This is a genomic window from Gilvibacter sp. (assembly GCF_013214815.1).
GTDB lineage: Bacteria > Bacteroidota > Bacteroidia > Flavobacteriales > Flavobacteriaceae > Gilvibacter.
Genome location: NZ_JABSPU010000015.1, coordinates 1 through 54251 on the forward strand (window position 1 = coordinate 1; position 54251 = coordinate 54251).

Consider the following 54251-nt stretch of genomic DNA (forward strand, 5'->3'; position numbering starts at 1 on the left):
TGAATGTTCTCAATACGGTTGTGGACAAAGAATGCCTGACCTCCTCTGGAGATCTCGTATTGCATAGCGTCGCGGATCGCCTCTTCAGAAAAGCGAATCACCCGAGTTTCAATAGGGTAGCGGTTGGCAGGTGGTGTATTGATCACCGAGAGGTCTCTGGCGGCCATCAAACTGAATTGCAGCGTTCGCGGAATAGGTGTTGCTGTTAGAGTGAGCGTATCCACATTTTCCTTGATGGTCTTGAGCTTGTCTTTTACGGCTACGCCAAACTTCTGCTCTTCATCAATAATCAGCAGTCCCAGGTCTTTGAATTTGATCCCCTTATTGACCAGCTGGTGCGTCCCGATCACAATATCGAGTTTTCCACTTTCCAAATCCTCCAAAACTTGATTGCGCTCTTTGGTGGTTCTAAAGCGATTCAGATAGTCAATATTGACTGGCAAACGCTTCATGCGTTTGGAGAAACTCTTATGGTGTTGAAAGGCCAAAATGGTTGTTGGAACCAGAACCGCTACTTGTTTGCCATTATCCACCGCTTTAAATGCAGCACGAATGGCTACTTCAGTCTTTCCAAAACCAACGTCTCCACAGACCAAACGATCCATCGGGCGCTCGCTCTCCATGTCGCGCTTTATATCCTCCGTGGCTTTGGATTGATCCGGAGTGTCCTCATAAATGAACGACGATTCCAGCTCGTGCTGTAGGTAAGAATCCGGAGCGTACTGAAAGCCTTTTTGCAAACGACGCTTGGCGTAAAGTTCAATAAGGTTAAAAGCAATTTCTTTGACCTTCTTCTTGGTCTTTTGCTTGAGTTTTTTCCAGGCGTTGGAGCCCAATTTGTAGATCTTCGGAGCGGTGCCGTCTTTGCCGTTGTATTTAGCAATCTTGTGCAAAGAGTGGATACTCAGATACAAGATGTCTCGTTCACCATAAATAAGCTTAATGGCTTCTTGGAATTTGCCTTCCACCTCTATTTTTTGTAAACCGCCGAACTTCCCGATCCCGTGATCTATGTGGGTCACATAATCGCCTACTTCCAGGTTAGTCAATTCCTTTAAGGTGATGGCCTGTTTTTTGGCGTAACCGTTTTTAAGATGGAAACGGTGATAGCGTTCAAAAATCTGGTGATCCGTATAACAAGCCGTTTTGGACTCAGCATCTACAAAGCCGGAGTAGAGTGAGAATACGGCAGTTTGGTATTGGACATCATCCGCGGCGTCTTCTAAAATATCTTCAAAGCGTTTGGCCTGTTGTACGGTGTCGCAAAAGATGTAATTGGTATATCCTTTCGCGTGTTTTTGCTGGAGGTCTTTGATCAGAACCGGGAACTGCTTTTTAAAGGGCGGTTGCGGTTGTGTTTTAAATTCGATGGTACCATCGGCAGGAACTTCTGCCACATGGGTAAACGATTCCAGCAATTCAGAAAATGTGGTACCGTTGATAAATAGCTCTGCCGGTTTGAGTTGTTTTATCGTCTGATCGAGTTCGGTAAAGGCCGTCTCCGCTTTCTCAAAGAAATCATCCAGTTTTTCTTCTATCAAGCGTTGGTTGGCGGTGAATACCACGGTCTTTCTGGCAATGTATTCCAAAAAGGAAGCGCGTTTTTCTTCCAACATTTTGTTGGCCACATTAGGGATGATTCCGATGCGTTTTATTTGTTCGGTGGAGAGCTGGGTTTCTACATCAAAGCAACGAATACTGTCCACTTCATTGCCAAAGAACTCCAAGCGATATGGCTCGTCATGAGAAAAGGAGAATACATCTAAGATCCCTCCGCGTACAGAAAACTCTCCGGGTTCAGTGACAAAATCAACGCGTTTAAACTGATAGGAGAATAGCACTTCGTTCACAAAGTCCAGTGAAAGTTCATCTCCCACTTTAACGCTCAAAGTGTTGCGCTCCAGTTCTTTTCTGGTCACTACCTTCTCAAAAAGTGCTTCAGGATAGGTGACTATCAGGGCTGGTTTTTTGCGGGAGTTGATCCGATTCAATACTTCGGATCTAAGCAGTACGTTTGCGTTATTGGTTTCCTCAATTTGATACGGACGGCGGTAGCTCCCAGGGAAGAACAGCACTTCCTGATCGCCTACTAATTGCTCCAAGTCGTTGAGGTGATAAGCAGCTTCTTCCTTATCATTAAAGACGCAAAGGAAAGGTCTTTCGGATTCTTTAAAAAGCTGAGCAACTACAATAGAAAAGGCAGAACCGTGTAGGCCCGAAAGTGTTGTTCTCGCTTGATTTTTGGATATAACTTCCCCTAGTTTTCTTAGTGAAGAAGACTCTTTGAACACCGATTGTACCAGCGTTTTGCTCATGGGATGGCAAAGATACTGCCTTCCTTTGGGAATTTAAAACAACTTTTAAAGCAAAAAGTGAATTTTAACGCTTGCCGTAGTATTCCAGCAGTTTGAACAGCGGATTGGTCTTCCAGTTCTTAAGGGCGTGTAAAGTGCTGCTTCCGATTAAAACACCCATAACTAGCATGGCTGTATTGGCAATAAGTTCCTGGGTATGCCAATTGGCCACAGCAATGGCGCCCAAAGCCCAAGCGCCAACTAAGGCAAATTCTCGCATATTGCGCTTCCAGGTAACGGCCAAGTTGACCGCTCCCGCAACAAGTATCACAACAATGGTCCAAGTGACTTCAGATACGCCCAAACCATCCCAATTGGTTTTGTGTAAATAAGCAGAGATATTGGCAATACTCGCCACGGTGATCCATCCGCTGTAGATCACAAAAGGCCACCATACAAAGGCAATGGTCGGGATAGCAGCGTCATAAAGTTCCATCCCATTTTTAACCACAATGACCAGTAAGGCAATCAATATCACAAACATGCAAATCACTGACCATCCAGTCCATTCGTAGAGCCAACAAAAGATCCACGCCATATTGGCTCCACAGGAGAGTAAAAACCAACCGGCCGTCTTTTCCAGAAAAGAATCGTCACGCACTTTGCCAAAGGCAGCAACCAATCCGTAGATCGCAAAGCCAATGAGCAGCAAATAGATCAGTCCCCAAATAGCAAAAGCATAACCTGAAGGGGTGAAAAGGGTGTTCAAATCGTCAGAAACACCACCAATGGTTTTCCCAGCTATAGCTCCAGTATTGGACAGGTAATTGACATAAATAGTTGCAACTAAAGCAACCGCATTGAGGAGTGCGTAAATTTTTTTCATCTGTTTAAAGATACGCAAATTAGGGCGTCTCGTGAAGGGCCAGAAGTTCGCCTTCGGCAATGGCGTAAATGCGGTCATCGCTGCCCGGACGCAATACATGTTTGCCCGTAAAACTGCCAAAAGCGGGCAAGATCATTTGTTTGCCGCTGATAAAAAAGCAAGGTAAGCTTATGGATTGTCTTCCTACACCACGCAAGCGAACGCCAGGATGAATATGTCCGCTTATAGTGAACTGTTCTGGCTTATCTTCCGGTATGTGGGTGAGTTGAAGATCACCAAGTGCACCAACCTCACATGTAGTTATTCCCAAGGCATCATAACGGCTCAAAGGAATGATATCATGATTCCCTAAGACCAAGGTGGTTTCCGGCTTTCGCTCTTGGGTCCATCGGGCAAAATAATCCCACTCTTTGTTGGTGTGGCTGTGGAATAGATCGCCTAAAAAATAGATGCGATCGGTTTTAAAATCTTCCATAGCGATGTCCAACTTATCAAAGTTGGATTGAATAGCTGCCGTTGGAACTGCAGCCCCGTGTTTTCTAAAATGACTCACCTTACCCAGATGCACATCGGCGATAAGCAGGCAATCGTATGCCGGGACATACAAAGCACCACTGGGGTGTCCCACACATTCCAATCCGCCGAAATTGAACGCTAAAGTCTTCATGGAATTAGTCTTCATATTGCACGCGCATGCGTTTGATTCTATCACTGAGTTTTTCCGAGCTCATTTTTTCGCGCAACCTATCGGTAATGATCGGGAAGCTGAATGGCGTTGGCTTTTCACAAGGGCGCCATTCCATATCCTGATTGCAAATACGCTCTAAAGCAATACGCAAACGGCCTTCTTCTAACTCGTGCTCAAAGGTCTCTCGGTAGGCTTGCTGCAAAAGTAAATTATCGGGCTCAAAATCCTTAAAGACCTTAAACAGCAAACGCGAATTGCTTTGCAAGTGTTTGGTCTTGACCGTCTTGTTGGGATAGCCTTGAAACACCAAGCCACTGATCACAGCGATGTCTCTAAACTTTCGGCTTGCCATCTCTGTGGCGTTGATACTTTTTTCCAAGTCTTGCAGTAAATACTCCGGAGTGAATAAGTCGTTGTCAAAGATGAGTTGTACATCCCAGAATTGATCTGAGAGCAATTCAAAACCGTAGTCGTTATAAGCCAAAGAGAAACTGATAGGGATCAGCAAACTGATCCTGTAGGCCAAAATATGACTTAAGGCTTCGTGCACAAATCGACCTTCAAAAGGGTAGAAGACCACGTGGAAACCTTCTCGGGTTTCAAAGGATTCTATCAAGAATTCATAAGAAGCCGGCACTATAGATTCCTGCAATTGCCGTTCAAAAATATGACTCAGGGCGCGCAATTCTCGTGTGTGTGATTTATAAGCGCTACTACTTTGTAGTTCTTCTCTGAGCAGCTGACTCATTTGGGAGGAAAGCGGCAAACGTCCGCCCATAAAACTCACTACATTGCTGCTGCGTTTTTTAGATTTTCTAACCTGAGCGGTCATGTTTCTCAGGCGGACCAATTCCAGCGTTCGCCCAGCAAAGACAAAGGTGTCTCCAGGTTTCATCTTGCCCAAGAACCATTCTTCTACTGTCCCGATAAAACCACCGCTCACGTATTTGACCAACAGCATGGCATCACTTACAATGGTGCCAATTGACAAACGATGCATCATGGCGATCCTACGATCAGTAACCTTGAAAAGTCCGTCTTCTTGAATCAGAACTTTTCGGTATTCGTTATAAGCTTCTAAACTTTGACTGCCTTTAGTGATAAAATTCAAACACCATTGCCATTGCTCTTCGGTCAGACCTTGAAAACAAAAGGTGCGTTGTACTTCTGGGAATATCTCCTCAGGTTTAAAACCGTCACTTACAGCCAAAGTGACCAAGTATTGGATCAGCACATCAAAGCAGAGTAAAAAGGGCGTGCGATCTTCCATTACGGATTCTGTCACGGCGCGTTTTAAGGCCGAGGCTTCAACCAATTCCAAAGCGTGGGTGGGTAAAAAGTAGATCAAACTCGGTTCGCCAGGGCGGTGGTTGGAGCGCCCGGCGCGTTGTAAAAATTTAGCAACGCCTTTTGGACCGCCAATTTGAATGATCGTCTCCACGGGAGCAAAATCCACGCCCAGGTCTAAACTTGAAGTAGCCACCACAGCTTTGAGCGATTCATTGCGAATAGCTTGTTCTACCCAAAGCCGTGTTTCTTTATTGATACTCCCGTGATGCATGGCGAGGGCACCTGCCAGTTCCGGGTGCTTTTCTAATATTTTCTGAAACCAGATCTCGCATTGTCCGCGGGTGTTGGTAAAGATGATGGTAGTCTTGCTGGCTTCAATGATGGGAATGATCTCTTCTAATAAATGTAAACCCAAATGACCACGCCAAGGGAAGGTTTCCATCTTCTTTGGGATGATGGATTTGACTTTGACTTTGGGTTTGCGTTTCGCCCTGATCAGGACTCTGGGTTTTTCCTGCTCGGTAGAATCGCCCATCAAAACATCCATGGCTTGATCTAAATTACCAATTGTGGCAGAGATCCCCCAAATACGCAGTTTTGGGCAAATGGTCTTTAAGCGAGATAAGGCGAGTTCCATTTGTACCCCGCGCTTAGAGCCAAGGAGTTCGTGCCATTCGTCAACCACAACGGCTTCTAAGGTTTTAAAGAGTTTGGGATAGTCCTTGCTGGCCAAAAGCAGCATGAGACTCTCGGGAGTAGTGATAAGCAGATCCGGCATAGAACGCTTTTGTTTGGCACGTTCTGCTTGGGTGGTGTCTCCCGTTCTTATTCCTACGGTTAAGCCGGTTTCCAATTCATCGGCCATACGTTGGGCCGCTTGTTGATTCTCAACGGATAGGGCTCGCAGCGGCGTGATCCAAAGGGCTTTGATCCCTTTTTTGTGTTTGGTTTTATACTCCGGATTGGATTTGATATAAGACAAGACGATTGGAGTCCAGAGCGCATAGGTCTTCCCACTGCCCGTAGGCGCGTTGAGCAGGCCGTGCTTGCCCTGCAGGTAGGCGTTCCAAGTTTGCTTTTGAAACGGGAACGGATTCCATCCGCGGCCTTCAAACCAGCCCTGGGCGATATTTAAAAGTTCTTCGCGCTTCATTAAGGGATGAGGGCTTTGAGATCTTCTAAACTGTTTGCCTGATCAGGCTTTTTGTCTTTGCGCCAACGGTGTATTCGCGGGAAGCGTGTGGCAACGCCACTTTTATGGCGTTTGCTGGCGGCGATGCCTTCAAAAGCGATTTCAAAAACATGCTGAGGAACCACGGAACGCACGGGTCCAAAGCGTTCCAAAGTATTCTTTTTGATCCAGCTGTCAACCTCTTTGAGTTCGGCATCAGTAAGGCCGCTATAGGCCTTGGCAAAAGTGACCAGAGCCCCTTCATGCCAAAGTGCAAAGGTGTAATCTGTAAAGAGGTTGGCCCTACGTCCGTGTCCGCGCATAGCATAGGTAAGTACCGCATCTATGGTAAACGGATCCACTTTCCATTTGTACCATTCACCGCGTTTTCTGCCCACACCATAATGCGAATCCTTGCGTTTAATCATGAGGCCTTCACTGCGTTTTTCTCTAGAGCGCTCTCGCTCTGCAGTGGCCTCTTTCCAATTTTTGAAATGCATGGTACTGCTGAGGTAAAGTGGTGTTCCCCTTCCAATCTTTTTAACCAGTTTATCCAAAAGTTCCCGGCGCTGTATAAAAGGAGTACTTCTTAAGTCTTGCCCCTGCCATTCCAGTAAGTCATAGGCAATCAGAATCACTGGGTGGGTCTCCAAGAGTTTTTTGCTGATGTTTTTGCGCCCGATGCGCGTTTGCAACAAGTTAAAATCGCCAATTTGTCCGTCGGGAAAACAGACAATCTCGCCATCCAAAACGGTCCCTTCTGGAATGAGATCAAGGAGTTTGTCAAATTCTGGATACTTGTCGGTAACTAATTCTTCGCCTCGACTCCAAACAAAATGAGTGCCTGCTCTAAAGATCAGTTGGGCACGAATCCCATCCCATTTATGTTCAAAACTGTATTGGGAAATGTCTCCCAGCTGCTCAACTTCACCTTCTACAGCATGAGCCAAAAAGAAGGGATAAGGCCTGGAAACCGCAGCAGCTTCGGATGGAGCTATGATCAGTTCTTCAAAACTGATCGTCTTTGGGTCCCAATTTCCCATGAGTTTAAAGGCGAGCTCATCCGTATCAATACCTGTAGCCTGTCCAAGGGCCCGCGTCATCAGTTTTTGACTTACACCGATTCTAAATCCTCCAGTAATGATTTTGTTGTAGACAAAACGCTCATAATAGTTGAATTGATCCCAGCGCTCCAAAATTGTGGACTTTCTTACATCTTCGGTTTGAGAACCTAGAGCAGCAATTTCATTGACCACTTCAGTTAGTGACATTTCGGTACTGCCTTTAGGGTGTGGTAAAACCAAAGCGATGGTCTCTGCCAGATCACCCACAATGTGATAGCTTTCCTCAAAAATCCAAGCGGGAATGTTGGCCAGTTCGGTAGCCCAAAGTCTAAGCAGCGTAGTGTTAACAGGGCGCTTGGGTCGGCGGTGAGAGAGTAGGGCTATGGTCCAAACTTTATCGCTGTCCGCAGCTGTTTTAAAATAATTGGCGAGTGCCTCAACTTTTTGGTTGGTCTTGTTGGTGCTGTCTAAGGCTTTTATGAGTTGAGCAAAGGCTTTCATAGACTTAGGCAGTTTCTTGAGTTTGGTCTATGGTTTCTGCTTCATAAGCCGTAGCCTCTGTTTTAGCGTCTAAGCCTAATTCTTCACGGAGGTAGCGGGAGAAGATCTCTGTATAGCCGTGTGTTGCTATAACTTGCTCGCAGCCCGTTGCTTTTACTGCGGTGAGCAGATCCTGCCAATCTGCGTGATCACTCAATACGAATCCCTTGTCTAAGGCGCGTCTTCTTCGGGCGCCTCTAAAGGTCATCCATCCACTGGCGGCAGCGGTAGTTTGTGCTCCGATCTTCCTGATCCAAGCGGCATTTTGCACTCCTGGAGGTGCTACTATCAGGGATCCTTTCAGCTCTGATTTGTCCATACTAGTGTCAAGCAAGGTAAATTCTGGCAGATCAAAATCTTCGGACATGGCTTTGTTGAGATCGTAAATGGTTTTGTGCACGTAGATAGGACCGATGTCCGCATTGACATTTTTTAAAATACGTTGGGCCTTTCCTAAACTGTATCCGAAGAGCAAAGAAGTAACATCGTCGGATCTATTGGTAGCCCACCACGAATCGATCTCATTAAATACCTCTTCTTGTGGCTCCCAAGAAAAGGCGGGTAAACCGAAAGTACATTCGGTAATGAAGGTGTTGCATTTGATAGGCTCAAAAGGAATGCATAGACCGTCGTCTTGTAATTTATAATCTCCAGTGAACACCCAAACCTCGCCTTTGTACTCCACCCGCACTTGTGCAGAGCCCGGAATATGTCCCGCAGGATGCAAACTGAATTTCACTCCATTGACCAAAAGTGTCTCGTTCCAATCCAAACCTTGAACTTGAAGTTTGCCCAAACGGTGTTTGATAATGGGAATATTGGTCTTGTGGGTGATATACTGCCCGTGGCCGTAACGCGCATGGTCTGAATGCCCATGAGTTACAATGCATTTAGGGACCTTCCGCCAGGCGTCCAGATATACGTCTGCCTGCGGACAGTAAATGCCGTTTTTATTAAAAACCAATAGGGGCATGGGAGTAATTTTTGCTCCCTATAAAAATACGACAATTCCTGCGGTAGCCTTGCTTGCATTTTTAGCAAAATTGGAGGCCGATTGCCTGTTAGAAATGAGAAGATACTGCTATATTTGCAGCAATTAAGTAAAACTATGTCGTTTAAGAATCTTTTTCAGAGTTACGAACACTCAAGAAACCTGAGCCACTTTGCCGCTTTGGTGAGAATTGCCGCAGTAGATAACGAGCTCAACGAGCAAGAAATGGCCCGTTTGGATCGCTTTGCTAATAAATTGGGAATCCACGAATCTGAGCAAAAAGCAGTCCTTAAAGATCCAACTTTGTATCCGATCAACCCGCCAAATTCTCATGAGGTGCGTTTACAGCTGCTACACGACATGTTCTCCATCATCTTTGCAGACAACCAGATCGACGAAGACGAACATCATCTATTGGTGCGTTATGCGGCTGGTCTTGGATTCAATAATGAGCAAGCGGAGAAATACATCAAACGCTCCATTCAGATTTATACTGGAGGTTTAGACTTCGAAGACTACCAATATTTGGTGGAAAAGTAAGCCGAGCGGCCTACTTCTCCTTTTCTTTAAACGCGGCCTTGATTGCTTTAACGAGCTCTTTAGGCTGATACGGTTTTGTCAAATAGGCTGAGATACCAAGTGCTTCAGCTTCTTTTTGATATTCTGCTCCCGCCATGGCTGTAAGTACAACTACTGGAATTTTCTTGGTTTTGCGTTCTGCACGCAGTCGCTTCAAGAATTCAATTCCATTGAGGATCGGCAGGTCCAGATCTAGTAAGATTACGTCGTAGGACTTAAGGTCAATAAGTTGCAGTGCCATTTCCCCGTGCAAGGCCAGGTCCATTGAAATAAAACCTTCATTGATCAGGATCTTCATGATCAGCATTTGATCCAATTCTGCGTCGTCAACGCAAAGTACGCGAATGCGCTCATCCACGTCGATAGCCTTTTTACGAGGCGGTTTTTTCTCCGCTCGAAGCGGAACTTCAAAAGGTAGCGATACCTCGAACTGTGTTCCCTCTCCCACCTTGCTTTTAACCTTGGTTTTTCCTTTTTGAAGTTTGACCAGATCATCCACTATTTTAAGTCCGAGTCCTTGTCCTTCTGTTGGTGAGAGCAGTTGGTCAATCTGATAATAAGAATCAAAGATCTTAGGTAGTTCAGCGTCCTTGATACCATATCCGGTATCTGAAACACTAAAGCGTAATGAGACCTTTTTGGCACGAGAATAGTCCACGCTGATATCCAGCAACACCTTCCCTTTGGGGGTGTTCTTAAAGGCGTTGTCTACCAAATTGATCAAAATCTGCTTAACCCGTATAGGATCTCCAATCAGCACTGCAGGGACATTGTCATGCATATTGACCTCAAATTCAATCCTCTTAGTTTTGGCCTTGAGGCTGAACATATCTTTCAAATGCTTGGTCACATCCTTCATTTTAAAGGACACGCTTTTCAAATTCAGTGTTCCCTGACTGATCTTGGAAATATCCAACAGATCATTGAGCAATTCCTCAATATGCAATCCGGTTTGACGTACAATCTTGAGCATCTCTGCTTGATCGTAATTCAGGTTGCTGTCTTTTAGTAAATTGACAAAGCCCATCATATTGCCCAAGGGTTTGCGCAATTCATGACTGAGCTTGGAAATAAAGCTGTTCTTAAGAGCCTCTTTTTCATTGGCTATGGTTTGTTCAACCAACAATTGGTTCGCCAGAATAGTGTTTTCATTTTTTTCTTGTACCACCGGATGCGATCTGCGATAGTGCTCCGAAAAGTCATAAAGGATAGCGATCAATTCTCCATCTCCGTAGCGCAGTTCAATGTCCAATACAAACTCGTTTTCGTCTGTTTTCAGGTTGACACAAGGGAACTCTAAAAGTTCGGCCTCTGCACTGACTAAGGGTACAATAGCTTCGAAAAAAGGATCTATATCCTGCAGGCTACTGCCTTTTTTGAGTGGGATCAAGGCATCATCACTGGCCGTGACCTTCCCAGACATATCGGTGGTAATGATCTGAACTCGCTTTTCAAGCAAGTCAGATTTAAAACTCTTTAAACTCATAGATTACAGCAGTTCTCTGGCCAATTCTTCAAAGACCGTAGCGACATTGGTTCCTTCCTTTGCGCTGGTTGTGATGACTTGTTCCAGTTTGTTTTTAGTGAGAAATTCATCCAGATCGTTTCCATCAAAAAGGTCGGCCTTGTTCCCAACAATCTTAACGGGGGCTTTTGGATATTGCTTTTTGATAAACTCTAGATTTTCGTTGAGGTTGTTAAACGTGATCGGACGGGTCAGATCAAAGACGTACAGGAATCCGTCGGTTCCTAACATATAGCTAGAACGCATGTTTTCTACTTTAGCGTTTCCTTCTAGATCCCAGATGATCAAATTCACCTGATTGTCGTCCAATTCGATCTGCTTTTTCTTTACCTGAACCCCAAGGGTTACCAGATAATCCTCGCTAAAGGCGCTATCAACATAACGTCTCACTAAGCTGGTCTTTCCAACTCCAAAATGCCCTATCAGCACAATTTTTTTAGATACTTCCATCTAATACGTGGTAATTTTAGTTGTCAATTATTTGCTTTGCAATTTGTGTTCCAAACTTAAAATTAGGTGTTGTCTAAATAGTCTTCAAACATAGAAGCTAAGAAGATGTCTACGTTTTCACGTTGCGCGTTAGTTAACAACTCACTTAAGGTGTCGCTGTTTTCAAGGATTAGGTCTTCAATTTCGTTTTCGAACTGCGGCGTTAGGTTACCGGAAACCACAACAGCCATATAGTACGAATGGAAATTCTGAATTTGGATTTTGTAGAGTTCGTAGTCAATCCCTTCCAGATTTTGGCTTTCGCCCTGAAAAGCATCTTCTACAAAACTCTTAATGGCAGTCAACATGCCAGAGATCAAGTCTTTGTCCAGAGTCTGTTGGTTGGAATAATTGCCCAAGAGCATTCCAGACCCCTTCTTAATCACAAACACTTCCATCAGTTCTGGAGCATCCAGTTCACTCAAAATAATGTCGCTTTCCTTCACTCCGGTAAACAGGGCTTTGAGTTTGCGTTGTATGCCCTTAAGCGTAAAGGTATTGTTGACCTTATTATTGATGTTCTCTGATAGCAGCGCGAGTTCATTTTGTATGTAACGCTTCACCATTTTTCCCATTATGGGATAAAGCGCTTCCACCACTTGATCTTTACTATTTGCGATCTGTTCTTTGAGGGTTTTGGTGATTACAGGACCCAATCGCGTAGGGATTTCCTCCACAAATTGTTCCATGTGTTCCTCTAATATGGGATCGACTTTTTTTGCTAGTTTTTCTTTGGACTCGAGGGTCTTTGTAATGGTATCGAGGCGTTGGGAAATGGCATCGGCAACCTCCCTGTCATCAATTAACAGGATATCCCGAAGCAGGTTGAGTTTATCCTTTTGCTCGACCATAAATGGTATTTCTTAGGAGCGTAGCTTTTCTCCCAATTTGATCAACAGATCTCCGAGTTCGTCTTTATTAACCTTAGCCTTGTCAACGTTTTCCGTTTTGTCGTTGAGTGCATCTTCCAGGTCAGTGATACGAATATTGATGTCAGTGGTCATGGAGTCTATAGACTGCATGAGTTCGTTGCGAACTTGATCGATATAGTCCTCGAGTTCTTTTTTGCGGTCCTGAATTTCTTGTTTTAGGGTATCGAACTCACTGTCGTATTGTTCGATATTTTCTCCAAAGATCAGCTGCTTAATCGCTTCGATCTTGGAACCAGAATCCATGGCTTCACCTTGGGGGGTTTTTGTTTTTTCCTTCGCCATAATCTTACGTTGAAAAGTAAATGTACTAAAATTCGTGTTCTTTAGGCCTTTGCAGCCTTTTTCATACAAGATTCTGCTTTTTCGACCATAGTTGTCGATCCGCAGAAAAAGGGGACACGTTGATGCAATTCTGTAGGTTCAATGTCTAGAATTCGCTGGAAACCATTGCTGGCTTTTCCTCCGGCTTGTTCCGCCAAAAAGGCCATCGGATTGCATTCGTAAAGCAAGCGCAGCTTGCCGTCTGGATTCTTAGAAGTGCTGGGATACATATAGATCCCTCCTTTGATCATATTTCTATGAAAGTCAGATACTAAAGAGCCGATATAACGAGAAGTATACGGTCTATCGCCTTCTTCCATCTGACAGTATTTGATGTAATCTTTCACCCCTTGAGGGAACTGGGAATAATTCCCTTCATTGACCGAGTAGATCTTTCCATCATCCGGAAATTTCATATTCGGGTGGGATAAATAATAGGTTCCAATCGCTGGGTTGAGCGTAAAACCGTTAACCCCATGGCCTGTCGAATAAACGATCATGGTTGAGGTACCGTAAATGATGTATCCGGCGGCAACTTGCTTGTTACCTGCTTGGAGAAAATCAGCGGCGGTCACAGGCGTCCCAACAGGCGTTACGCGTCGGTAGATAGAGAAAATAGTACCCACAGAGACATTCACATCTATGTTAGAGGAACCGTCTAAAGGGTCAATCAAGACTACATACTTGTGTTGGTTGTTTGGGTTTCCATCTTTAATGGCGATGAAATCATCCTCTTCTTCACTGGCAATCCCGCAAACAATCTCTCGGTTGGTCAAGGTTTTAATAAAGGCCTCATTGGCAAAGACATCCAATTTTTGCTGATCCTCGCCTTGAATGTTCATGTCACCTGCAGCGCCTAATATGTCAACCAAACCGGCTTTATTTACCTCGTGATTGACCACTTTTGCAGCGAGTCTTATAGAGTTGATGAGTCTTGATAATTCACCGGAAGAGTATTTGAATTCATTTTGATTTTCGATGATGAATTCGCCCAGCGTTTGGTTTCTGATAGCCATGGAAGTAGTTGATGAGAATTTAGAGCAAATATCGTTAAAATTCACAAATAGCCCCGATATTTGTGGTATTACAAAATCATTAAAATGATTCGAGAAGCCCGAAAAGAGGACGCCCCAGCAATGCTAGCCTTGATCAAAGAACTGGCGGTATTTGAAAAAGAACCCGATGCTGTTTTGATCGATACCCAAACCTTAGTAAGGGAAGGATTTGGGGAGCGACCACTTTTTAAGTGTTTTGTGGCCGAGATAGATGGAGCAGTGGTCGGTATGGCCTTGGTCTACTTCCGATTCTCTACCTGGAATGGCCGCGGACTCTACTTGGAAGATCTTATAGTCACGCAAGCCATGCGCGGTAAAGGTCTTGGAAAGGCACTCTTGGATCGTGTGATCCAGTACGGCAAGCAAGAAGATGTTGGCCGTATTGATTGGGTGGTTTTGGATTGGAATGAATCAGCCATACAGCTTTATGAGTCCATTGGCGCCAATCTTTTAAAGGATTGGTATATCGCTCAAATGGATTGCAAGGCTATTGCTAATTATATGGAGAAACATGCGAATATTTAAATTCGGAGGAGCCTCTGTCAAAGATGCCACAGGGGTTAGAAACTTAAAAAGAGTGTTGGAGAATACTGGCAGCAGTGAGCTGGTAGTCGTTGTGTCGGCAATGGGTAAAACCACCAATGCCTTAGAGGCAGTGGTAAGCGCCTATTTTAAAAAGGACGATTCTGTAAAAGCCGCGATAGAATTTTCCAAACAGTACCATCTGGAGATCTTAAAAGAGTTGTTTCCCAATAAAAGCCACGGCATTCATCAAACCATTAAAGACTTTTTTGGAGCTCTGGAGGATTTTCTGACCCATAACCGCTCCGAGACGCATGCTTTTGTTTACGATCAAGTGGTGAGTTTTGGAGAGTTGATCTCTACCACGATTGTATCTACTTTTCTCAACGAAAATGGCCATAAGAATACGTGGCTGGATGTACGCAGTTGTATCAAAACAGACAGCAATTATCGCGATCCCCGTGTGGATTGGCAGTTGACCCAAGAGCTTATCAAAAAATCGGTGGATCGCAAAGGTCTTACTATAACCCAAGGATTCTTGGGCTCGGAGGTGAACAACAACTTTACCACGACCTTAGGGCGAGAAGGTTCGGATTATACCGCGGCGATCTTTGGCTATTGTCTGGATGCAGAAAGCGTGACCATTTGGAAGGACGTTCCTGGTGTTCTGAATGCGGATCCACGACATTTCTCTAAAACGCAATTGCTGAATCATATTTCGTATCGAGAGGCGATAGAATTGGCCTTTTACGGAGCCTCGGTAATTCACCCAAAGACGCTACAACCTTTGCAGCGCAAGGAAATTCCGCTTATTGTGCGATCTTTCATTAAGCCAGAAGACCCAGGAACCTGCGTGACCAAAGGCAAGGCGCTAGACCCTATGGTCTCTTGTTTTATCCTTAAGAAGGATCAAGTACTTATTTCCCTTTCTTCTTTGGATTTCTCCTTTATGATGGAGGATCACATTGGTGAAGTCTTCAAGCTTTTGCATCAGTATAAAATGAAGGTGGAACTCATCCAGAATTCGGCCATTAGTTTTTCTGTGGTGGTGGATAACAAATTCAAACGCCTGCCTGAACTTTTAACCCAGTTAAAACAACAGTTCAGTGTAACACATTATGAAGGGGTGACTCTTTATACTGTCCGCCATGCCAAACCAGAGGAAATCAAGGCTTTAGTAAAGGGGCAACAGGTCCTTCTCAAGCAGGAAGCACAGGAAACCGTTCAGGTGGTTATCGGGCAAAGTTAGATTCCCTATATTTGGGGGCAATACTGCCATGGGATTAGTTAACGCAAAAGAGGTAGCCACGGCCGTTGGGCTCAAAAAATTCGGTATTCTTGGGACTTTTATGGGGTGGACCCTCATGAAGATCCTAAAGATCGATACGCTCAATAAAATCTACGATAAACACAAGCACCTCAATGATCTGGAATTTGTCACTTCGCTACTGGATGAGTTTGAGATCAAATTTGAGATTCCAGAAGAAGATTTAAAACGTATCCCAAAGAACGGGCCTTTTATAACTATTTCTAATCACCCGTTAGGAGGAATTGACGGCATTCTATTGCTCAAACTGCTCTTGCAAGATCGTCCCGATTTTAAGATCATTGCGAATTTCCTTTTACACAGAATTGAGCCTTTGAAACCTTATGTGATGCCGGTGAATCCTTTTGAGGACAGAAAAGACATCAAATCCAGCGTTACCGGTTTTAAAAACGCCATTGGTCATCTGCGCGACGGTCATCCATTAGGTATTTTCCCCGCAGGAGAAGTCTCTACCTACAAGGATGATAAGCTTATGGTTGACAAGCCTTGGGAAGTCGCTGCGATGAAGCTCATCAAAAAGGCCGAGGTGCCTGTGGTGCCGATCTACTTCCACGCTAAAAACAGTAAACTCTTCTACCGTTTGGCCAAGATGAGTGATACTTTGCGCACGGCTAAGCTTCCTTCAGAATTATTGACTCAAAAAGAGCGGCTGATCAAAGTGCGAATCGGAAATCCGATCTCAGTTAAAGATCAGCAAGAACACGAGACCTTGGAGAATTTCACGGAATTCCTCCGTAGAAAAACATACGTGCTGGCCAATCCTTTTGAAAAGAAAACCCTCATTGAGAGTATTCCAAAGACCTTAAAGATCCCTAAGGCTCCCAAGAAGATTGCCGGGCCGGCTTCTACAGAAGCCATGCTCAAGGAAGTGGAAGTGCTAACAGCAGATGATAAACGCCTGCTGCAAAGTAAAAATTACGAGGTTTTCTTAGCACCTGCCGCACGGATTCCGAACATTTTGCAGGAGATCGGGCGATTGCGTGAGATCACTTTTAGAGAGATCGGGGAGGGGACCAACAACTCTACAGACCTGGATAAATTTGACAGCTATTACCACCATATGTTCCTTTGGGATAGCGATAAAAACAAGTTGGTTGGTGCTTACCGCATGGGACTAGGTTCTAAGATCTTTGCGGAGTATGGAATTGACGGATTCTACTTGCAGGATCTCTTCAGATTTGAACCGGAACTTTACCCCATGATGAGCAAATCCATAGAAATGGGCCGCGCCTTCATCATTAAGGAATACCAACAAAAACCGATGCCGCTCTTTTTGCTGTGGAAGGGAATTGTGCACACTACGCTGCGCTTCCCAGAGCATCGCTACTTGATCGGTGGGGTGAGTATCAGTAATAAGTTCTCAGACTTCTCTAAGTCTTTGATGATCGAGTTTATGAAGTCAAACTATTACGATCCTTACGTAGCCCAGTATATCAATCCAAAAAAGGAGTACAAGGTAAAACTTAAGGATGCCGATAAGGACTTTATTTTTGATGAGACCGAGGCTGATCTGAACAAGTTTGACAAGCTCATTGACGAGGTGGAGCCGGGAAGTCTGCGTTTGCCGGTGCTTATTAAAAAGTACATCAAGCAAAACGCCAAGGTGGTTGCCTTTAATGTGGATCCTTTGTTTAATAACGCGGTTGACGGTTTGATGTATATCAGAATTGCAGACTTGCCTGAGAGTACCGTAAAACCAGTTATGGAAGAGTTTCAAGCAGAACTGGAGAAGAAGTACAGCCTCCGATATGAGGAGGAATAGATCGCCTAGAGCGCAAAAACCTCCAAAGGTTGCGCAATATGATATCCCTTATTAAGTATTGTTTTTGTTGCTTCGGATGAAGGGTCGAGCGCTGGATTGGTGTGGTTAAAGTGAATAAAATACACGCGTGATTTCAGCTCATATGTCAAAGAATCAAAAAGCGCCATGCTCTCCTCAATGGACGGATGCGGAATCTGTGACATATCGCGTCCACCGAGTTCATCTCCACTATAAAAGGTAGCGTCCAAAAAGGCATAATCGACTTTTCCAATCCAATCGATTATTGATTCTTTCCAAATCGCCCATTTGTCAATGTCTGGTATGAAAAGCGCAGATTTATTGGGTCCAACGATATGATAGCCCACCGTTTCTGAATATTCATCGCGGTGTGGAACCAAAATAGGGGTCACTCGCAGTTCGCCCGATAGATTCACCTCAGTAGAATCCATCTGTTGCAAGCTTATATTGTTATTTTCACTCAACGCACTCCAAGGAGCATTAGCTCTGAGGAATTCATCCATTCGAGGCATGGCGTAAACAGGAACTGATTTTGTCGAAGCAGCTTCCTTGCCCAAATGCATTAAACCCGAATAATGGCCAATATGCGCATGAGTCAAAAAGATCCCTGCTGGAATAGGGTCGCTACCGGGATTGGCTTTTTGCAACCAAGCCAATTGTTTGCTAATGTCTGGAGTGGCTTCAAAGAGGTAGTTTTTCTGTGTGTTTGAATCTACCAAGCCTAAGGAAACCACAGCGTCTAAGGGGTTGGGATTGCCTATTTTATGGGCGCAGCAGGATTTTTGACATCCTAGTTGAGGAGCACCGGCATCTTGCAAATTTCCCAGTACAATTAGGGAAGTCCGATTTACGGTAGGTACGGATACGGTAGGAGCAGATTGTTTTTTAGGCTGTTCACTGCATCCTATCAGCAATACACTGATCCATAAAATAAAAACACGCTTCACCCTATGAAGATAAGGCTAAGTTTTAAAAGTGTGTTGAGGCGAAGTCTGTTACGTAAGCTTTAATCTCATCACGAGCTTTGTCAAAAGCAGCCCGAGTATCCTTCTCAGAGCCTTCAAACTTAGATGGATCGTAAAAGTTGTGATGCAAACGCTGAGCATTTGGAGCAGGGATAAAGGGGCAATTCTCATAGGCGTGATCACACACCGTAATGATGAAATCCCAGTCAATTCCTGCATACTCATCTACGTGATTTGAGGTGTGGCTTGTAATATCTAAACCAGCGCGTTGCATAGTTGCAACCGCTCCTGGATTGAGGCCATGAGTTTCAATTCCAGCGCTATATATGGCTGCTTGGTCACCGAGTTGTTGGTTTAAAAATCCGTGGGCCATTTGTGATCTGCAACTGTTACCGGTGCATAAAACCAAGATATTTTTCATTTGGGCTATGTTATGTTGTTTCTGTGTTCCATTAATACGTTGTCGTACCATTTACCGTCTCGCTTGGCAATGCGCTTGCGGACTCCAACGATGCGAAATCCGCATTGTTCGTGCAAATAAATACTGTGTTTGTTCTCTGCAAAGATTCCTGCTTGGAGCGTCCAGAACCCAGCAGCCTTGCTTGCTATAATGAGGTGTTTGAGTAGTTTGCGTCCAATGCCTTGTCCGCGGAATTCAGAGGCAATGTAAACAGTGCTTTCTGCAACGCCTTTGTAAACCTCGCGTTTAGAGGCTGGACTCAGGGCGCACCACCCAACAACTCGGTCATCCTTTAAAGCTACAAAGCGACAGGGCTTCATAAACTTCTTCTTCCAAGTTTTCCAATCTGGGACCTCAGTCTCAAAAGTGGCAATACCCGTGTCTAAGCCGTCACTGTATATCTGTGCGACTTCTTTAAAATGCTTCTTCTTGAGTTGTTTAATTTCCATTATTTAGCAACATCCGCTCCCAGGACTGCAGCTGTTAGTGGCTTCTGCCATGGCTGGCTCAGGCACACCGCAAATATCTTTGGCCTTACAGTCTGTAGGAGCTACCGCTAACTTAAGCAAGATCTGATTGCCTCTTATTTCGTAATCGTTAACAAAAAGTTGTGCCGTGTGAAATACCGAGTTTCCATATTCAAAGCGAACCACGGAGTTCCTATCATAGGCGCGCATTTGCCCAACCTTTTTTAGGATCCCTAATGCTTTGAAGGCGGTCATATATTCGGTTTTACCCAGTTCTTCAGGACTCTCCCAAAGTTGGATCACCGTTTCGTTCCAGCCATCGGCACGGGCTCCACAGTCTACGGAGTCAATGACAACATGCTTTACTTCTGTAATATGATAGTTCGCTCCAACGAGCTGCCCTGGGCTGTATTCAAAGAGTAGAGCTGCGTTTTTTTGTTGGTCGAGCAGGTTGAATAATTCTTGTGTGTTCATGAGTTGTGGTTTTAACAACATTTAGCTTCTGTAGACTCAAAGAAATCCTGGAAGAGTTCTTTAAGCAATGTAAGTCTGGATTTGTTGATGGTGTAATATTGGCTCTTCCCCTCAAAGCGACTTTTGAGTAAGCCAGATTTTTTAATTACCTGTAAATGCTGAGAAGTGGTAGGCTGAGAAAGCCTGATCTTTTCTGCAATGTCTTTGCAAAGGCAGCCTTCACAATCTCCGATATAATTGAGGATCGAAATCCGAGCAGGATGCGAGATCACTTTTGCGAGGTCTGCGAGTTGATTGGCCTTTACTGAATGTATATGTCTTTTAGATACTCCCATAATGTTATATTGCAATATTACGATAATATAATATAAAAACAAAGCCTTTCGTTAAAAAGGCTTTTAATGTTTTTAGAACCAAGGTCGCTTATTCTCTTGATACGTATGGTAAAACTCTGCGTCTGATTTAGTGAGGTAAATAATCCCTTCTACTAAGGTCACTACCCAAATGGCCCAGGCAAACAAACCAAAGGTAATTACACCCAGAATCAGGGTGCCTACTAATAGCATGATTCCCTCTTTGTTGTATCCCAAAACAAATTTGTGCAGTCCAAATCCACCAATGACGATGGCTAATACACCAGCTAAAACCCGCTTGTTGTCCTTTGATTCGCGCAGTTCGTTCCAACTTTCTTTGATATTTCTGGCTGCTTCTTCTGCAGCATCACCTGCCTTAGAGGCTGCTTCGCGCGCCTTTTCTGTCGCGTTCTCAAAGCCGTCAAAGATATCGTCTGTTTTGTTTTTACCTGATTCGCTCATGGCTGCTTGAAGTTTTACCTAAAAGTAGCAATTTTATAAAAAGGCACTGTCAATAGGTTCCCACAATTCAATCTTGTTGCCTTCATTGTCAAGGATCCACCCAAACTTGCCGTAATCATAGGTTTCCATCTCACCAACTACAGTGACGCCTTCTTCTTTTAAGGTCTTAAGCAAACCTTCCAAATCGGCTACTCGAAAATTCATCATGAATTGTTTTTCGCTGGGCTTGAAGTATTCAGTGTCTTCTTTGAAAGGACTCCATTGCGTGCTACAATCGTTTCCCTCGGCGTCCTTCCACCAAAAAGTGCATCCGCAGTCATCGGTGTTTAAACCTAAATGCTGCTTGTACCAATCTTTAACTGCTTTTGGATCTCTGGTCTTAAAGAAGAATCCGCCCAATCCGGTTACTCGTTTTTCCATCTTATGCTTTGCGTTTAAGGATTAGGGCAGAGATCAAAGTAATGATCATACCTACAAACATGGCTATAAAGAACATCAGTAGGCCTAACATCGGTGTGCTGTATACTTCTGCTTCCACGCCTTGGGCTTTCATTTCTTCGGCGTAATTTACCGCCCAATCTGGATCAATGATCCCGGTTTAGATCATATCAGCAATAGCGATTCCCAAAGACCCCATGGCGCTTATTCCCAATCCGACTAAAAGGGCATTTCCAAAACTTACTGCACCGCCATTCACACGATCCCTATAGGCTTTGATTCCAAAATAGATCATAGAAAGTGCAATGATGATTCCGGCATAACCCAAAATTTCACTGTTGCCGATTTCCCACTGCAAGGACAGTAAAAGGGTAATTCCAAAGAGAACCAGGCCTGCAATTAAAGATCTGATTCCGTACTTGATGATAGTTGATTTCATGTTAGTTGATTTTAAACTTGAACTTGAACTTCTCTACTTAGAAGCACAGTTCAAAAGTATGTTGCCGCAGTTGCAGACGGCTCATACTAAAGTACCAAATTCAATTTTTATGGAATTTTCGGACTCCTACTTTGGTACGATTTGTAGTTCCTGAGCCCGCTTGAGCGCTTCAGTTCGGCGTTTTGCGTCTAGCTTTACTAAAAGATTTGAGACGTGGGTTTTTACGGTGCTTTCTGAAACAAACAACTGCTCTCCGATCTCTTTATTGGAAAGACCATCCGCTAGCGCTTCCAAGACTTCTAACTCTCTTTTGGAGATTCCGAGCGTATCAATCATGACCAAATCTTGGGTCCAAGTTTGAGCTTCTTTGGGTTTTGCTTTAGAATATCGGTAAACCCAAATCCCTATTCCAAAAAACACCAAGGCGAGAACTGCTAAGATCCATTCGGCCTGAAAATCACTGCTCAGCCAAATGCGTTTGCTGGTTTCAAAAAGCAGCATGAGCAAAATCACAATCGCGCCAAAGACCAGAATGATTCGCTTCATAATTCTTAGTTATCAAAGGCGTTGGTAATCTTGTCTACTATGGTTTGGGCCAGCTTTTCCAAACTCTCTACTGTCCAGCCGGCAATATGAGGGCTCAAGATCACCTGATCCATGTCCAGAAGTTCTGCCAGTGCTTTAGGCATCTTGTCGGCTTCAAATAAAGACTCAAAAGAGCTCTTTTCATATTCAAGCACGTCCAATCCTGCTCCGAGTACTTTACCTCTATTTAAGGCACTCACTAAATCCGCAGTGACTACAGATTTGCCTCGGGCGGTATTGATTAGGAAAAAGGGTTTGCTAAAACCATCGATAAAATCTGCATTCACCATTTTATCCGTAAGGGGCGTCCAAGGCGTGTGCAGGCTGATCACATCAGCTTCCTTTTGCAAGGTTTGAAAATCTACTTGTTGGGCATTTTCATCGCCTACATCAGCTAGAATATCATAACAGAGCACACGGCATTCAAAGCCACGAAGTTTACGCGCAAAGGCTTTTCCCATATTGCCGTAACCAATGATGCCAACGGTGCGATAATCCAGCTCCAAGCCGCGATTGGCCTCTCGGTTCCACTGTCCTTTTTTGATCTGCTGATGCGCAGGGATCAATTTGTTCAGCAGCCCAAGCAGCATACCCAAGGCATGTTCACCCACCGCATTGCGATTGCCTTCTGGAGCTGAGAAAAGCTGAATTCCCTTTTCATGGGCAACTGCAGCATCAATGCTTTCCATTCCTGCGCCAACCCGTGCGATGAATTTCAATCGTTCACCTGCTTCCAAGAATTCCTGATCAACCGTGATACGACTTCTTAAAACGACCCCGTCAAAATCAGGAAGTATATCTAAGGCTTCTGATCGAGTTAGGGTATAGCCTTCTGTATTCTGATGGCCCGCAGCCTCGAGCTGCTGGGTAAGCAAAGGATGATTCTTATCTAGATGGAGGATTTTCAAAGCTTAGATCTTTGGGTAGGAGCTACGTGTTTTTTCATGCTGCACGGCTCCAGTGTGTTTGGTGCTGAGTTTTTCGAATAGCAACAGCTGTACTTCCTGACCGTCCTGGGTTTTTGGGCAATGTTCAACCCCTTTCGGAACTACGATGATCTCGCCTTCATTGACGGTTTCTACCCGATCTCTAAAATGCATTAAAAGCGTTCCCTTCTGCACATAGAAAAGTTCGTCTTCTTCCTCGTGGGCGTGCCAAACGAATTCTCCGGTGATCTTAGCCAAAAGCACTTGCATATTGTCTACAGTTGCAATTTGATGCGGATGCCAATGATCGCTGAATCGGCTAAATTTTTCCTGAATATTTATCGGTTTACTCATCGATAAACAAATTACAAATTTCCTCTGGAATTAAAGTGGGTTTCTTGCTGTCAGCTTTTAAAAGACACCAAAGGGTTTTAGCGCTTACCAGTAGTTTGTCTGTTTGCTGATTGTAAATTTCATAGCGCCTTTCAGAGCGAACTCCAGCATTGCTAGCAACCCATGTTTTGATCAATAATTGTTCTCCCAGTAAGGCTTCCATCTTGTATTCGATCTCCTGCTTTAAGACGAACCAAACATAATCTTCAAGCTGTTTAGGCGTCGCGTTTTGTGTCCAGTGCTTTTCCGCAGCATCCAAACACCATTGCAGGTAAACCAGATTATTCACGTGGTTGCGAACATCAATATGCTCCTCGCGAACAGTTATGGTTTGCGTAAAGACTTGTGGGGTCAAAACTGAAGTATAAGCTTAGAGAGGTAGAAGAATAAAAAGATCCCAAAGATATCGTTGCTGGTGGTGATAAAGGGTCCTGTTGCAATAGCCGGATCAATGCCGCGCTTGTCCAAAATAATGGGAACAAAGGTCCCGATAAGTGCAGCAATGATAATTACGGAAAGCATAGAAACAGCAATAGTCAAACTAAAGGCGACCGTGTATCCCATTATAGCGCCGAAAAGCATGACCAATCCGCCCAAGGCAATTCCGTTGATCAGACTCAATCCAACCTCTTTTAGCAATCGCTGCCACAAGCTTCCTTTAACCACATCGTTGGCCAAACCTTGTACGATGATCGCACTAGATTGTACGCCTACATTACCAGCCATAGCCGCGATCAATGGGGTAAAGAAAAACAAGGCCTTGACTTGAGGATCCGCCATCAGGTCTTCAAAATCTTCTAAAATGAAAACAGATGCTAAACCACCAAAAAGGCCTAATACCAGCCAGGGCAATCGGGCTTTGGTGAGTTCAAAAATAGAGTCATCGGCTTCCACCTCCTGCGTAATACCTGCTGCTAATTGGTAATCTTTCTCCGCTTCCAGTTTGATAAAATCTATAATATCATCAATGGTAATTCTGCCGAGGAGTTTGTGATGCTCATCCACCACAGGAATGGCTTCCAAGTCATATTTATTCATGATTCGGGCCACTTCTTCTCCGGTGCGATCGACAAAAACAAAGTCCACACGAGGAATATAAATGTCGCTGAGCTTAGCCTTTTCAGGAGCAGTGAGCAGATCTTTTAGGGACAGGCGGCCAATGAGTTTTTCGTCTTTGTCCACCACATAAATGGAATGCACACGTGTCACGTTTTTGGCTTGTCTGCGCATTTCTCGCACGCAGCCAGCAATCGTCCAAGTATCTTTAACGCGTACGAGCTCTTTCGCCATGAGTCCACCGGCACTGTTCTCATCATAGGTGAGTAGCTCGCGAATTTCTTGAGCGTGTTTCTCATCCTTGATCTTGTCGATTACCTCTTCAACAATGGCGTCATCCAATTCCGCGACCACATCGGCCGCATCATCGGTGTCCATCTCTTCCAACTCGCCTGCAATTTCCTTCGGAGATAGATTGTCCAAAAGATCCTCACGCAGGTCTTCATCCAACTCCATTAAGGCGTCAGAAGTAGTTTCAGAATCTAAGAGGCGAAGCAGGTAAGTAGCGTCTTCCAGATTGAGCTCATCCAAGATCTCAGCAATGTCCGCATAGTGGTAGTCACCCATTAAAGCTTTGAGCTGGGTGTCCTCGGTTGACGCGATGTGCTGTTGAACCTGGCCGATTAACTCACCTGTGATCTGCAAGGCCATCTTGCGCTATTTTTTGAGTGAGTTCGACAAACCCGGAAACCGAAAGGCGTTCCGGACGAAGCTCAAAGATAGCATCTTCTTTCAACTTATCAGACAAATCAAAGGATTTTAAGCTGTTGCGTAAGGTATTACGCCTTTGATTAAAGGCGGTTTTGACCACTTTAAAGAATAGGCTCTCATCACAGGGTAGTTGGTAATTTTCCTTGCGACGCATGCGCATCACACCACTGTCCACTTTGGGAGGTGGATTAAATACCCCGGGAGCCACGGTAAAGAGATATTCCGTTTCAAAAAACGCTTGTGTAAGTACCGAAAGGATGCCGTAAGTCTTATTGCCCGGACCTTGACAAATGCGTTGGGCAACCTCCTTTTGAAACATGCCTGCAAATTCCAATACTTGTTCTCTAGCTTCAATGGCTTTAAAAACGATCTGAGAGGAGATGTTGTAGGGGAAATTCCCTATGATTCCCAACTGGACATCGCCAAAACGCTCTTGCAGATCGGCCTTTAAAAAATCGGCCTCTACAACAGTGAGATTGGATTGTAGATAAGTAGCATTGAGGTATTCAATGGATTCGGTGTCGACATCCATGGCGGTAATGGGTTTACCTGTTTCTATGAGAAACTCCGTGAGTACGCCCGTACCAGGGCCAATTTCAAGCACTTGCTCATAACCTTCAAAAGACAGGGTCTCACGGATCTTTCTGGCAATATTCTTGTCGACCAAAAAATGTTGGCCCAAATGCTTTTTGGCGCGTACCGGGGAAGCCATTACTGTTCGCTTACAATTTCTAATTCTGTTCTAAAGGCCACAAATTTGCCTTCAAAGCGCTTGCTTTCTCCTCTTAGTCTCGGAGCATCTTCTGCGTAGTAACGCTTGAGTGTATCTGCATTCGGAGCCGTGTACTGTACCGAATAAGTAATGCCGCCCATTTCTTCCTCCACCAAGACTCGTGTCATTAAGGCTTTGGTAAACTTTTTAGTGGCGAGCATGTCTGGAATATGTTCGTTTTTCATCCAATCCACCCAAGTGTCGTGAATGGATTCTTCAATATTTATAGTGACGTTATAGATGATCATGGGGTGGCGTATTTGTCTAAGAAGGCGCTTATTTTGGCCTGAGTTTCTTTGTATTTTTCCATGCGCGCTGCGCTTTGGAAATTCATGGTTCCCAAGGCGTTTTTAAAGCGAGGATCTTTATAGGTTTCAGGGGATTGAGTGCTCAATTGGAACAGGTCAAATTCATTCATGACGTAAGGCAGGTAATAGCTGCTAAAGACCTCTAAATTGATCTCTTCATAGGCGTCTGTCCAACGAAAATATTCATAGAGGTTGATGATATCGTTCTTGAGTTCAAAATCCTTAATAAAACGAACATCGCCAGATTGAATCAATGATTCATAGGCGTTGCGTTTAAGATAGACAGATACAAAATCCAGCTGCCCCATACTCAAAGCGTTTATGGAATCCCATTCTTTTTCCATAGCGATAAAGCCGAGCAGTTTACCTAGGTTTTTCTGTGAATTTTCTCCTCTCACAATAGCTGCGTCAACCATTTCCAGATTGATCCTGCATTCTGAGATCAAGTTTTCCATATGTTGATCTACCAGTAGATCGTTTTGCTTTTCTTGACGGCAGGAATCCAACTGGAAAGCCAGTAAAATCCCAACAATAACAACCACGAACTCTAAACCGTGGTTGAGCCAGTCTATCTTTTTAGATTTTGCCATTTGACTTTAATTGATGGTGTCCCCGCGAAGACTGCGGTAACGCTTGCGTGCATCTACAAAGTAAATACTATCCGGGAAATTAAAGACAATTTGCTCGTAAAATTCCTGAGCGCGTTCTGGGAGGGCCAACTGTTTTTCATACAGTTGGGCGAGATTGAAGTAGGCATCATCTGCCAAAATATCTTCTTTGTACAGTTCAATGATGGTCTTGTAATCCGCCTCAGCTTTTTCAAATACACCAAGCTCGGTATACAATCTGGCTCGGCGCAAAAGGGCTTCATCTTCAATGGCTTCACCTTTGTGTGTTTCTAAGATCTCTGTGAGCAGAGAAACGGCTTCATTGGGTTTGTTTTGCAGGCTGAGTAGATCCGCCTTGGCAAATTTGCGCAGCGCTGTTTGCGTGGTATCCTCCACTGAATTATCACTGATCAGCAAACTGAGTTCCATGGCGTCATTGGCAATAAGCTGAGAGGTAGATTTTTTCAATACATCCAATTGGATTTGAGACCATTTAAAATCGCCCTTAAAATAACTGGTGCGCGCCACTTTAAAACGGGCTTCTTGTGCTAAGATATTTCCTTGAACCTTCTTTTGGATCTGAGAATAATAGATCAGGGCTTGATTGAATTTTTGGGTATAGACCAAAATGTCTGCGAGTTTCATTTTCACCCGAGCTTTCTCAAAACGATTCAGATCTGTATCTGTCAACACTTTGAGGTTTAAGATGGCCGTGTCGGGCTGTTTTTTCTTAAAGGCGATGAAATCATTGTAAGCGATCTGCAGGGCGTAGGTGCGAGTGCTTAGGCCGTATTTTTCAAAGACTTGGTCAAATTCTGTCTCGACTTTTTTGAGGTCAAATTCGGTCTTGACAATTACCTTCAAGCGTCTTTCTTCCGCATCGAGTTGCTCCTCTAGAATGCTACTGTTGGCAATGATGTATTCAAAGATCTCCAGAGCAATGGCATATTCACCTTCTTCTACGGTGATGCTGGCCAGCTGAGAAATGTGTTCTAAGGTTTCTCCCTTGCGCTTGTATATGGCCTTTTCCTGACTGAAAGATTTGCGGAATTCCTTTTGCTGCACATACAACCAGCTTAAAAGTTCATTGTAAAGAAGATCAGGGTCCTGCTGAATTCTTTTAATCAAGGTCTTTCTAAAGATCACGTTGGCCTCATTGGCGGGATCCTCCGTAATGAATTGGGTCAAACTGCGTTTGGTGTACGAGCTGTAACCCGGCTTGGATTCCATCAGACCTAAATAGGCCTCAAACATCTTTTCAAAATTCTGCAGTTCCCCATAAATGCGCGAGAGTTGCAAAAAGAAATCGGCATTGGGATTGAGCTCCATACCACGTTCATAGGCTTTTACCGCCCATTCCAATAAACCGTAGCTGTCAAAAGTATCTCCAATGAAACGCGCATAATTGGGTTGTTGATTCAACTCATCTATGGCCAATTGATAGAATACTTTGGCTTCCTCGGTGCGATCCTGCAGTTCGTAGTTGTAACCAATATCTACAGAAAGCTGCGGATAGCGCCCAACCGTTTGGGCTCTATTCTCCAGCAGCACGCCTGCTTCTTGGTAGTTTTCCAATTGCTGATGGGTGGCCACCAAGGCTTTGAAAATATCCAGCCTGCGCGGATTTTTGTCGTAAATAGATTGATAGATACGAAGGGCTTTGTCATACTTTCCTTCTTCAAAGTAAGTATCGGCCAAGGCATCACTTTGCCCTATAGAATTAAGGGGCAAAAGAAACAGCAGTATGAGGGTCAGACTACGCACTTGTGTAAAGATATCAATTGAGTTCTTAAAGCTGCGTTAAGTACCTCAAATAAATTACCTGGCTGTAACGGCATTATTGCCATCAGCCTTGATTAAGCAACCAAAAAGTAAGCCAGAATCCTTATTCGATCATATCGAATCCGCAGTAAGGCACAAGGACCTCGGGGATCTTAATGCCCTCAGGCGTTTGGTAGTTTTCCAAAATTCCCGCCAAGATACGCGGCAGGGCCAAGGCGCTGCCGTTTAAGGTATGGGCCAATTGGTTCTTACCTTCGGAATTTTTAAAACGCAACTTCATACGATTGCTCTGGAAGGTCTCAAAATTAGAAACAGAAGAAACCTCCAGCCAGCGATCTTGAGCAGTTGAGAATACTTCAAAATCATAAGTGAGTGCGCTGGCAAAGGTCAGATCTCCTCCGCAGAGGCGTAGCACACGATAGGGGAGTCCTAACTCACCTAAAATCACTTTAACGTGAGCCAACATTTCCTCTAAAGCTTCATAAGAACGCTCTGGGTGTTCAATGCGCACAATCTCTACTTTGTCAAATTGGTGCAAACGGTTCAAACCGCGCACGTGCGCTCCATAAGAACCGGCCTCACGTCTAAAGCAGGGCGTGTAGGCAGTACAAGCAATAGGTAGGTCTTTGGCGTTGAGCAAATCTCCTCTAAACAGGTTGGTTACGGGTACTTCTGCCGTTGGGATCAAATAAAGATTGTCTCCAGTTACGTGGTACATCTGTCCTTCCTTGTCAGGAAGACTCCCGGTTCCAATTCCAGAGGCTTCATTAACCAAGTGTGGTACTTGATATTCTGTGTAGCCAGCATCGATGTTCTTGTCTAGGAAATAACTGATCAAGGCGCGTTGCAAACGAGCTCCCTTGCCAATATAAACTGGAAATCCAGCTCCGGTAACCTTGTTTCCTAACTCAAAGTCAATCAGGTTGTATTTTTTGGCCAGTTCCCAATGCGGAAGCGCGCCTTCATCCAAAGTCGGAATGGTTCCGTGGCGTTCTGTTTCCACGTTGTCTTCATCACTGCTTCCTTCTGGTACAGTAGCGTTCGGGATGTTTGGTAAGGTGAAGAGTAATTCTTGAAGCTTATCAGCAGCAGCATTGAGCTGCTCTTGCAAGGCTTTAGACTGCTCTTTAAGTCCGGCAGTTTTCTCTTTCAACAGGTTGGCTTTTTGTACCTCTCCGCTTTTGAACAATTGCCCGATCTCTTTGGAGAAAGTGTTGGATTGCGCTAAAGTCTCATCCAATTGTGCCTGCGTTTTTCTGCGGAGTTCATCTGCCTGCAAAACCTCTTCTAAAATAGGCATGGCATCTAAACCGCGCTTGGCTAAAGCCTGAGCAAAACGTTCTTTGTTGTCGCGAATTTCACTTACCTGTAACATGGTTCCCGTTTGAATTAGGCCCCAAATTTAAACATTAGCGCCTAGTTATCACAGTTCAAACAGGATTAATCACAGGGGATATAATCCTTTATTTTTGAGTAGAAGATTCTGAATCTTTTTTCTTCTCGATCTTAGTGAAATTCTCCGGAGCAGGAAGCAGCCAAGAAGCGTGTTTAAGTTGATCCCACGAGACTGAAGCCAGATCGACAGATTCATCCACCAGTAAATGGTAGCTACCGGCATTGACTTTAACGCGCACCGTAGCATAGACCTCAACATCTTTGCCTTTTTCTTTTTCGATCTGATGGATGCGTTGGGCTAACTGCCAGATAAAATCAGGCTTAGTTCTAAAAGAGCGATACTGTTTTTTACTCAGCAGGTCTTTATAACTGTATGCAATTTTCTTTTTGTTGGGATCAGCTTTGTCTACGATATAATAGATCACCCGTCCAGATTTGGTTCGAAGCATCATCCGCCAAGACAAGCGATGTCCTTCTTCTGTCCACAAAACAGGTTCTGCGATAAACCAATGCCTTAACGGCAGGGCAAATTGTACAAATAAATAACCGACCAAGATTGCGGTAGTGATCGTACCCGTTTTAGGAATGCGTACTTCGTCTCCGCGGTAAACTTCTTCTGCTGGCATAAATCGTTTCACCAAGGTTTCACTACTGAAGAAGAACAGGGCGAACGCGATCGACATATAGGGGAATATTCCAATATGGAATACTGCGGAATTGAACAGGTGGAAGAACAGCGACAGGCCAAAGGCCAGCCAACGCGTTTTGCGCCACATATACATCGGTATAACCAACAGGTCAAAGAGGATTCCAAAATAAGCCATACCCCAGTGTACCCAAGGAAGCTGCAAGAAATCACCGATGAGCCAATAATCAGCCTTGCTTTTCATAAACAAGCGCGTGACGGTTCCGTCCAGCCAGTCTGGATATATTTTGGCAATTGCCGCGTAGGTAAATACGATCAATAACTGTCCTACCACTAAGGTCTGTACCCACCGTGGCATAGAAATGCTTTTGCGCTCCGGATTGAGTTTGGCATCTAAAGACATCCGTCCTGCTGCTGGCACTAAGACCATCATCCAAGTGAGCAACATCATGAGGTAGTAGTGGTTGTTGTATGAGGACTTTTGCATTAAATAAACACACATCCACATCAAGGCGTAGCCTGCCATACTCCAACGGTATTTATAACCGAGCATGACCGCAATTCCGAAGACGCCCATTACCGCAAAGTAGATATACATTCCATTGCCTGGTAAAGGCTGTAAAAAGTCAAATCCAATAAAATTGAAAGTGAACTCTGGATCCATAAAGGTGCGCCGCACCCAGCCTGTGGCAATGGCGCCGTAGGCTTCTACGGTCAGCAAAAACCCAAAAGCAATGCGAAACAAGACCAAACCGGCATTGTCTACGCGAGTAAAAAGGTATTTATTTATGCGATCTAACATAGGCCTCGGCGATTTTCTGGTCTTCAGCAATAGCGGCTGTTAGTTCTTCAGTCGATCCAAAACGCTGCTCATCACGAATTCGTGAAAGCAATTCGATCTGCAGTTTGCGACCGTAAAGGTCAGCCTCAAAATCCATAAAGTAGGTTTCAATAGTGGTTCTGTCTCCACCAACAGTCGGATTGTTACCAATATTCATAACGCCAAAAACCGGTTTTTTGTCTATTTGGCTTTTTACAATATAGACGCCGTTCTTGGGAATGAGTTTATAGTTTTCCGCAATTTCTAAATTCGCAGTTGGGTAGCCCAATTGACGGCCTATACCGCGGCCTTTAGCAATGATTCCCGTTAGCGTAAATGGATCGCTTAGATAGGTGTTTGCTGTGTTAAGATCGCCTTCTGTCAAGGCCTTTCTGATCTTAGTGGAACTCACCGTAATGGCATCCACCTCTTGCGCACCCACCTCTTCAACTTCAAAACCAAACTCCTCACCCAAGCGACGCAGATCCGAAACATCGGCACGGCGGTTGCGCCCAAAGCGGTGGTCGTAACCTATAATCACTTTTTTGGCGTTGAGTTTTTCAACGAGTAATTGTTGTACAAAATCTTCTGCGCTCATACGCGAAAAGGCTTTGGTAAAGGGTTCAATAACCAAGTGGTCAATGCCGACGCGATCCAAGACTGCTTCCCGCTCATCAATGGTTTGAATGAGTTTAATGTCTACATCGGGCTGCAAGACCATTCGCGGATGCGGAAACATAGTAAAGATCACGGATTCACAGCCCATGGCTTTAGCGTCATCGGTCAAGCGGCCTAACAGAACCCGGTGACCTGCATGCACCCCATCAAAGGTCCCAATGGTTACCACAGTGGGTTGGGTTCCTTTATATTGAGCCGATGAGGCGTAGGTCTGCATATTATTTTCCGTTAAAGTTGTTCATGGTGTGGTCCATGCCCGCTAAGGCAAATGATTCTACCGCTTCAGCACTTGTTTTGAGTCGTTCCTTAAGGGCTGTCTGTTCTTCATCGGTCCAAGGACTCAACACATAATCTACCTGTCTGCCTTTGGCAAACTGATCGCTGATCCCAAATCTAAAACGATTGTAAGCGGTAGTGTTAAGCGTGGCTTGAATGTCTTTTAAACCATTATGACCTCCATCAGATCCTTTTTTCTTTAAGCGGATGCTACCAAAGGGTAAGTTGAGATCATCTGTGATGACCAGCATATTCTCAAGCGGAACTTTTTCTTGTTTGAGCCAATAATTGACGGCCTTACCGCTGAGGTTCATAAAAGTGCTCGGTTTGAGCAGGATCAATTGACGGCCTTTAATCCGAAGTTTGGCAATATCCCCGAGTTTTTTGGATTCAAAAATGGCCTCGTACTTTTCTGCCAAGGTGCTTACCACATCAAATCCAATATTATGTCTGGTGTTGTCGTATTTGGGTCCAATATTGCCCAAACCCACAATTAGAAATTTCTTCATGGGATCTTGCTCGGGCTCGCTAGGAGCGTCTAAACCAAAAAGTCGCTTTAAAAATGCGAGCATCCTTTTTTTTGTAAAAATAAAAAGAGTCCGCTTAAATTGATAACCAAGCGGACTCTTTTCTATGTTCGGTATGCTAGAAGATCTATTCCTCGGCAGGAGCTTCGGCAGGAGCTTCGGCTTCTGCACCTTCTTCTGCATCATCATCTTCTTCGTCATCTGCCTCATGAACAGCGTTACGAGAAGTTCTCACCTGTACAACAACAGTGTTGTCTGGGTGCATGATGGTATAAGCATCGTTGGTAAGGGTAGTAACATAAAGTTTGTTACCAATACGCAATTCAGTGATGTCTGCCTCGATATAATCTGGCAAGTTCGCTGGTACTGCTTTGATACGTAGCTTACGGTTTACAAAACGCAACACCCCTCCGTTACGTACACCACGAGAGTTACCTACTAGACGTACAGGAATATTCATAGTGATTTCCTTGTCGTCAAAGATTTGGTAAAAGTCGATGTGTAAGATACGGTCAGTTACCGGGTGGAACTGAATGTCTTGCAAAATAGCATTGATGCTTGTGCCGTCTTCTAGCTCAATAACAACTGTGTGTACGTCTGGAGTGTACACCAAGTTCTTGAACGCTAATTCTGGCGCTGAAAAGTGAATCGGTGTTTCTCCTCCGTATACTACGCAGGGAACCTTTCCAGCATTACGTAAGGCTTTGGTAGATACCTTGCCCACGCTTTCTCTTTGAGATCCTTTGATCGTTATTGACTTCATTTAATAAAAAATTTTGTGCTCCTGAGATGAACTTCGCAAAAATTTTCTGCGTAAATCAACCGCTTCGCTTTCGCGCAAAAAATTTTCATTTTTTTGGTTGACAAGCCGAAAAAATAAATTTATTTCCGCTCATTTCATTTGCATTTGTTTGCATGATGTTAACCACCTTAAGTGGAAAACGGCTGCAAATATCCCAAAATTATTTGGTAGCTGAAAGTAAATACGACTTTTTTTACAAGGCCTTAAAGGCTTGTTTTCTGCGGATTACATCAAGAATTTAGAACTGATGGAACTGTTGGTGTTCACACTTTGCATCACAGAAGCAAAAAGTGGTGCACAACTAAGTACGCGCAATTTTGGAGATTCTTGTCTCAGCGGGATGGAATCCGTAACGATAAGTTCTTCCAATTGGGAGTTCTCTAAACGCTCATAGGCCTGTCCAGAAAGGATAGGGTGAGTACAGATCGCGCGAACACTTTTGGCCCCGCGTTCCATCATAAGGTCTGCAGCTTTGGTCAGGGTTCCGGCAGTGTCCACCATATCATCTACCAAAACAACGTTCTTGCCTTCTACATTACCAATGAGTTCCATATGAGAGATCACATTGGCTTTGGCGCGTTGTTTATAACAGATCACCACGTCGCTTTCTAAAGCCTTGGAGTAGGCGTAGGCTCTTTTAGAACCTCCCATATCTGGCGAGGCGATGGTAAGCTCGTCGAGATTCAGTTTTTTCAAATACGGCAAGAAGATCGTAGAGGCAAAAAGGTGATCCACGGGCTTTTCAAAGAATCCTTGAATCTGATCTGCGTGGAGGTCCATGGTAATGATACGAGTGGCTCCTGCAGCCTCTAGCATCTTAGCAACCATTTTGGCAGCAATAGGGACTCTTGGTTTGTCCTTGCGATCTTGACGTGCCCAACCAAAATAAGGCAACACAGCAGTAATGTGTCTAGCAGAAGCGCGTTTTGCGGCATCACACATCAATAGCATTTCCATCAAATGATCACTCGGAGGAAAGGTGGAACCGATAATAAAGACGCGGGCTCCGCGAACTGATTCTTCAAAAGAGGGTTGAAACTCTCCGTCTGAATAGGTAGAGGTGATTACGTTCCCCAGCGGGACACCGAATTGTTTTGCAATGTTTTCGGCAAGTTCTTGGCTTTGTTTACAAGCAAATATCTTGGGTTGAGGAACGGCTCCAGGCATCTTTCTTGTGGTGTTTTAGTTGGAAGCTACAAAGGTAAAAAAATCCCAAGTTCAGCCCGAATATTTTTAGTTCTAATATTTGGTGGAAAATTCAACATTTTATGTATTTTTGCCGTCCCGATAAGCCTTGGTGGCGGAATTGGTAGACGCGCTGGATTCAAAATCCAGTTCTTTCGGGAGTGTGGGTTCGATTCCCACCCAAGGTACAATAAGTCACAAAAAAAGTGATTCACAAGCGAGCTTCAAAAAAGAAGCTCGCTTCTTTTTTGAAGTAATGCGAAGTGAATCTTTTTGTGATTTTCACGCGGAGCGTGAAGGGAACTTTGGCGTAGCCAAAGAATCCCACGGTCACAAAAAGGGTGCTTTTTTTATTCAATTTAGGCCTTCCGCTTCGCGGGTGCTTCCTTTAGATGTCTAAAAGACATCTAGTTTTGTGTACAAAACTTCAGTCAGCAATGTGCTTTTCAAAATGAGCGCAGTGGGAAGTTTGCCTGCGGCAAACAATCCCACCAGCGAGTTTTATCTACAATTGTTCCTTCCGCTTCGGCGGCTACCTCACATTCTCAACAAAACAAGATCGTAATCAAATTGCGATAAGCCGTTATCAATTGGTTCGTTTCTGTTCAGAGCCAAGATTCGGAAACGAGCACGAATACCTTTTGTGTTTATAAGATGGATGAAGGTTCCTTGTTCATTTTCTATTAGATGAACACTCACATAATCTTCTTCTTTAGGGATAAGTCCTGTGGGAGGTTCTGTGCATTCTGGAACAGTGTTAATGATGCACTTGTTGGCTTCATAAAAAGACCAGTAGATCGTCTTGCAATAGGATTGACGATATGTTCTGGCGGAGTTCAGTACGATAGTATCTTTGGTAAAGTAATCATCATGAGTATTGTCATATCGCCACTCATTAGTTGCATTTGAGACTGGATTGCGGGACTTTCTAAGTGTTTCTTCGAGTACTGATTGAACATAGGATTTTCTGAGATCCTGAGCAAATAAGCTTGGAGACAAACAAACAATGTATATAAGGAAGATAGTTTTCAAATTTGAATAATCAATTCATGTTTCCCGACCAACCTACAAAATTCCCCTCAAACTTAACTCAAAATCCCACTAGGCTTTTCCCTTAAAACGTCATCTCGATACACTGCTGAACGATATTTTATATGATAAAATCAAAAGTCTAGTAGACTTTTGAGTGAAGCATCTGCGAAAGCAGCAATCCTAATATTTAAATCACTCGATGACCGGAACGACCCCCGCGCCAGCGATAGCAGTGAAAACCCCGCAAGAAGCAAAGCGAATGAGGAGTTGTAACGGATAGCGTGGTCGTGTAGCGGCTGAAGTCTGCTACACGGGGCGCCCAAAGAAATCCAATCCAGATATTTATCATTTGAAAAGTTAGCGGAGCAAACCTTCTTCTTTCATGATGTATTAGAAATGATCTCAAACCTCAGGGGTCGACAGTTAAACAGAATCAGAATTTCTTATAAGGCTATTTAAAAGGAATTGTATTTCATCAGATTTCATAAAAGCTGCGTCCTTATTTTTGCAAAAAATTGTATGATGTTTAACGTAGAACATATTCTTAAGACGATTCAACCGTTGCGCGAAAAACTGCAAAGTCATCCGCTTTATGCAGAACTTGGTGACCTTGAAGATATAAAAATCTTCATGGGTATTCATGTTTTTGCGGTTTGGGATTTCATGTCTCTTTTGAAGAGTTTGCAGCAACATTTGACTAATGTTCAAACCCCTTGGACACCGCCAAAGCATCCAGAACTTGCAAGATTTATTAATGAAATTGTTTTTGGAGAAGAAAGTGATGTCAATGAATTGGGTATTGCTCAAAGCCATTTTGAAATGTATCGGGAATCCATGCAGCAAGTGGGTGCTCCTACGATAGAAATTGACTCATTTTTGCAGAAGATAGGTCATGGTGTACCTGTGAATGTGGCTTTAGATTCTGTAACTGTAGATCAGGGCATCAAGGAGTTCGTGAACTACACATTTGAAATTATTCAAACACAAGAGGCGCATAAGATTGCTGCGGCCTTTACTTTTGGCAGGGAGGACTTGATTCCAGAGATGTTTATTGGTATTTTAAATGAAATTGACAGTAAAAATGAGCAATACACCAAGCTGCGTTATTATTTAGAGCGACATATTGAGCTAGATGGAGATGAGCACGGACCACTTTCCTTGCAGATGGTTTCTCATCTTTGCGGAACTGATTCTCAAAAATGGCAAGAAGCACTGAATGTAGCCGAGGAAGCGTTGACTAAACGTATTTTACTCTGGGATACGATACACCAAGCTATTAGGGTTAATAAAGCGGAGTTGCTCTCACAGGTATAGTCGCCTTATACTAAAAACAAATCAACCGATATTGATAAAAACCCAAAAGCCCCGGCAGGACCGAGGCTCTAAGAGCAGGTTGTGTTCATGAGAAAACACACCGGCTTCACCACAATTAGTTAAACACTATGGTATGGGTAAATGTTTTGCTGTGTAATAATCCGTAAAAAGAAAAGTAGTCAAGGCTGTAGATCAAGACCATGCTGCCTATGGTATTGATTGGGATCGGAGTGGCTTCAGCAGGGTAGGTAAAACGATATCTGAAGTCCTCTCTTATTACTCCGTCTCCGGCATCTATAGTGCCATTGGAACTGACACTGGCAAAGAATGGAGGTATCTCTGTACCATCATCTAAGATAATGGTTACCGATTGCAGGCCTGCTTCAATATCCACTGAGGTATCCGTTGGAGCGGCAATCCCAGTTTCAAAGCTTTTAAGTTCTGCCGAACCAAGACTCGAAGCGTCAACCACATTGTTGCCGGAGCTAACTCCATCTGTAAATGATACATTCTCTACGCTATTACTATTGACTGTGAATAGTTGAACAAAAGACTCTTCATTAAAGACAGTACTGGATTCATCCTCGACGTAATCATCTGGTGGTGGACAGGCGTACAGAAATAGGCAAAGACTTAGAAGGGGTAGTAGGGAAAGACGTTTTAGTGTCATGATTTTACTTTTTTTGAATACCTCAAAACTAGCGGTGTCACGGTAGCTAAAACATACCCGATACGGGGTAAATTCATTGAGCTTCAAAGGATCACTCAATTTTTTTAACTTGTAACTATGTCCATCTATCAACAGCATCTGGAAAACTACAAGGCCAAGAAATTTGCCAACCAAGGCCAGCTGGATACAATTATGGCAGTAAAATATCATATTGATGATCACTTTCAAGAAGAGCTGAATTTAGATGTGCTTTCTACAGAAGGATTTGTCTCTAAGTTTCACATGTTGCGCCTTTTCAAAAAATATCACGGACAAACTCCGAGTCAATATTTGACCGGCAAGCGTTTAGAGAAAGCCAAAGAATTGCTCAAGACAGGAGCTTCAGTAACAGAGACCTGTTATGCAGTAGGCTTTAAATCTTTGGGTTCATTTAGCGCCTTGTTCAAACGCAGAAATAATATCTCGCCCAAAGAATTTCAAAAAAGAGCAACTTTAAAGAAGTAATCTAAGTTGCGATTTGGCAACTTGCAGGGCATCAAACACAACTAAACATGAAAGTAACCGTAATCAGTATTCCTGTAAGAGATCAGCAGCACGCCTTGGATTTTTACACCAAAAAACTCGGCTTCATAAAAAAACTAGACATTCCAATAAATGAGACGGACCGTTGGTTGACTTTGGTCTCACCAGAAGATCAAGACGGTGTTCAATTGGTTTTAGAGCCTGCTCCTTTGCATTTTGAACCGAGTCGCGTATATCAAGATGCGCTCAAGGAAGCTGGATTTCCTTATACACAATTTGATGTTGAGAATGTTCAAGAAGAATACGACCGCTTATTAGGCCTGGATGTGGAATTTAGCGTTGCACCAACCGACATGGGAACGGTGAAGATCGCGGTCTTTGACGATACCTGTGGAAACAATATTCAGTTGGTGGAATACCTATAATCAACTAAATCCAATACCTTTTTCGAGCAATTCATTGTAGGCCTCGTCATTTATACTGTATAAATAGGGTGCTTTATTTTGCGCGCCGGTCATTAATTTTTCTTGTCGATTCAAAAAGCCTAAACGGATCATTTTACGCTGGAAGTTTCCACGATCTAGTTTCTGATCGAGGATGGCTTCATACAAGCTTTGAAGGTCAGACATGGTAAAACGTTCCGGAAGCAAGGATTTTCCAATAGGGAGCAGGCGAATTTTCATTCGGAGTTGTTCATGCGCTTGGTGAATCATCTCACTATGGTCTATAATTAACTCAGGCAACTCGTCCAAGGGAATCCAATCGCAAGCATCACTCAATACGTCGATTTGAGGATGCACCTTCTCAGCATCAACCAAAGCCATGTAAGAGGTAGAGATAAAACGTTGACTAAACCAAGCCTCTAATTCTTCTTTTTGCTCTTCCATCCAAGTGGACTTAATGGTATCCATCACTAGACGGCTGCGCGGATTGATGTCAAAGTGCCTATTTAGAGAGCTGAATACGTGAGATTGCTGTAAGAAAACTTCTTTAAGGCCAGTTCGCTGCAATAAAACTTGATTGGCTACAGCATCCATATCTTGATCTTTTGGGATGAATCCTCCCGGTAAAGCCCAAACGTGTGAGTCAATAAAACGCACTAAAAGTACGTGTAGCTTCTTGTCTTTATACCCAAATACCACACAATCAATAGATAGGCCTGGAATACAGTTTTCGAGTAAGTCTTTATAGTCAAATTTCATACTATTCAAACAGATTTGTGAAAGTAATTAAAATAATTGTACATTTATTGTGTCAATGTGACTCATTACATAATCAATCCAAAAGGAAAGATTCATTTTACCCACTTTGATTGTCCTTCTTCCCTGGGACAGGATTGTGGAGCCTCTGGTGACTAATCACTAGTTAACCACCAACTTGGCTATCTGTTTGAAAGAAGTAAAATACGGTTTGAGTAGCGCAAGTTCCATCCTGATTGGATGCTCGGCTGTTAACTTTGAAACACGATGCTAAATACGTTCATATAAAGCCTGTAGGCAAAATGAAAATGATTTCCGAATGTCAAATTGAGGACCGCTGTATAACCAACAGCGGTTTCTCTTTTGGTATTAGTGACACAAACCCTAATTAAAGGTCTGGAATATCCTAGAAATTCGAACGTTTATGCTATTTAGTATAAGGTCTAGTAGATAATTGCAAAAACATCTCCCCCTGGGATATTCCAGTTTTTTTTCCTTGTTCGGGTTTGACTCACTATTGCTATCTTTAGCTACACAAATATTCTGTGACCAACTCTAAATGAACAAAAAGAACTTCCGCAAGCTTTGGTATTCCTTATCTGCAAAGCAGCGATTTTGGGTGAGATACCTCTATTATTTACCCGCAGATCTAAAAGATAGACTCAAAGGAAACCGCAATAAGTATGTGCCTCCTAGAGGTGCTATCTACACAGGTTCTGCCGCTGGGGCGGAGAAGTTTTTAGCCAGTAGCAGGCATCAATTGGACTTACTTAAATCTGAGGTTGACCTGCAGCCCACAGACCGAGTGTTAGATATAGGAAGTGGCATTGGACGCACAGCTATTTCCTTGGTGGAGTATTTGACTCCTGAGGCACGTTATGAAGGCTTTGATGTGGTGAAAAGCGGCGTAGATTGGTGTAATAAAAAGATCGGCCGGGATTTTCCCAACTTCAATTTTACCTATGTGCCTCTATTCAACGATCTCTATAACAATTCCAAAAGGAAGGCTACCGATTTTGAGTTTCCTTATGAGCGAGCTCAGTTTGACAAAGTTTATTCGTTTTCTGTTTTTACACATATGATGGTGGATGAGATTCAGCATTATTTAATGGAGATAAACAGGGTGTTATCTGATCAAGGCCAAGCTATGTCTACCTTCTTTTTGTATGATGATCAGAATGAATCTCAGATTGCTACCGATGAAGGATTTGGATTTCCAGTTGCCGGAGATGGCTTCCGATTGATGAACAGTAAAGTGACCAGTGGTAATATTGCTATCCATAAATCGCTTTTGGAACAAATGATGGCCAAAGCCGGTCTCCAAATCACCCAGATTGCCGATGGCTTTTGGAAGGGAACCCAGGATGCCAAAGAGTATCAAGATATCGTGGTCTTTAAAAAGAAGTAAACCTTGTCTCAAGAAAACAACAGACTCGTTCAGCATTTTATTTCTCAGTTACAGGCGATCCAAAACGGTAAACCGTGGATTGGCAATAGCTACGCTAAAGTTTTGGACGGGCTGAGTGAAGATCAAATGTTTGTGCGTCCTGCCAAACTAAAAAGTGTAGCGGCGATAATCTCACATTTAACCTTGTGGCGGGAAGAAGCCATTCTCAAAATACAATCAGGTACAGGGAGTAAGACCGATGCCTGTCCTGAAAACTGGTTGCCTGACAATGATTTGGAGGCTCAAGGGTGGCAGGCCATTAAGCTGCGATATGATCGTGGTCAAGCACAACTGATCGCGCTCTTGAATGACAAAGACGATTCCTTTTTACAACAAGAATATTACGATACCGACTTTAAGGGCAACTATTCCTATCAATGGATGTTGGATGGGATCCTCCAGCATGACATCTATCATTTAGGGCAATTGGGAGTTATTGTAAAGCATTTAAAAATGCTTTAATGCACTTCTCCATCGATAGAATAGATCGATTATCCTTAAGTTTACCATACATCAGCAATTCACTGAACCTATGAAATTCAAACAAGTTTTTAACGTAATTGCCTTAGGAGCTGTTTTGGTTTTTGCCTCTTGCAGTTCTGATCCTTGTGATGAGGGCTATACCGCAGTAGAAGATGGCGGAACTACCGCCTGTTTACCAGATTATGTGGTGGGCTTAGAAATTAAGTTCACCTCAAAAACGCGTTTTTTTCATGATGAGCTCGGGGTGATCACTTATGACAATGGCACGTGGACCAATCAGCTTGGAGAAGACATCACCAATAGACTAGAGCAATAATGAAAAGGAATTTTTTGGGCACTATTGCCTTGTCATTGTTGCTGTTGGTGGGATGTAAAAATGAGCCAACTCAAACGGAATCCACTCAAGAAACAACGCAGACCAATTCCCCAGAATTACTGGCCATGGTCATGAAGGATGGAAAGTACGGTTATATAGACACTCAGGGAAACTACGTCATAGAACCGCTTTACCCAATGGCTCGCCTTTTTTCTAACGGATTGGCCTGTGTGAATATTGAAGGGGTTCGCTCGGATCTTTTTCAAGGAGCAGTTGGTGGAACATATGTCTTTATCAATACCGCAGGAGAAATTCAATTTGATGGCAAAGGTTATTTGCAACCGACCTCATTTTTGGAAGGATTTGCACCAGTGCGCTTATCTGATGAGCGCGTAGGATTCATCAATGTCCAAGGAGAGCTTGTTAAGCAAGGATTTAATGCGATCATGCCTTTTCGCGAAGGATTTGCTACTGCGTTGGATCTGGATCAAGGAATCATTGGCTATGTGGATACTAAAGGGGAATGGAAGATTCAAAAAGATGAGAATTACACCCTGGGAGACTTTTATCAAGGCCGAGCTTTCTTTAAAAAGGACAATAAATACGGCTTTTTAGACACCACCGGAGCGGAGGTAATTCCGGCCACTTATGAAGCTACTTACGATTTCCACGAAGGTCTTGCCGCCTTTATGCAAGAAGATCTTTTTGGTTTTATGGATGCCAATGGAGATATCGTAATCCTTAATATTTACGAAGATGTTGCCGATTTTTCAGAAGGACTCTGTGCGGTGCAAAAGGACGGTCAATGGGGCTTTATCAATAAGGATAATGAATTTGTGATCTCGAATCAGTATTCAGCCGTTAGGAACTTTAGTCAGGGTTATGCGGCCGTTCAGGTTGATGGTAAAGTCGGATACATTGATGTTAAAGGCAATTGGTTGGTCGAACCCAAATACGGCAACGCCATGGATTTTAAAAATGGCTTTGCCATAGTTCAACGAGATAATGGTTTGGGCTATATCAACTTAAAAGGTGAGGAAGTCATCCCGCCGATTTTTCAAAGGGCTGATAATTTTGTTGATCCTCAGGCTTCAAATCCAATCCTGCAAGTCAATTAGATTTTTGAACTTGATCTCCCCAATCGGCAATGGCTTTTATGATTGGGATCAATGTTTCGCCTAAAGGGGTGAGGGAATATTCTACCTTAAGTGGAGGTTTTTTGTGATACACCTTTCTTTGGATAATGCCATCTTCTTCCAATTTCTTAAGCTGAAGACTTAAAGTCCGCTCAGTCACTGTAGGCATAGTTTTGCGTAAAATGTTGTAGCGCAAGGGACCCTCAATGAGATGAAATAAAATGACCGTCTTCCACTTTCCGCCAATGACGCCCATGGTAAGGCTGGCACAACAAGGGTATTGTTGACCGTTAAAGCTGTGTATTTTTGGTGTTTCTGATGTTTCCATGATACTATCCTATTTGACCGTTCTTGCAAAAGTATTATACTATACTTAATTTGGCAACTATAAAAAATATAGTAAAAAGAAATATGAGTTTTTTAGAAGCAATGCAGAACCGTTATACCACAAAAAAGTATGACCCAACCCAGAAAATTGAAACGGATAAAATAGATGCCTTAAAGGAGGTGCTGCGCTTAGCACCCTCGTCTATTAATAGCCAACCGTGGCAATTTACCTTTGTTTCAAACCCTGAGATGAAAGCAAAGCTCTCTGAAGTTTCTTGGCTCAACAAAGAACGCATTCAAAACAGCGATACCTTGGTTGTCTTTAGCAGACACAGTACGCTAGAAGGTTTTGAAAAACAAATTGAAGCATCGTTGCCAGAGGGCGCGGTGAATTATTATAAAGAGTTTATCAAACCATGGCCAGAGCACCAGGTAAAAGCTTGGTTTGATCGTCAACTGTATTTAGCATTGGGTGTCTTTTTAAGCGCTTGCGCCAATATGGATATTGATGCTACGCCCATGGAAGGCATTGAGCCAGAGAACTACGATAAGATCCTAGGTCAAACGGAATATGCGGCTCAAGTTGCAGTCGCGATTGGTCATAGAGATCCAGAAGATTTCAATCAGCCTGAAAAGAAACCCAAAACCCGCTTAGCGGCAGAAACCGTTATCAAAACCATTGCAAAAAATTTTAAAACATGTCCAAACAATTAACCATAGTTGCGCAAATCATTGCCAAGCCAGAACACCGAGAACTTGTTAAATCAGAATTACAAAAGCTCATTCCAATCACACGTAAAGAGCAGGGATGCATCAATTACGATCTACACCAAGATATTGGTGACCCTAATTTGTTTCTTTTTTATGAGAATTGGGAGAGTAGAGAATTGTGGCAGGATCACATGAACAACAGTCATCTCGCTGAGTATTTAAAAGCAACAGAAGGTGCTGTTGCCTCCTTTGTCTTGCATGAAATGCAGCCTGTTGACTAAGCATTTTGCTCAAATGTATTTAGGGCCTCAACTTTAGACTTGGGGCTTTTTTTATGGGTCATTGAAATCTCACAAATTCGCGTTTTTATTCAGGAGGTAAAAGCAGTAACTTAGAGCTTCACAACATCGATACTAAGGGATAAACATATGAGCACTAAATTTTACGATTTCAAAAATTTCAAGGGAGACTTTACGGGAGGACTCGTGGCTGGAGTAGTTGCCTTGCCTTTGGCATTGGCCTTTGGGGTGCAATCTGGAATGGGAGCTACGGCTGGACTTTACGGAGCTATTGCCGTGGGTATTTTTGCAGCACTATTTGGAGGTACAGCAACCCAAGCTAGTGGTCCGACAGGTCCCATGACCGTAGTCTCGGCGGCTCTAGTTGCTGGTGCGATCCAAATTACCGGCAGTTTAGAATCTGCCATGCCCATTATTTTGCTGGCATTTTTGCTGGGAGGTTTGTTTCAGATCATCTTTGGGTTTTTGAATATTGCCAGTTATGTCAAGTATTTCCCCTATCCCGTGGTCTCAGGTTTTATGAGTGGCGTAGGGCTCATTATCATTATTCTGCAGATCTTTCCTTTTGCCGGATTGGGTTCTTCCAAATCCACTCTAGCGGTGATTCAGGATTTACCACGACTCTTTTCAGAGGCAAATCTCCAAGCGCTGATGCTGGGAGGGATTACCATTGCTGTTTACTATTTATTTCCGAAGATCACTAAGGCAATTCCAAGCGCGCTAGTGGCATTAATTGTTGCCACTTTGATTGCCTATTTTGGCGATATGGCCGTCCCGGTAATCGGCGAGATCCCTTCTGGACTGCCTTCTATTAAGATCGACGGGATTTTTGAAGTAGATGCTTCTGCCTACGGATTGGTATTAGAGTATGCTGTGGTCTTGGCGGTTTTAGGAAGTATAGATTCACTCCTGACCTCTGTTATTGCCGACAATATGACCAAGACCAAGCACAATTCCAATCGGGAGTTGATCGGTCAGGGAATTGGGAACATGATCGCCGCGGTGATCGGTGGAATTCCTGGAGCCGGAGCGACCAAGGGAACTGTGGTAAACATCAATGCCGGTGGTAAGACAAGAATGTCTGGAACCTTGCACGGCTTGTTTTTGTTGGCAGTCTTGTTAGGCCTAGGAAAATTGGCAGCGCACATTCCGCTTTGTGTTTTGGCTGGACTGCTGATTCCTATCGGATTTAAAATTGTAGACCTCAAAGGACTCAAGCATTTGCGTAAAGTACCACGAGCCGATGCTGTGGTGCTTATTTTGGTGCTTCTCATAACCACTTTTGGTAGTTTGATCTACGCTGTGGGAGCTGGAGTTGCCTTGGCCTGTCTGTTGTTCATGAAAAAGTCTGGAGACCTTTCTGAACAAGGCATGGAGGTTGGAAAGATCGCAGATCTGGACGGCGCTAAACCTTGGCAAGATGAGGTTGAATTCTATGAAAAGTACAAGGATCGCGTGATCATTAAACACCTTTACGGACCATTGTTCTTTGGGTTTACTTCTTATTTTAAAGATCAGATCAAAGCATTGCCAGACGCTATTGATGCGGTGATCTTTAGAATGGATCGTGTGCCCTATGTGGACCAATCGGGACTCTATGCCTTGGAAGACATTATTTTTGATCTTAGAGAACAGGGCATTGAGGTCATTCTGGTGGGCTTGCAAGAGCAACCTTGTGATATGCTTAAGGCTGTAGACATCATACCTGATTTGGTGCCAGAGGAGGACCTTTTTGGCAATATTGATGACAGCTTCGGGTATTTGAAAGAAAAACTCAAAAGCGCAAAAGCAACCGCCTAAATTTTGAAAAAACCACCTGTCATTTTATTGCATGGAGCTTTGGGCTCTCATGAGCAAATGGCTTCAATGGAAGTCGTTCTGAGCGCTACGCATCAGGTTTATCGCTTTAATTTTGAAGGTCACGGTGGTCGCAGATCTGATCGCCCATTTAGCATGGAAGTCTTTGCGCAAAACGTGCTTGATTTCATGAAAGAACATCAGCTGGATTCTACAGATTTCTTTGGATACAGCATGGGTGGTTATGTGGCTTTGACTCTTGCACAAACGCATCCGCAGCTCATCAAAAAACTAGTGACCTATGGAACTAAATTCGCTTGGACACCGGAGAGTGCTGCAAAGGAAGTGAAGCAACTCAAACCGGAAAAGATCTTAGAAAAGGTTCCGCGCTTTGCAGCTTTTTTAGAGCAGGTGCATCAACCGAACGATTGGAAACAAGTACTGGACAAGACTGCCGCGATGATGTTGGCCTTGGGAGATGGCGCAGCTTTTTCTGAGCCAGAATTACAGGATATAAAAGTACCTGTTCGTATATTGATCGGAGATCAAGACCAGATGGTTTCGCTTCAAGAGTCGCAATGGGCTGCGAAGCATTTAGGGCAGGGGATTTGTGAAATAATTCAGGATGGAGTCCATCCGCTGGAGAAAAATAATCCTGAAAAACTGGCCGAGGCCACGATCAACTTTTTGAATCACTAACACCAACAGTATGCTCATTTACGGAAGTAAAGCCATTCACCTAGGGAGCAGTAAACCAAAAACTGGAACCTTCCCGAGTTGTGAGTCAACAGGAAGTATTACCCTAAACGTTTACAGAAGACATTCACACATCTTTTGGATCCCACTTTTCCCGATGGGAAAGTTGGGTCGTGGGCACTGCGAAAATTGCAATACCGAGTTCAAACCCAAAAAACTCGATGAGTCTCACAAGCAGGCCTATTTGAGACTCAAAAGCGAAAGCCGCGGCCCGATTTGGCAATGGGCGGGCTTGGCCATCTTTGTGTGTTTTGTGATCGGAGCCGTAGTGGCGAGCAATGTACAGGATAAGCGTGAACTTGAATATTTGGCCGCTCCAGAATCTGGAGATATCTATCGTTACAAAGCGGGTTACAGCAGTTATACCACCTTTAAAGTGGTGCGTGTAGATACAGACAGCTTGTACATCATGGACAATTCTTATGAGGTGGACAAGTACTCTGGAATTTATAAGATAGACAAGGAAGAAAATTATATGGAACCCGTTTATGGCGTGTCTCGCGAACAGGTTTTAGAAATGCATGAGGCTGGAGATATTATGCGGATTGAGCGATAATTAGCTTGTCCAAATAATTTTTGAAACACTGCTGATGTTGTTTCGTCTTTAAGGCGCCAAAAAAGGCAGCCAAACATGAAACGAATCATACATCGCGTACTACTTCTTTGGATTTTAGTTCCACTTTTTAGCCTAGCTCAAAATTCCAGCAACTTCGCTCGAGAAGCTGTTTTAGCAGACCTTGATTATTTATACGAAGCCCTTCAGCAAACCCATATAGATGCATTTGCTTACATGAGTCCCAAAGAGTTGGAACAAGCCTATCAGAAAACCCGCGCAACGATCATTCAAGATTCTTTGAGCGGTCTTGAAGCTACTGAATTATTGCAACCTTTTGTCGCACAATTAAAGAATGGACATACCGCCATCCCTTTTCCAATACCAGAGTATATTGCATATGCTTCTGAAGGAGGGAGCCTTTTTCCTCTAGAAGTTATTCTTCATGAAGGCGATTATAAAGTGACAGCCAATTGGTCAAAAGAAAGTCGAATTGTACCGGGCACAAGATTGTTAGCTATCAATGGCGAGCCTATTGCGGAGATCTTTAAAAATCTCTATCGTCAACTTTCTGGAGAACGTCTTTATTATCTGCAAGCCAAAGCAGAGTATTTCTCACTTCCGCGACTCTATTGGCAAATATATGGGCCACAAGACACCTTCAAGGTAAGCGTAGAATTGTCAGGGCAAATTCAGGAACTGGAACTTTCATCTGTTGCAGCGCTTGATGATTTTGAGTATAACAGAACCGATGCTGTTAATGCTGAGATGAACTTGGAATTAACCGCTAATGCTGCCATTTTAAACCCTGGAAGTTTTAAAGACGACCTAAATATTTACAAGGCGTTTATAGACTCCTCCTTTGTGGAAATAAATAAAAGAAACTTGCCTAATTTAATTATTGATCTTCGGGGTAATGGCGGTGGCGATGATAGCTTTGCGGATTATTTGACCAGTTATATTGCTGATAAGCCTTTTAAATGGTGCTCCGAGTTTAAACTGCGATCCAGCAGGCAACTTAAAGAGGCTTTAGCACCAAATCGGGATACGACCTCTGCCTATCAAAATGCTATATTTTCCAAGGCTGAAGGCGAGGTGTTTGATTATGATTTTCCCCTGTATCAGCCACAACCAGTATCGCGCAGATATCAAGGGAAAATATATGTTTTAATCAATAGACATTCGTACTCTCAAGCTGCAGTGACCGCAGCGCAAATACAAGATTACGGCTGGGGAACCATTGTCGGTGAGGAGACGGCGGAGTATCCTTCGCTTTATGCATCAGTATTCAACTTTAGTTTGCCCAATACAGGGATTCCTGTGGTGGTTTCCAAAGGCTTGATTGTCCGAGTGAGTGGAGATCGATCGGAACGTGGTGTACTGCCAGATATTGAAATTGCCAATAATCCTTTTGACTCAGAAGATCAGCAACTAAAAAAGCTGCTCCAGATCCTGAAGCAGCCTTTAGACTAGATTATCTCTTGGGGATTAAATTCCTGCGCGAAGAATAAGGTCAACACCCATAAAAGGAGCAGCGTCAAATTCACTGTTCAAGCGGTTTCTGTCATCACCTCCAACTTGGAAGGTCAAGACTTGTGCACCAACTTTGTCTCCTTGCATGTAAAGACCATAATCCGTGGTATCATATCCGATCTTGGCTCGTGCCAAAAGTGTACCGTCAAACAGACTCACTCCAGCATAAAGGTTAAAACGAATAGACTCTTCTTGTACATAGAATCCATCGGCATTACCAGAAAGATCGTAAGCTTTTACTGAGGTCAAAAGGTTAGCTCCTACGCTAAAAATATCAGAGATCGCATAGTTAGCTTCAGAACGAATCGGGAATACCGCGTTTACGTAAAACTTGCGGTTAGGGGATTTATACCACATCCCCACTAGTGGAGTAATGATGGTTCCGAAGTTTTCTGAAGACACATAACTACCAAATTTCCATCCTTTACGACCAGAGATTTTCTTTTCAAAAAGGGCTAAACCTCCAAATTGGAAAGCGTCACCTCCCAAATCATTGAAGTCTGAAGCGTATTTAGGAAGTAAAACATAAGTTCCGCTCCATCCGTTTCCGTGATCTAATTTAACACCAAGGTTTAGACGGGTCATCACCAAATTGGTTCTAGAATCATCATCGTGAGCAATGCCCAAGCGTGTGTTTTCATAAGTAAAACCGGCAATAAAGACGGTTTTTGCCGTGGCGGGGATCACGAAATAAGTTTCCAAGTTCGCGTTTCCAACCTCCGTTTCATTATCATTGTCAATATTTCCTAGCGTAGCCCGATTGTATTGGAACTTTACAATATCGGTGTAATCCTGCGCTTGGGTAAGGGTGGCAAACCCAATAAAAAAGGCCAAAAGAACTAATTTCTTCATGCTGTGGTGGCTGTATTAAGTTAGATTTATAGTGTATAGATAAAGCGGAAGGTAATAAATCTTGGCTGAATAAACGTCTCCGAACTAAAAACTGACACATTATTGGCACTGTTTCTCACCTGTGAATCTATGTTTAGAATGTTGGTTGCTCTGATCTCATACTCCCATTTAGAATCTCTATTTTTTCTATACGATAAACGCGCATTCCAGTTTTGGAAGGACTGTGTTTCTCCGTTGTCCAACTCCTGAATTGTATAGGCATAGTCTGTTCTAAAAGTCACCGATTTCCAGATATAAGCATCGAATTCAAAGGTCGGTGCATTGGTAATGAAAGTGGTCTCTCTATCACCCTGGTTGTTGTTGGTTACACTGTATCGGTAGCTCAAGGAGATATTCGGAGCCACTTTAAAGTTCGTTCTCAGGCCTGGCGTATAAGTTTGCGTAAAACCTTCATTAATGGAGCGCTGTCCTTGAATAAACTGGTTGATCTTGCTGTAATTGTAACTTACGTTGATACTCGCACGGACCTTCCCAAAGGTGCGTTGCACTCTTCCGAATAGACTCGCCGTTTCATCTGCAAAAGCAGAATTGAAGAAGGTGCTGGTTCTAATTACGTTGTCAAAGTTGGTCAAGCTTCTGATCTGATCAATATTCTTGGTATACGCAGCCCTGGCAAATACGTTGGTGTAATTGAACAAATTAAAACTGCTGTAGAATAGACTCACATTATGAGCCAAAGCATTCTGCAATTCCGGTTCACCAAAAGAAATGTTGTTGATACTGTTGAACACCAAGCCTTGCGCCAAACGCGTCACGTCTGTAAACTGGTTGCGCATTTCATAGCGGAAGGTCAACTGCTCACTCTTCTTGAATTGAATGCGCGTCTCAAAGTCGGGTAGCAGTCTAAAGAAGTTGTCTTTAAACTCTTCTCCGGATTGAGTATTACGATTCCCATAAGCGTGCAGCGAGAAACCTGGAGTCACCGTGAATTTCCCCCATTTAGCGCGGTAGTGAACACCCAGATAAATATCGCTGAAGTTGTATTCGGTATCGTTTGTATCCAACCCATCATTGATCGTTGGAGTTGGGTCAAATCGGCTTCCATCTTCTAAAAATTGAAAGATGTTGGAGTTGAACTGTTGATTGCTCAAAATAGTTCCCAACGTAAAGTTCAAATTACTGCGCTGATTGATCACAAAATAGTGATCCAACTTGGCGTCTAATTGATTGGACTTGATTCTGCGGTCTTGCCCAATATTGTAAAAATCTAAACTGGTATTCAGGCCAAGGGCCTCAGCAGTATTGTCAAAAGCGTCAGGACCGTCAGGGTCGTTGACTAGAACTGCATTGTAAAAAGGATCTTCATTGCGCAAGAGGTGGGTGGCCTCAAAGGCAAAGATGTTGCGCTCGTTTAGGGTGTAATAGTAGTTTAGATTCTGATTGATGCTATACGGAGTTACCTCGTCAAATTGATCGGTGTTTCCAATCACCGAGGAGAACTGATTTTGGTCTTGTGTATCTCTTGAAATTCTTCCCAAAACATCATAATCCATTTGATTGTTGAGGTTAGGCTGATATTTCACACTGAATTTCACCAAGCCTTGATCAGAGCGTTCGCGGCTGCGCTGCTCTGTGGCTTCATCAGGAATACCCAGTTCGGGATCTGTATACTGCACAAAACTCGATTCTCTCGAAAGAATTCTACTCGAATTAAAAATCGCAAAGCCACTAAAATCCAAAGTGGTCTTAGGGGAATAACTAAAGTTCATAGAACCTAACTGACTCTCAATCTCAAGAGCGTTTCCTTGACTGGTTAGGAAATTCAAACTGTTGTCTCCCAAATTAATGTCGGTACCGCTGCTGCGACTCGGCGCTTGAAATCCTCCGCCAAAACCGCGGATATCTCTTCGCGTCAACGCGACTTCTCCAGTGTTGTTAAGGTCACCGATAAAGTTCAAGCTGTATTTTGGACTGTAGTAGAAGAGTTTTGGTTGTAACAAATACAGTTCGTCCTCTGGTGAGGATCCTCCTCCGGCAGTCACACTTCCAAACCAGAAGTTCTCTTTCCCTTCTTTGAGTTTGATGTTAATGGCCACATTGTCTTGGTTGTTTCTGACTCCGCTCAATTGTCCTACTTCTGAGTAGTTTCTTAGTACCTGAACCTTTGAAACAGCGTTCGATGGGATGTTCTCTGTAGCCAGCTTGGTGTCACCGTCAAAGAAGTCCTTCCCGTTTACCATGAGTTTGTTGACCACTTTTCCTTCCACCTCGATCTGCCCGTCTTCATTGATCTCCACGCCTGGTAGGTTTTCCAAAACATCGCCCAATTTTCGTTCTGTTCCCGTATTGAAGGAGTCTGCATTGTACACCAGCGTATCTCCTTTTACCGTAACGGGCATTTCATAGACCAACTCAACCGCATCTAATGCGTTGTCTGGTGCTAGTTTAAAGTCTCTGTTCAGATCAGCCTCGCCCGTTTGGAGTTGCTCTTCATAAGTTTTAAACCCGATATAGCTCACTTGAAGTTTATAACTGGTATTGGCTTCCAATTCGAGTTTGTATTTACCAGCTTCATTGGTAATTCCATAAGATTCCAAAGCGTTGGTGGAGTCATTAATAGCGACAACATTGGCCAATTCTAAAGGAATGTCAAGACTGTCTTTGACCACACCCTGCATTTGAATTTGGGCATGCGTTGTGCCTATGCTGGCTAGCAGCAGAGCAAAAAGGAGTAATTTTTTCATCGTAATGCGGACCTTAAAGCAGGCTCGAGATTTAGTTTCTTCTTCTGCCTCGGTTATCACGCATTTCCATCATCTTTTTGCGGATGGTCATGGCGTAATCGGCTTTGTTGATCTCTTTTCCTTTGTCCGGAGCTTTGATAGCAACGGTCTCGTCAGGATTCAATACTACTTTAGAACAAAGCATGGTGGTATTTCCTGCACTTACCTCTAGAATAAGCCCCGGAAGTCCCCAATATTCTGCCGGTCCATGGCTTACAGGAATTTGCAAGGTATACCAAGCTTCAATCTCAGTTGTTGGAACAATCGGGTTGCCGTCGGCATCTTTTTCTTGCTCGGCGCGTAGATCACTCCACTCAAAGTTATACCAGGTGAGTTCTTTGGTAGGAACAGTTGCAGTAGCTTTGAAACACATATATTGTCCGATCATCTTAGAATCCCCAGCCATATTCCACTCAATGTCTGCCAGTTTATCCTTTACCAAGAACTTTTTCCCGTAGAATTCTTGAGCTTGGATGAGCATGTTTTGTTTAACATTCTTGTATTGCTCTCCGCGAGTAAAGTTGCTTCCCCAAGTGTCTGTGGCACCAGACATGGCGTCAATTTGATCTTCTTCGTTGAAAACTGATTCTTCTTTGTTGAAATCGAGGATATAGGTTTTTTCTAAACGATTCTTTAGGCGTGCGTAAACTTGTTTTTTCTCGGCCTCACTCAAGCGAGCTCCCCAGTTTCCTAATTCCATTGTGGATTTTGAGAAATAGAAAGCCTGTCCTTGGAAATCATCTGTGGCAGGTTTAAAGGATACAAGCACTGCAAAGACAAGCGTAACTACAGCAAATTTTAGTGTCTTCATGGTTTTATTGGTTAAAGTTGGTCCCTAATCGTTTAACGAAAATAAGTAAACATTAAACAAAATAAATAATTTTGTAAAAACATTAACATAGATTTTGTCATTTCATGCAACATCAATAATCCGCATTGCTAGGACAATTGGCAGAACTCAATTACCTTTAAAGACACTTTAGTATTTGCAGCTAATTTTAAGAACTACCATGAAGAAACTGTGTTTAGCCTTGTCCTTTATAATGACAAGTATAGCTTTTGCCCAAATTCCAGAAGCCGATCAAATCGATGCGGTCTTTAAAGCCTGGGGGAATAGAGAAGTTCCCGGAGCCTCTTTGGGAATATTCAAAGACGGAGAGATCCTTTACAGCAAAGGTTACGGAATGGCCAATTTGGAGTATAACATTCCCAACGATGCCAATTCAGTATTTCGAATCGGATCCACTTCTAAACAGTTTACGGCGGCCTGCATTGTGCTTTTAGAAAGTGAAGGCAAACTCAGCTTTGACGACCCGCTTTCTAAGTTCTATCCGGAATTTCCTGAATATGCCAAAAAGATCACGGTGCGTCATCTGCTCAATCACACCAGCGGAATTAGAGATTATTTGCAGTTGGCCTACTTAAAAGGCTACGATGATGACACCCATTACAAAGATGCTGATATCATGAGTTGGCTCGTAAGGCAGACCAGTCTTAATTTCGAGCCGGGAGAAGAGTATTTATACAGTAATTCTGGCT

At 43.5% G+C, this 54251-nt stretch carries 60 protein-coding genes and 1 tRNA gene; 19 read left to right on the forward strand and 42 right to left on the reverse strand.

Annotated elements, in window-relative coordinates:
- The 6 genes from HRT75_RS04990 to HRT75_RS05015 form a co-directional block, all read right to left on the reverse strand.
- On the reverse strand, window positions 1-2315 hold a 2315-nt coding region (locus HRT75_RS04990), incomplete at its 3' end, for a DEAD/DEAH box helicase (RefSeq protein ID WP_291183304.1).
- A gap of 64 nt (window positions 2316-2379) precedes the next feature.
- Window positions 2380-3180 (reverse strand): tryptophan-rich sensory protein, encoded by an 801-nt coding sequence (locus tag HRT75_RS04995; protein WP_291183306.1) that lies wholly within the window; start codon window positions 3178-3180, stop codon window positions 2380-2382.
- Between the two features lie 19 nt (window positions 3181-3199).
- Window positions 3200-3847 (reverse strand): ligase-associated DNA damage response endonuclease PdeM, encoded by a 648-nt coding sequence (gene pdeM, locus HRT75_RS05000; RefSeq protein WP_291183308.1) that lies wholly within the window; start codon window positions 3845-3847, stop codon window positions 3200-3202.
- A gap of 4 nt (window positions 3848-3851) precedes the next feature.
- Window positions 3852-6311, reverse strand: coding sequence for a ligase-associated DNA damage response DEXH box helicase (locus HRT75_RS05005; RefSeq protein WP_291183310.1), 2460 nt, complete (start codon window positions 6309-6311; stop codon window positions 3852-3854).
- A complete protein-coding gene (locus HRT75_RS05010) occupies window positions 6311-7894 on the reverse strand; it encodes an ATP-dependent DNA ligase (protein ID WP_291183312.1) in 1584 nt (527 codons plus the stop codon). The genes HRT75_RS05005 and HRT75_RS05010 overlap by 1 nt, the downstream gene beginning before the upstream one ends.
- 4 nt (window positions 7895-7898) lie before the next feature.
- Window positions 7899-8906, reverse strand: coding sequence for a ligase-associated DNA damage response exonuclease (locus tag HRT75_RS05015; protein ID WP_291183314.1), 1008 nt, complete (start codon window positions 8904-8906; stop codon window positions 7899-7901).
- Between the two features lie 135 nt (window positions 8907-9041).
- Here HRT75_RS05015 and HRT75_RS05020 point away from each other — a divergent pair, with 135 nt between their 5' ends.
- On the forward strand, window positions 9042-9464 hold the full coding sequence (locus tag HRT75_RS05020) for a TerB family tellurite resistance protein (RefSeq protein ID WP_291183316.1): 423 nt from the start codon (window positions 9042-9044) through the stop codon (window positions 9462-9464).
- A 10-nt stretch (window positions 9465-9474) separates the two neighbouring features.
- On the opposite strand, the gene HRT75_RS05025 is transcribed toward HRT75_RS05020, so the two are convergent.
- The 5 genes from HRT75_RS05025 to fbp form a co-directional block, all read right to left on the reverse strand.
- Window positions 9475-10989, reverse strand: a complete 1515-nt coding sequence (locus HRT75_RS05025; protein WP_291183318.1) for an ATP-binding protein — start codon at window positions 10987-10989, stop codon at window positions 9475-9477.
- A gap of 3 nt (window positions 10990-10992) precedes the next feature.
- Window positions 10993-11478 carry a Rab family GTPase gene (locus tag HRT75_RS05030; protein ID WP_291183320.1) on the reverse strand — a complete coding sequence of 162 codons (486 nt, stop codon included), beginning with the start codon at window positions 11476-11478 and terminating at the stop codon, window positions 10993-10995.
- Window positions 11479-11540: 62 nt separating this feature from the next.
- A complete protein-coding gene (locus HRT75_RS05035; RefSeq protein WP_291183322.1) occupies window positions 11541-12368 on the reverse strand; it encodes a cell envelope biogenesis protein OmpA in 828 nt (275 codons plus the stop codon).
- A gap of 12 nt (window positions 12369-12380) precedes the next feature.
- The gene (locus HRT75_RS05040; RefSeq protein WP_291183323.1) at window positions 12381-12731 is read right to left on the reverse strand and encodes a fructose 1,6-bisphosphatase; all 351 of its coding nucleotides are present in this window, start codon (window positions 12729-12731) and stop codon (window positions 12381-12383) included.
- Between the two features lie 41 nt (window positions 12732-12772).
- Window positions 12773-13786 (reverse strand): class 1 fructose-bisphosphatase, encoded by a 1014-nt coding sequence (fbp, locus tag HRT75_RS05045; protein ID WP_291183325.1) that lies wholly within the window; start codon window positions 13784-13786, stop codon window positions 12773-12775.
- Between the two features lie 84 nt (window positions 13787-13870).
- Here fbp and HRT75_RS05050 point away from each other — a divergent pair, with 84 nt between their 5' ends.
- From HRT75_RS05050 to HRT75_RS05060, 3 genes are read left to right on the forward strand one after another with little or no spacing between them, the layout of a single operon-like run.
- Window positions 13871-14350, forward strand: a complete 480-nt coding sequence (locus HRT75_RS05050) for a GNAT family N-acetyltransferase (RefSeq protein WP_291183327.1) — start codon at window positions 13871-13873, stop codon at window positions 14348-14350.
- Complete coding sequence (locus HRT75_RS05055; RefSeq protein ID WP_291183329.1) at window positions 14337-15596, forward strand: aspartate kinase; 1260 nt, start codon at window positions 14337-14339, stop codon at window positions 15594-15596. The genes HRT75_RS05050 and HRT75_RS05055 overlap by 14 nt, the downstream gene beginning before the upstream one ends.
- A 28-nt stretch (window positions 15597-15624) precedes the next feature.
- Window positions 15625-17436, forward strand: coding sequence for a lysophospholipid acyltransferase family protein (locus tag HRT75_RS05060; RefSeq protein WP_291183331.1), 1812 nt, complete (start codon window positions 15625-15627; stop codon window positions 17434-17436).
- Window positions 17437-17441: 5 nt separating this feature from the next.
- Here the strand turns inward: HRT75_RS05060 and HRT75_RS05065 are convergent, their stop codons facing one another.
- The 24 genes from HRT75_RS05065 to HRT75_RS05180 all read right to left on the reverse strand — a co-directional run bounded on the left by HRT75_RS05065 (window position 17442) and on the right by HRT75_RS05180 (window position 34964).
- A complete protein-coding gene (locus HRT75_RS05065) occupies window positions 17442-18401 on the reverse strand; it encodes an MBL fold metallo-hydrolase (RefSeq protein ID WP_291183333.1) in 960 nt (319 codons plus the stop codon).
- Between the two features lie 22 nt (window positions 18402-18423).
- Window positions 18424-18840: an arsenate reductase ArsC gene (locus tag HRT75_RS05070; protein WP_291183335.1), complete on the reverse strand. Its 417-nt coding sequence runs from the start codon at window positions 18838-18840 to the stop codon at window positions 18424-18426.
- A 5-nt stretch (window positions 18841-18845) separates the two neighbouring features.
- Entirely contained in the window at window positions 18846-19328 is a 483-nt protein-coding gene (locus HRT75_RS05075) for a GNAT family N-acetyltransferase (RefSeq protein WP_291183336.1), read from the reverse strand.
- A 3-nt stretch (window positions 19329-19331) separates the two neighbouring features.
- Entirely contained in the window at window positions 19332-19820 is a 489-nt protein-coding gene (locus tag HRT75_RS05080) for a DUF6428 family protein (protein WP_291183338.1), read from the reverse strand.
- Window positions 19821-19831: 11 nt separating this feature from the next.
- Window positions 19832-20155, reverse strand: coding sequence for a metalloregulator ArsR/SmtB family transcription factor (locus HRT75_RS05085; protein WP_272830519.1), 324 nt, complete (start codon window positions 20153-20155; stop codon window positions 19832-19834).
- A 72-nt stretch (window positions 20156-20227) separates the two neighbouring features.
- Window positions 20228-20635, reverse strand: coding sequence for a TM2 domain-containing protein (locus HRT75_RS05090; protein ID WP_291183342.1), 408 nt, complete (start codon window positions 20633-20635; stop codon window positions 20228-20230).
- 33 nt (window positions 20636-20668) lie between these two features.
- Window positions 20669-21055 carry a VOC family protein gene (locus tag HRT75_RS05095; protein WP_291183344.1) on the reverse strand — a complete coding sequence of 129 codons (387 nt, stop codon included), beginning with the start codon at window positions 21053-21055 and terminating at the stop codon, window positions 20669-20671.
- A 1-nt stretch (window position 21056) separates the two neighbouring features.
- A complete protein-coding gene (locus tag HRT75_RS05100; protein ID WP_291183345.1) occupies window positions 21057-21188 on the reverse strand; it encodes a hypothetical protein in 132 nt (43 codons plus the stop codon).
- 45 nt (window positions 21189-21233) lie between these two features.
- The gene (locus HRT75_RS05105; RefSeq protein ID WP_291183347.1) at window positions 21234-21512 is read right to left on the reverse strand and encodes a DUF4199 domain-containing protein; all 279 of its coding nucleotides are present in this window, start codon (window positions 21510-21512) and stop codon (window positions 21234-21236) included.
- 126 nt (window positions 21513-21638) lie between these two features.
- Window positions 21639-22058: a response regulator transcription factor gene (locus HRT75_RS05110; protein ID WP_291183349.1), complete on the reverse strand. Its 420-nt coding sequence runs from the start codon at window positions 22056-22058 to the stop codon at window positions 21639-21641.
- A 5-nt stretch (window positions 22059-22063) separates the two neighbouring features.
- On the reverse strand, window positions 22064-23005 hold the full coding sequence (locus tag HRT75_RS05115) for a 2-hydroxyacid dehydrogenase (protein WP_291183351.1): 942 nt from the start codon (window positions 23003-23005) through the stop codon (window positions 22064-22066).
- Between the two features lie 3 nt (window positions 23006-23008).
- Complete coding sequence (locus tag HRT75_RS05120) at window positions 23009-23377, reverse strand: cupin domain-containing protein (RefSeq protein WP_291183353.1); 369 nt, start codon at window positions 23375-23377, stop codon at window positions 23009-23011.
- On the reverse strand, window positions 23370-23771 hold the full coding sequence (locus HRT75_RS05125) for a thioesterase family protein (RefSeq protein WP_291183354.1): 402 nt from the start codon (window positions 23769-23771) through the stop codon (window positions 23370-23372). The genes HRT75_RS05120 and HRT75_RS05125 overlap by 8 nt, the downstream gene beginning before the upstream one ends.
- Window positions 23768-25123 carry a magnesium transporter gene (mgtE, locus tag HRT75_RS05130; RefSeq protein WP_291183356.1) on the reverse strand — a complete coding sequence of 452 codons (1356 nt, stop codon included), beginning with the start codon at window positions 25121-25123 and terminating at the stop codon, window positions 23768-23770. The genes HRT75_RS05125 and mgtE overlap by 4 nt, the downstream gene beginning before the upstream one ends.
- Entirely contained in the window at window positions 25101-25895 is a 795-nt protein-coding gene (gene rsmA / locus HRT75_RS05135; RefSeq protein ID WP_291183358.1) for a 16S rRNA (adenine(1518)-N(6)/adenine(1519)-N(6))-dimethyltransferase RsmA, read from the reverse strand. The genes mgtE and rsmA overlap by 23 nt, the downstream gene beginning before the upstream one ends.
- Window positions 25895-26203: a DUF4286 family protein gene (locus tag HRT75_RS05140; RefSeq protein WP_272830507.1), complete on the reverse strand. Its 309-nt coding sequence runs from the start codon at window positions 26201-26203 to the stop codon at window positions 25895-25897. The genes rsmA and HRT75_RS05140 overlap by 1 nt, the downstream gene beginning before the upstream one ends.
- Window positions 26200-26853: a hypothetical protein gene (locus HRT75_RS05145; RefSeq protein WP_291183363.1), complete on the reverse strand. Its 654-nt coding sequence runs from the start codon at window positions 26851-26853 to the stop codon at window positions 26200-26202. Before HRT75_RS05145 ends, HRT75_RS05140 begins: the two co-directional genes overlap by 4 nt.
- A 6-nt stretch (window positions 26854-26859) precedes the next feature.
- The gene (locus HRT75_RS05150) at window positions 26860-28635 is read right to left on the reverse strand and encodes a tetratricopeptide repeat protein (protein WP_291183366.1); all 1776 of its coding nucleotides are present in this window, start codon (window positions 28633-28635) and stop codon (window positions 26860-26862) included.
- A gap of 121 nt (window positions 28636-28756) precedes the next feature.
- On the reverse strand, window positions 28757-30028 hold the full coding sequence (gene serS, locus HRT75_RS05155; RefSeq protein ID WP_291183368.1) for a serine--tRNA ligase: 1272 nt from the start codon (window positions 30026-30028) through the stop codon (window positions 28757-28759).
- Window positions 30029-30116: 88 nt separating this feature from the next.
- Window positions 30117-31496, reverse strand: coding sequence for an HTTM domain-containing protein (locus tag HRT75_RS05160; protein ID WP_291183371.1), 1380 nt, complete (start codon window positions 31494-31496; stop codon window positions 30117-30119).
- Window positions 31477-32409 carry a bifunctional riboflavin kinase/FAD synthetase gene (locus HRT75_RS05165; protein WP_291183373.1) on the reverse strand — a complete coding sequence of 311 codons (933 nt, stop codon included), beginning with the start codon at window positions 32407-32409 and terminating at the stop codon, window positions 31477-31479. The genes HRT75_RS05160 and HRT75_RS05165 overlap by 20 nt, the downstream gene beginning before the upstream one ends.
- Before the next feature lies 1 nt (window position 32410).
- A complete protein-coding gene (gene pth / locus HRT75_RS05170) occupies window positions 32411-33040 on the reverse strand; it encodes an aminoacyl-tRNA hydrolase (protein ID WP_291183375.1) in 630 nt (209 codons plus the stop codon).
- An 82-nt stretch (window positions 33041-33122) separates the two neighbouring features.
- Window positions 33123-33758: a 50S ribosomal protein L25/general stress protein Ctc gene (locus HRT75_RS05175; RefSeq protein WP_291183378.1), complete on the reverse strand. Its 636-nt coding sequence runs from the start codon at window positions 33756-33758 to the stop codon at window positions 33123-33125.
- 264 nt (window positions 33759-34022) lie between these two features.
- The gene (locus HRT75_RS05180) at window positions 34023-34964 is read right to left on the reverse strand and encodes a ribose-phosphate pyrophosphokinase (protein WP_291183381.1); all 942 of its coding nucleotides are present in this window, start codon (window positions 34962-34964) and stop codon (window positions 34023-34025) included.
- A gap of 124 nt (window positions 34965-35088) precedes the next feature.
- Here HRT75_RS05180 and HRT75_RS05185 point away from each other — a divergent pair.
- A tRNA-Leu gene (locus tag HRT75_RS05185) sits at window positions 35089-35170 on the forward strand.
- A 349-nt stretch (window positions 35171-35519) separates the two neighbouring features.
- Here HRT75_RS05185 and HRT75_RS05190 read toward each other — a convergent pair.
- Entirely contained in the window at window positions 35520-36014 is a 495-nt protein-coding gene (locus HRT75_RS05190) for a hypothetical protein (protein WP_291183383.1), read from the reverse strand.
- Between the two features lie 519 nt (window positions 36015-36533).
- Here HRT75_RS05190 and HRT75_RS05195 point away from each other — a divergent pair.
- On the forward strand, window positions 36534-37328 hold the full coding sequence (locus HRT75_RS05195; protein WP_366665024.1) for a DUF3050 domain-containing protein: 795 nt from the start codon (window positions 36534-36536) through the stop codon (window positions 37326-37328).
- Between the two features lie 115 nt (window positions 37329-37443).
- On the opposite strand, the gene HRT75_RS05200 is transcribed toward HRT75_RS05195, so the two are convergent.
- Window positions 37444-37998 carry a hypothetical protein gene (locus tag HRT75_RS05200; protein ID WP_291183386.1) on the reverse strand — a complete coding sequence of 185 codons (555 nt, stop codon included), beginning with the start codon at window positions 37996-37998 and terminating at the stop codon, window positions 37444-37446.
- 117 nt (window positions 37999-38115) lie between these two features.
- On the opposite strand from HRT75_RS05200, the gene HRT75_RS05205 reads away from it, so the two are divergent.
- Window positions 38116-38502: an AraC family transcriptional regulator gene (locus tag HRT75_RS05205; protein ID WP_291183389.1), complete on the forward strand. Its 387-nt coding sequence runs from the start codon at window positions 38116-38118 to the stop codon at window positions 38500-38502.
- A gap of 47 nt (window positions 38503-38549) precedes the next feature.
- Window positions 38550-38945, forward strand: a complete 396-nt coding sequence (locus HRT75_RS05210; RefSeq protein WP_291183392.1) for a VOC family protein — start codon at window positions 38550-38552, stop codon at window positions 38943-38945.
- On the opposite strand, the gene HRT75_RS05215 is transcribed toward HRT75_RS05210, so the two are convergent.
- Window positions 38946-39722: an NUDIX hydrolase gene (locus HRT75_RS05215; RefSeq protein ID WP_291183395.1), complete on the reverse strand. Its 777-nt coding sequence runs from the start codon at window positions 39720-39722 to the stop codon at window positions 38946-38948.
- A 556-nt stretch (window positions 39723-40278) separates the two neighbouring features.
- Here HRT75_RS05215 and HRT75_RS05220 point away from each other — a divergent pair.
- The 4 genes from HRT75_RS05220 to HRT75_RS05235 all read left to right on the forward strand — a co-directional run bounded on the left by HRT75_RS05220 (window position 40279) and on the right by HRT75_RS05235 (window position 43083).
- Window positions 40279-41127: a class I SAM-dependent methyltransferase gene (locus tag HRT75_RS05220; RefSeq protein ID WP_291183398.1), complete on the forward strand. Its 849-nt coding sequence runs from the start codon at window positions 40279-40281 to the stop codon at window positions 41125-41127.
- Between the two features lie 3 nt (window positions 41128-41130).
- The gene (locus HRT75_RS05225; protein WP_291183401.1) at window positions 41131-41628 is read left to right on the forward strand and encodes a DinB family protein; all 498 of its coding nucleotides are present in this window, start codon (window positions 41131-41133) and stop codon (window positions 41626-41628) included.
- A 70-nt stretch (window positions 41629-41698) separates the two neighbouring features.
- Window positions 41699-41965: a hypothetical protein gene (locus tag HRT75_RS05230; protein ID WP_291183404.1), complete on the forward strand. Its 267-nt coding sequence runs from the start codon at window positions 41699-41701 to the stop codon at window positions 41963-41965.
- Window positions 41965-43083, forward strand: coding sequence for a WG repeat-containing protein (locus HRT75_RS05235; RefSeq protein WP_291183407.1), 1119 nt, complete (start codon window positions 41965-41967; stop codon window positions 43081-43083). Before HRT75_RS05230 ends, HRT75_RS05235 begins: the two co-directional genes overlap by 1 nt.
- Here HRT75_RS05235 and HRT75_RS05240 read toward each other — a convergent pair.
- Window positions 43076-43429 (reverse strand): helix-turn-helix domain-containing protein, encoded by a 354-nt coding sequence (locus HRT75_RS05240; RefSeq protein WP_291183411.1) that lies wholly within the window; start codon window positions 43427-43429, stop codon window positions 43076-43078. The genes HRT75_RS05235 and HRT75_RS05240 overlap by 8 nt on opposite strands.
- An 83-nt stretch (window positions 43430-43512) precedes the next feature.
- Here HRT75_RS05240 and HRT75_RS05245 point away from each other — a divergent pair, with 83 nt between their 5' ends.
- From HRT75_RS05245 to HRT75_RS05270, 6 genes are all read left to right on the forward strand, one after another.
- On the forward strand, window positions 43513-44142 hold the full coding sequence (locus HRT75_RS05245; RefSeq protein WP_291183414.1) for a nitroreductase family protein: 630 nt from the start codon (window positions 43513-43515) through the stop codon (window positions 44140-44142).
- Window positions 44127-44420 (forward strand): putative quinol monooxygenase, encoded by a 294-nt coding sequence (locus HRT75_RS05250; RefSeq protein ID WP_291183417.1) that lies wholly within the window; start codon window positions 44127-44129, stop codon window positions 44418-44420. Before HRT75_RS05245 ends, HRT75_RS05250 begins: the two co-directional genes overlap by 16 nt.
- 147 nt (window positions 44421-44567) lie before the next feature.
- The gene (locus tag HRT75_RS05255; protein WP_291183420.1) at window positions 44568-46238 is read left to right on the forward strand and encodes a SulP family inorganic anion transporter; all 1671 of its coding nucleotides are present in this window, start codon (window positions 44568-44570) and stop codon (window positions 46236-46238) included.
- Between the two features lie 3 nt (window positions 46239-46241).
- Window positions 46242-46934, forward strand: a complete 693-nt coding sequence (locus HRT75_RS05260; RefSeq protein ID WP_291183423.1) for an alpha/beta hydrolase — start codon at window positions 46242-46244, stop codon at window positions 46932-46934.
- A gap of 10 nt (window positions 46935-46944) precedes the next feature.
- Complete coding sequence (locus tag HRT75_RS05265) at window positions 46945-47547, forward strand: hypothetical protein (RefSeq protein ID WP_291183426.1); 603 nt, start codon at window positions 46945-46947, stop codon at window positions 47545-47547.
- Between the two features lie 75 nt (window positions 47548-47622).
- Window positions 47623-49017, forward strand: a complete 1395-nt coding sequence (locus tag HRT75_RS05270) for a S41 family peptidase (RefSeq protein WP_291183428.1) — start codon at window positions 47623-47625, stop codon at window positions 49015-49017.
- Between the two features lie 15 nt (window positions 49018-49032).
- On the opposite strand, the gene HRT75_RS05275 is transcribed toward HRT75_RS05270, so the two are convergent.
- The 3 genes from HRT75_RS05275 to HRT75_RS05285 are packed head-to-tail and all read right to left on the reverse strand — an operon-like array spanning window position 49033 to window position 53523.
- A complete protein-coding gene (locus HRT75_RS05275; RefSeq protein WP_291183431.1) occupies window positions 49033-49929 on the reverse strand; it encodes a hypothetical protein in 897 nt (298 codons plus the stop codon).
- A gap of 26 nt (window positions 49930-49955) precedes the next feature.
- Entirely contained in the window at window positions 49956-52673 is a 2718-nt protein-coding gene (locus tag HRT75_RS05280) for a TonB-dependent receptor (RefSeq protein WP_291183434.1), read from the reverse strand.
- 31 nt (window positions 52674-52704) lie between these two features.
- Entirely contained in the window at window positions 52705-53523 is an 819-nt protein-coding gene (locus tag HRT75_RS05285; RefSeq protein WP_291183436.1) for a GLPGLI family protein, read from the reverse strand.
- A 199-nt stretch (window positions 53524-53722) separates the two neighbouring features.
- On the opposite strand from HRT75_RS05285, the gene HRT75_RS05290 reads away from it, so the two are divergent.
- Window positions 53723-54251 (forward strand): serine hydrolase domain-containing protein (locus tag HRT75_RS05290; RefSeq protein WP_291183439.1); only part of this gene is annotated, 529 nt, incomplete at its 3' end.

What these genes read in the sequence shown, in the direction of transcription:
- HRT75_RS05240 (WP_291183411.1), bottom strand. Translation starts at nt 43,429, where the DNA reads ATGGAAACATCAGAAACACCAAAAATACACAGCTTTAACGGTCAACAA.
- fbp (WP_291183325.1), bottom strand. Translation starts at nt 13,786, where the DNA reads ATGGCTATCAGAAACCAAACGCTGGGCGAATTCATCATCGAAAATCAA.
- HRT75_RS04995 (WP_291183306.1), bottom strand. Translation starts at nt 3,180, where the DNA reads ATGAAAAAAATTTACGCACTCCTCAATGCGGTTGCTTTAGTTGCAACT.
- HRT75_RS05175 (WP_291183378.1), bottom strand. Translation starts at nt 33,758, where the DNA reads ATGAAGTCAATAACGATCAAAGGATCTCAAAGAGAAAGCGTGGGCAAG.
- HRT75_RS05270 (WP_291183428.1), top strand. Translation starts at nt 47,623, where the DNA reads ATGAAACGAATCATACATCGCGTACTACTTCTTTGGATTTTAGTTCCA.
- HRT75_RS05005 (WP_291183310.1), bottom strand. Translation starts at nt 6,311, where the DNA reads ATGAAGCGCGAAGAACTTTTAAATATCGCCCAGGGCTGGTTTGAAGGC.
- HRT75_RS05245 (WP_291183414.1), top strand. Translation starts at nt 43,513, where the DNA reads ATGAGTTTTTTAGAAGCAATGCAGAACCGTTATACCACAAAAAAGTAT.
- HRT75_RS05200 (WP_291183386.1), bottom strand. Translation starts at nt 37,998, where the DNA reads ATGACACTAAAACGTCTTTCCCTACTACCCCTTCTAAGTCTTTGCCTA.
- HRT75_RS05165 (WP_291183373.1), bottom strand. Translation starts at nt 32,409, where the DNA reads ATGCAGACCTACGCCTCATCGGCTCAATATAAAGGAACCCAACCCACT.
- HRT75_RS05140 (WP_272830507.1), bottom strand. Translation starts at nt 26,203, where the DNA reads ATGATCATCTATAACGTCACTATAAATATTGAAGAATCCATTCACGAC.
- HRT75_RS05035 (WP_291183322.1), bottom strand. Translation starts at nt 12,368, where the DNA reads ATGGTCGAGCAAAAGGATAAACTCAACCTGCTTCGGGATATCCTGTTA.
- HRT75_RS05145 (WP_291183363.1), bottom strand. Translation starts at nt 26,853, where the DNA reads ATGGCAAAATCTAAAAAGATAGACTGGCTCAACCACGGTTTAGAGTTC.
- HRT75_RS05015 (WP_291183314.1), bottom strand. Translation starts at nt 8,906, where the DNA reads ATGCCCCTATTGGTTTTTAATAAAAACGGCATTTACTGTCCGCAGGCA.
- HRT75_RS05265 (WP_291183426.1), top strand. Translation starts at nt 46,945, where the DNA reads ATGCTCATTTACGGAAGTAAAGCCATTCACCTAGGGAGCAGTAAACCA.
- HRT75_RS05205 (WP_291183389.1), top strand. Translation starts at nt 38,116, where the DNA reads ATGTCCATCTATCAACAGCATCTGGAAAACTACAAGGCCAAGAAATTT.
- HRT75_RS05070 (WP_291183335.1), bottom strand. Translation starts at nt 18,840, where the DNA reads ATGAAAAATATCTTGGTTTTATGCACCGGTAACAGTTGCAGATCACAA.
- HRT75_RS05110 (WP_291183349.1), bottom strand. Translation starts at nt 22,058, where the DNA reads ATGAAGCGAATCATTCTGGTCTTTGGCGCGATTGTGATTTTGCTCATG.
- HRT75_RS05195 (WP_366665024.1), top strand. Translation starts at nt 36,534, where the DNA reads ATGATGTTTAACGTAGAACATATTCTTAAGACGATTCAACCGTTGCGC.
- HRT75_RS05160 (WP_291183371.1), bottom strand. Translation starts at nt 31,496, where the DNA reads ATGTTAGATCGCATAAATAAATACCTTTTTACTCGCGTAGACAATGCC.
- HRT75_RS05090 (WP_291183342.1), bottom strand. Translation starts at nt 20,635, where the DNA reads ATGAGCGAATCAGGTAAAAACAAAACAGACGATATCTTTGACGGCTTT.
- HRT75_RS05050 (WP_291183327.1), top strand. Translation starts at nt 13,871, where the DNA reads ATGATTCGAGAAGCCCGAAAAGAGGACGCCCCAGCAATGCTAGCCTTG.
- HRT75_RS05215 (WP_291183395.1), bottom strand. Translation starts at nt 39,722, where the DNA reads ATGAAATTTGACTATAAAGACTTACTCGAAAACTGTATTCCAGGCCTA.
- HRT75_RS05020 (WP_291183316.1), top strand. Translation starts at nt 9,042, where the DNA reads ATGTCGTTTAAGAATCTTTTTCAGAGTTACGAACACTCAAGAAACCTG.
- pth (WP_291183375.1), bottom strand. Translation starts at nt 33,040, where the DNA reads ATGCTCGCATTTTTAAAGCGACTTTTTGGTTTAGACGCTCCTAGCGAG.
- HRT75_RS05180 (WP_291183381.1), bottom strand. Translation starts at nt 34,964, where the DNA reads ATGCCTGGAGCCGTTCCTCAACCCAAGATATTTGCTTGTAAACAAAGC.
- HRT75_RS05120 (WP_291183353.1), bottom strand. Translation starts at nt 23,377, where the DNA reads ATGAGTAAACCGATAAATATTCAGGAAAAATTTAGCCGATTCAGCGAT.
- HRT75_RS05025 (WP_291183318.1), bottom strand. Translation starts at nt 10,989, where the DNA reads ATGAGTTTAAAGAGTTTTAAATCTGACTTGCTTGAAAAGCGAGTTCAG.
- HRT75_RS05255 (WP_291183420.1), top strand. Translation starts at nt 44,568, where the DNA reads ATGAGCACTAAATTTTACGATTTCAAAAATTTCAAGGGAGACTTTACG.
- HRT75_RS05235 (WP_291183407.1), top strand. Translation starts at nt 41,965, where the DNA reads ATGAAAAGGAATTTTTTGGGCACTATTGCCTTGTCATTGTTGCTGTTG.
- HRT75_RS05280 (WP_291183434.1), bottom strand. Translation starts at nt 52,673, where the DNA reads ATGAAAAAATTACTCCTTTTTGCTCTGCTGCTAGCCAGCATAGGCACA.
- HRT75_RS05055 (WP_291183329.1), top strand. Translation starts at nt 14,337, where the DNA reads ATGCGAATATTTAAATTCGGAGGAGCCTCTGTCAAAGATGCCACAGGG.
- serS (WP_291183368.1), bottom strand. Translation starts at nt 30,028, where the DNA reads ATGTTACAGGTAAGTGAAATTCGCGACAACAAAGAACGTTTTGCTCAG.
- rsmA (WP_291183358.1), bottom strand. Translation starts at nt 25,895, where the DNA reads ATGGCTTCCCCGGTACGCGCCAAAAAGCATTTGGGCCAACATTTTTTG.
- HRT75_RS05210 (WP_291183392.1), top strand. Translation starts at nt 38,550, where the DNA reads ATGAAAGTAACCGTAATCAGTATTCCTGTAAGAGATCAGCAGCACGCC.
- HRT75_RS05285 (WP_291183436.1), bottom strand. Translation starts at nt 53,523, where the DNA reads ATGAAGACACTAAAATTTGCTGTAGTTACGCTTGTCTTTGCAGTGCTT.
- HRT75_RS05100 (WP_291183345.1), bottom strand. Translation starts at nt 21,188, where the DNA reads ATGAAAGCCCAAGGCGTGGAAGCAGAAGTATACAGCACACCGATGTTA.
- HRT75_RS05030 (WP_291183320.1), bottom strand. Translation starts at nt 11,478, where the DNA reads ATGGAAGTATCTAAAAAAATTGTGCTGATAGGGCATTTTGGAGTTGGA.
- HRT75_RS05075 (WP_291183336.1), bottom strand. Translation starts at nt 19,328, where the DNA reads ATGGAAATTAAACAACTCAAGAAGAAGCATTTTAAAGAAGTCGCACAG.
- HRT75_RS05085 (WP_272830519.1), bottom strand. Translation starts at nt 20,155, where the DNA reads ATGGGAGTATCTAAAAGACATATACATTCAGTAAAGGCCAATCAACTC.
- HRT75_RS05250 (WP_291183417.1), top strand. Translation starts at nt 44,127, where the DNA reads ATGTCCAAACAATTAACCATAGTTGCGCAAATCATTGCCAAGCCAGAA.
- HRT75_RS05060 (WP_291183331.1), top strand. Translation starts at nt 15,625, where the DNA reads ATGGGATTAGTTAACGCAAAAGAGGTAGCCACGGCCGTTGGGCTCAAA.
- HRT75_RS05040 (WP_291183323.1), bottom strand. Translation starts at nt 12,731, where the DNA reads ATGGCGAAGGAAAAAACAAAAACCCCCCAAGGTGAAGCCATGGATTCT.
- HRT75_RS05230 (WP_291183404.1), top strand. Translation starts at nt 41,699, where the DNA reads ATGAAATTCAAACAAGTTTTTAACGTAATTGCCTTAGGAGCTGTTTTG.
- pdeM (WP_291183308.1), bottom strand. Translation starts at nt 3,847, where the DNA reads ATGAAGACTTTAGCGTTCAATTTCGGCGGATTGGAATGTGTGGGACAC.
- mgtE (WP_291183356.1), bottom strand. Translation starts at nt 25,123, where the DNA reads ATGGCCTTGCAGATCACAGGTGAGTTAATCGGCCAGGTTCAACAGCAC.
- HRT75_RS05275 (WP_291183431.1), bottom strand. Translation starts at nt 49,929, where the DNA reads ATGAAGAAATTAGTTCTTTTGGCCTTTTTTATTGGGTTTGCCACCCTT.
- HRT75_RS05105 (WP_291183347.1), bottom strand. Translation starts at nt 21,512, where the DNA reads ATGAAATCAACTATCATCAAGTACGGAATCAGATCTTTAATTGCAGGC.
- HRT75_RS05095 (WP_291183344.1), bottom strand. Translation starts at nt 21,055, where the DNA reads ATGGAAAAACGAGTAACCGGATTGGGCGGATTCTTCTTTAAGACCAGA.
- HRT75_RS05080 (WP_291183338.1), bottom strand. Translation starts at nt 19,820, where the DNA reads ATGAACACACAAGAATTATTCAACCTGCTCGACCAACAAAAAAACGCA.
- HRT75_RS05220 (WP_291183398.1), top strand. Translation starts at nt 40,279, where the DNA reads ATGAACAAAAAGAACTTCCGCAAGCTTTGGTATTCCTTATCTGCAAAG.
- HRT75_RS05010 (WP_291183312.1), bottom strand. Translation starts at nt 7,894, where the DNA reads ATGAAAGCCTTTGCTCAACTCATAAAAGCCTTAGACAGCACCAACAAG.